General features: G+C 35.7%; 46 protein-coding genes (1 of these 46 cut by a window edge). 15 read left to right on the top strand and 31 right to left on the bottom strand.

Going from position 1 to position 53,438, the window contains the following annotated elements:
• Positions 1 to 309: 309 nt before the first annotated feature.
• On the bottom strand, positions 310 to 1,908 hold the full coding sequence (gene susR, locus ACODST_RS10640) for a SusR family glycan utilization regulator (RefSeq protein ID WP_488932099.1): 1,599 nt from the start codon (positions 1,906 to 1,908) through the stop codon (positions 310 to 312).
• Between the two features lie 474 nt (positions 1,909 to 2,382).
• Here susR and ACODST_RS10635 point away from each other — a divergent pair, with 474 nt between their 5' ends.
• The 6 genes from ACODST_RS10635 to ACODST_RS10610 all read left to right on the top strand — a co-directional run bounded on the left by ACODST_RS10635 (position 2,383) and on the right by ACODST_RS10610 (position 11,927).
• A complete protein-coding gene (locus ACODST_RS10635; RefSeq protein ID WP_488932098.1) occupies positions 2,383 to 2,904 on the top strand; it encodes a DUF5004 domain-containing protein in 522 nt (173 codons plus the stop codon).
• 8 nt (positions 2,905 to 2,912) lie between these two features.
• A complete protein-coding gene (locus ACODST_RS10630) occupies positions 2,913 to 3,995 on the top strand; it encodes a hypothetical protein (RefSeq protein WP_488932097.1) in 1,083 nt (360 codons plus the stop codon).
• Positions 3,996 to 4,024: 29 nt separating this feature from the next.
• Entirely contained in the window at positions 4,025 to 7,024 is a 3,000-nt protein-coding gene (locus ACODST_RS10625) for a SusC/RagA family TonB-linked outer membrane protein (RefSeq protein WP_488932096.1), read from the top strand.
• Between the two features lie 24 nt (positions 7,025 to 7,048).
• On the top strand, positions 7,049 to 8,563 hold the full coding sequence (locus ACODST_RS10620) for a RagB/SusD family nutrient uptake outer membrane protein (protein WP_488932095.1): 1,515 nt from the start codon (positions 7,049 to 7,051) through the stop codon (positions 8,561 to 8,563).
• Positions 8,564 to 8,637: 74 nt separating this feature from the next.
• Positions 8,638 to 9,882, top strand: a complete 1,245-nt coding sequence (locus tag ACODST_RS10615) for a glycoside hydrolase family 99 protein (RefSeq protein ID WP_488932094.1) — start codon at positions 8,638 to 8,640, stop codon at positions 9,880 to 9,882.
• A 26-nt stretch (positions 9,883 to 9,908) separates the two neighbouring features.
• On the top strand, positions 9,909 to 11,927 hold the full coding sequence (locus tag ACODST_RS10610) for a glycoside hydrolase family 97 protein (protein ID WP_488932093.1): 2,019 nt from the start codon (positions 9,909 to 9,911) through the stop codon (positions 11,925 to 11,927).
• A gap of 125 nt (positions 11,928 to 12,052) precedes the next feature.
• Here ACODST_RS10610 and ACODST_RS10605 read toward each other — a convergent pair whose 3' ends face one another.
• The 7 genes from ACODST_RS10605 to ACODST_RS10575 all read right to left on the bottom strand — a co-directional run bounded on the left by ACODST_RS10605 (position 12,053) and on the right by ACODST_RS10575 (position 21,117).
• Complete coding sequence (locus ACODST_RS10605) at positions 12,053 to 12,784, bottom strand: GNAT family N-acetyltransferase (RefSeq protein WP_488932092.1); 732 nt, start codon at positions 12,782 to 12,784, stop codon at positions 12,053 to 12,055.
• A 71-nt stretch (positions 12,785 to 12,855) separates the two neighbouring features.
• Positions 12,856 to 13,461: a Crp/Fnr family transcriptional regulator gene (locus ACODST_RS10600; RefSeq protein WP_488932091.1), complete on the bottom strand. Its 606-nt coding sequence runs from the start codon at positions 13,459 to 13,461 to the stop codon at positions 12,856 to 12,858.
• A 378-nt stretch (positions 13,462 to 13,839) separates the two neighbouring features.
• Complete coding sequence (locus tag ACODST_RS10595) at positions 13,840 to 15,258, bottom strand: TolC family protein (RefSeq protein WP_488932090.1); 1,419 nt, start codon at positions 15,256 to 15,258, stop codon at positions 13,840 to 13,842.
• A 321-nt stretch (positions 15,259 to 15,579) separates the two neighbouring features.
• A complete protein-coding gene (locus ACODST_RS10590; protein WP_488932089.1) occupies positions 15,580 to 18,744 on the bottom strand; it encodes an efflux RND transporter permease subunit in 3,165 nt (1,054 codons plus the stop codon).
• Between the two features lie 12 nt (positions 18,745 to 18,756).
• Entirely contained in the window at positions 18,757 to 19,974 is a 1,218-nt protein-coding gene (locus ACODST_RS10585; protein ID WP_488932088.1) for an efflux RND transporter periplasmic adaptor subunit, read from the bottom strand.
• A 247-nt stretch (positions 19,975 to 20,221) separates the two neighbouring features.
• On the bottom strand, positions 20,222 to 20,815 hold the full coding sequence (locus ACODST_RS10580; protein WP_488932087.1) for a TetR/AcrR family transcriptional regulator: 594 nt from the start codon (positions 20,813 to 20,815) through the stop codon (positions 20,222 to 20,224).
• 140 nt (positions 20,816 to 20,955) lie between these two features.
• The gene (locus tag ACODST_RS10575; protein ID WP_488932086.1) at positions 20,956 to 21,117 is read right to left on the bottom strand and encodes a hypothetical protein; all 162 of its coding nucleotides are present in this window, start codon (positions 21,115 to 21,117) and stop codon (positions 20,956 to 20,958) included.
• Positions 21,118 to 21,609: 492 nt separating this feature from the next.
• On the opposite strand from ACODST_RS10575, the gene ACODST_RS10570 reads away from it, so the two are divergent.
• Positions 21,610 to 21,732: a hypothetical protein gene (locus ACODST_RS10570; RefSeq protein WP_488932085.1), complete on the top strand. Its 123-nt coding sequence runs from the start codon at positions 21,610 to 21,612 to the stop codon at positions 21,730 to 21,732.
• 211 nt (positions 21,733 to 21,943) lie between these two features.
• Positions 21,944 to 22,375: a cupin domain-containing protein gene (locus ACODST_RS10565; protein WP_488932084.1), complete on the top strand. Its 432-nt coding sequence runs from the start codon at positions 21,944 to 21,946 to the stop codon at positions 22,373 to 22,375.
• Positions 22,376 to 22,400: 25 nt separating this feature from the next.
• On the opposite strand, the gene ACODST_RS10560 is transcribed toward ACODST_RS10565, so the two are convergent.
• Positions 22,401 to 23,276 (bottom strand): hypothetical protein, encoded by an 876-nt coding sequence (locus ACODST_RS10560; RefSeq protein ID WP_488932083.1) that lies wholly within the window; start codon positions 23,274 to 23,276, stop codon positions 22,401 to 22,403.
• A gap of 216 nt (positions 23,277 to 23,492) precedes the next feature.
• Between ACODST_RS10560 and ACODST_RS10555 the strand changes: the two genes are divergently transcribed.
• Entirely contained in the window at positions 23,493 to 24,065 is a 573-nt protein-coding gene (locus ACODST_RS10555; protein ID WP_488932082.1) for a hypothetical protein, read from the top strand.
• 60 nt (positions 24,066 to 24,125) lie between these two features.
• Positions 24,126 to 24,704, top strand: coding sequence for a hypothetical protein (locus ACODST_RS10550; protein WP_488932081.1), 579 nt, complete (start codon positions 24,126 to 24,128; stop codon positions 24,702 to 24,704).
• 206 nt (positions 24,705 to 24,910) lie between these two features.
• Here the strand turns inward: ACODST_RS10550 and ACODST_RS10545 are convergent, their stop codons facing one another.
• The 4 genes from ACODST_RS10545 to ACODST_RS10530 all read right to left on the bottom strand — a co-directional run bounded on the left by ACODST_RS10545 (position 24,911) and on the right by ACODST_RS10530 (position 27,081).
• The gene (locus ACODST_RS10545; RefSeq protein WP_488932080.1) at positions 24,911 to 25,483 is read right to left on the bottom strand and encodes a hypothetical protein; all 573 of its coding nucleotides are present in this window, start codon (positions 25,481 to 25,483) and stop codon (positions 24,911 to 24,913) included.
• Between the two features lie 10 nt (positions 25,484 to 25,493).
• A complete protein-coding gene (locus ACODST_RS10540; protein ID WP_488932079.1) occupies positions 25,494 to 25,910 on the bottom strand; it encodes a hypothetical protein in 417 nt (138 codons plus the stop codon).
• A gap of 98 nt (positions 25,911 to 26,008) precedes the next feature.
• Positions 26,009 to 26,539 (bottom strand): hypothetical protein, encoded by a 531-nt coding sequence (locus ACODST_RS10535; RefSeq protein WP_488932078.1) that lies wholly within the window; start codon positions 26,537 to 26,539, stop codon positions 26,009 to 26,011.
• A gap of 26 nt (positions 26,540 to 26,565) precedes the next feature.
• Complete coding sequence (locus tag ACODST_RS10530) at positions 26,566 to 27,081, bottom strand: hypothetical protein (protein WP_488932077.1); 516 nt, start codon at positions 27,079 to 27,081, stop codon at positions 26,566 to 26,568.
• Positions 27,082 to 27,328: 247 nt separating this feature from the next.
• Between ACODST_RS10530 and ACODST_RS10525 the strand changes: the two genes are divergently transcribed.
• Positions 27,329 to 27,562: a hypothetical protein gene (locus ACODST_RS10525; protein WP_488932076.1), complete on the top strand. Its 234-nt coding sequence runs from the start codon at positions 27,329 to 27,331 to the stop codon at positions 27,560 to 27,562.
• Between the two features lie 115 nt (positions 27,563 to 27,677).
• On the opposite strand, the gene ACODST_RS10520 is transcribed toward ACODST_RS10525, so the two are convergent.
• From ACODST_RS10520 to ACODST_RS10485, 8 genes are all read right to left on the bottom strand, one after another.
• Positions 27,678 to 28,049 carry a hypothetical protein gene (locus ACODST_RS10520; protein WP_488932075.1) on the bottom strand — a complete coding sequence of 124 codons (372 nt, stop codon included), beginning with the start codon at positions 28,047 to 28,049 and terminating at the stop codon, positions 27,678 to 27,680.
• Positions 28,009 to 28,665, bottom strand: a complete 657-nt coding sequence (locus ACODST_RS10515) for a hypothetical protein (protein WP_488932074.1) — start codon at positions 28,663 to 28,665, stop codon at positions 28,009 to 28,011. The genes ACODST_RS10520 and ACODST_RS10515 overlap by 41 nt, the downstream gene beginning before the upstream one ends.
• A gap of 531 nt (positions 28,666 to 29,196) precedes the next feature.
• A complete protein-coding gene (locus tag ACODST_RS10510) occupies positions 29,197 to 29,670 on the bottom strand; it encodes a hypothetical protein (RefSeq protein ID WP_488932073.1) in 474 nt (157 codons plus the stop codon).
• A 323-nt stretch (positions 29,671 to 29,993) separates the two neighbouring features.
• Positions 29,994 to 30,461, bottom strand: coding sequence for a hypothetical protein (locus ACODST_RS10505; RefSeq protein WP_488932072.1), 468 nt, complete (start codon positions 30,459 to 30,461; stop codon positions 29,994 to 29,996).
• Positions 30,462 to 30,704: 243 nt separating this feature from the next.
• The gene (locus ACODST_RS10500) at positions 30,705 to 31,910 is read right to left on the bottom strand and encodes a PIN-like domain-containing protein (protein ID WP_488932071.1); all 1,206 of its coding nucleotides are present in this window, start codon (positions 31,908 to 31,910) and stop codon (positions 30,705 to 30,707) included.
• Between the two features lie 307 nt (positions 31,911 to 32,217).
• Entirely contained in the window at positions 32,218 to 33,306 is a 1,089-nt protein-coding gene (locus ACODST_RS10495) for an efflux RND transporter periplasmic adaptor subunit (RefSeq protein ID WP_488932070.1), read from the bottom strand.
• Positions 33,307 to 33,518: 212 nt separating this feature from the next.
• On the bottom strand, positions 33,519 to 36,806 hold the full coding sequence (locus ACODST_RS10490; protein WP_488932069.1) for an efflux RND transporter permease subunit: 3,288 nt from the start codon (positions 36,804 to 36,806) through the stop codon (positions 33,519 to 33,521).
• Positions 36,807 to 36,818: 12 nt separating this feature from the next.
• Complete coding sequence (locus ACODST_RS10485) at positions 36,819 to 38,204, bottom strand: TolC family protein (RefSeq protein WP_488932068.1); 1,386 nt, start codon at positions 38,202 to 38,204, stop codon at positions 36,819 to 36,821.
• Positions 38,205 to 38,378: 174 nt separating this feature from the next.
• Between ACODST_RS10485 and ACODST_RS10480 the strand changes: the two genes are divergently transcribed.
• The 4 genes from ACODST_RS10480 (at position 38,379) to ACODST_RS10465 (ending at position 41,219) form a co-directional block, all read left to right on the top strand.
• Entirely contained in the window at positions 38,379 to 39,413 is a 1,035-nt protein-coding gene (locus ACODST_RS10480) for a sensor histidine kinase (protein WP_488932067.1), read from the top strand.
• A gap of 1 nt (position 39,414) precedes the next feature.
• Positions 39,415 to 40,113 (top strand): LytR/AlgR family response regulator transcription factor, encoded by a 699-nt coding sequence (locus ACODST_RS10475; protein WP_488932066.1) that lies wholly within the window; start codon positions 39,415 to 39,417, stop codon positions 40,111 to 40,113.
• 90 nt (positions 40,114 to 40,203) lie between these two features.
• Positions 40,204 to 40,662 (top strand): PepSY-like domain-containing protein, encoded by a 459-nt coding sequence (locus tag ACODST_RS10470; RefSeq protein ID WP_488932065.1) that lies wholly within the window; start codon positions 40,204 to 40,206, stop codon positions 40,660 to 40,662.
• Between the two features lie 101 nt (positions 40,663 to 40,763).
• Entirely contained in the window at positions 40,764 to 41,219 is a 456-nt protein-coding gene (locus tag ACODST_RS10465) for a hypothetical protein (RefSeq protein ID WP_488932064.1), read from the top strand.
• Positions 41,220 to 41,394: 175 nt separating this feature from the next.
• On the opposite strand, the gene ACODST_RS10460 is transcribed toward ACODST_RS10465, so the two are convergent.
• The 10 genes from ACODST_RS10460 to ACODST_RS10415 all read right to left on the bottom strand — a co-directional run.
• Complete coding sequence (locus ACODST_RS10460; protein WP_488932063.1) at positions 41,395 to 42,159, bottom strand: SDR family oxidoreductase; 765 nt, start codon at positions 42,157 to 42,159, stop codon at positions 41,395 to 41,397.
• Positions 42,160 to 42,312: 153 nt separating this feature from the next.
• Positions 42,313 to 43,038: an SDR family oxidoreductase gene (locus ACODST_RS10455; protein WP_488932062.1), complete on the bottom strand. Its 726-nt coding sequence runs from the start codon at positions 43,036 to 43,038 to the stop codon at positions 42,313 to 42,315.
• Positions 43,039 to 43,225: 187 nt separating this feature from the next.
• Positions 43,226 to 44,149: a helix-turn-helix domain-containing protein gene (locus ACODST_RS10450; RefSeq protein WP_488932061.1), complete on the bottom strand. Its 924-nt coding sequence runs from the start codon at positions 44,147 to 44,149 to the stop codon at positions 43,226 to 43,228.
• A gap of 184 nt (positions 44,150 to 44,333) precedes the next feature.
• The gene (locus ACODST_RS10445) at positions 44,334 to 44,891 is read right to left on the bottom strand and encodes a 2'-5' RNA ligase family protein (RefSeq protein WP_488932060.1); all 558 of its coding nucleotides are present in this window, start codon (positions 44,889 to 44,891) and stop codon (positions 44,334 to 44,336) included.
• 9 nt (positions 44,892 to 44,900) lie between these two features.
• A complete protein-coding gene (locus tag ACODST_RS10440; protein WP_488932059.1) occupies positions 44,901 to 47,165 on the bottom strand; it encodes a CocE/NonD family hydrolase in 2,265 nt (754 codons plus the stop codon).
• Between the two features lie 184 nt (positions 47,166 to 47,349).
• Complete coding sequence (locus tag ACODST_RS10435; RefSeq protein WP_488932058.1) at positions 47,350 to 48,717, bottom strand: alginate export family protein; 1,368 nt, start codon at positions 48,715 to 48,717, stop codon at positions 47,350 to 47,352.
• Between the two features lie 3 nt (positions 48,718 to 48,720).
• Positions 48,721 to 50,508 carry an amidohydrolase gene (locus ACODST_RS10430; protein ID WP_488932057.1) on the bottom strand — a complete coding sequence of 596 codons (1,788 nt, stop codon included), beginning with the start codon at positions 50,506 to 50,508 and terminating at the stop codon, positions 48,721 to 48,723.
• A 217-nt stretch (positions 50,509 to 50,725) separates the two neighbouring features.
• Positions 50,726 to 51,415: a hydrolase gene (locus ACODST_RS10425; protein ID WP_488932056.1), complete on the bottom strand. Its 690-nt coding sequence runs from the start codon at positions 51,413 to 51,415 to the stop codon at positions 50,726 to 50,728.
• A gap of 216 nt (positions 51,416 to 51,631) precedes the next feature.
• Positions 51,632 to 51,946, bottom strand: a complete 315-nt coding sequence (locus ACODST_RS10420; RefSeq protein ID WP_488932055.1) for a hypothetical protein — start codon at positions 51,944 to 51,946, stop codon at positions 51,632 to 51,634.
• Between the two features lie 772 nt (positions 51,947 to 52,718).
• Positions 52,719 to 53,438, bottom strand: partial view of a helix-turn-helix domain-containing protein gene (locus tag ACODST_RS10415; protein ID WP_488932054.1) — the 3' portion only. It continues 312 nt past the right edge of the window; 720 of the gene's 1,032 nt are visible here — the last part of the coding sequence; the start codon falls outside the window, past its right edge; its stop codon occupies positions 52,719 to 52,721.

Raw genomic sequence — 53,438 nt, 5'->3', positions numbered from 1 at the left:
GCAGCCTTTTGGGACAGCCCTTTTATTTAAAATTTATTTGCTAAAAAAATACTATGATAAGCCCCGGAGGGGTAGAATATTTATAGAAATCAATAATACGGACACAAAAGAGCTCCGGTGGAGCGAAATATTTCGGTATTGTAAAAAAAGATGTCGCTCCGCTGAAGCTTTCTTTTTGATGATAAATACAATTTCTATAAATATTTCGCTTCTTTGAAGCATACAAAAAATGAACAGCCCTTTTGAGACTGCTCATTTTATTTAAAATTTAAAACATTTTGTAATCTAAAAACTTAGTCCCTCAGCAGCTTAGATCGTCTTAATCGCCATAATCTTCTCTTCAAAAGTATCTTTAAAGTCAGATTTGCTCTTGATTCTGGTTTTATAGGTATAAATGGTAGCTACAGAAAGTTCCAGAAATTCGGCCATCTGACTGCTGTCCTGGATTCCGAGACGGTACAGGGCAAAAATGCGGAGTTCGGTATTTAATAATTCCCCTTTTTTCACAATACATTTATGATCATTAGGGAACAAATTATTAAAATCAGTTACAAAAGTAGGGAACAGTTTAAGGAAAATTTCATCAAACTGATGGAAAAGGTTTTCTCTTTCTTCCTTAACATTATAACGTTTCAGGCTTGCAATAACTTCATCTGTTTTTTTGGTGATAATTTTATGAAGCGTACTTTTCTGTATATGGTCAATTTTATTGATAAAGGCAGAAGTTGCTTTAATAAAATAAGTAATATATTCTTCCTTAATGGCATTGGCCTCACTTAAACTCACATTCATTTCCTGCAGCTGGGCGTACGATGAAGCCATTATTTTACGGGCTTTGTTTTTCTCTTTGAGCTGCTTGAAAATGATAACAGAAAACAAAATGATAATGAGCGTCAGGATCGTCAGCAGAATGATGATCTTTTCCAGTTTGTCATTTTTATCCTTTACATTATTCAGTTGTGCTTTTTCAATAATAGGCAGGATAGAGGAAATCTCAATTTTACGATGCCTGGCGTTATAAAAAGTCGCATCATCCATGGCAATACTGATATATTCATTGGCTTTGTCCAGATAACCCATTTTAAAAAGTTCATTGGCCAGATTCCGAAGCGCAACGGTCTCTTTCGTAGCATTTTTAACATCGGCAATAGCGGCCAGGGCCAGATAATAAATGGCTTTTTTGGTATAACCTCTTTCAGAATAAATATAACCAAGGCTCGAAGTTGCGATTCCGTAATAATCCGGCGGCAGTTTGTAATTGTTGATCCAGTAACTGAAAGCAAATTCGGCACCACGCCAGTCCTGCTGTTTCAATCGTTTTAAACTTTCAGCGGCCCAGTATTCGTTTGTATTCGTTCCAATTAGTGCCAGGGCTTTCTGCAGGAAGTGATTACCCTGCTGTACATAGTGAATGTTAAACCGCTGGTCACGGTTATAATCGGCCAGATCATAATAAGCACGGGCTTTTATATTATAGTATTCGAATTTGTTTTTTTGATCTAGTTTTTGGTCGTCAATAACGTTAAGTGTATCAATCGCTTCTTTAAAAAGTCCGGATGAAAGCAGTACGAAACCTTCTTTGATACGGCTTTTGGATAAAAACTTAGGATCTTTCAGGATTTTGGCTTTGATCTTGGCTTCTTCCAGATAGTAATAAGCCGAGTCGTATTTGAAGGATTTGTATTCATCAAACAGAGACATATAGGTATTGTAAAGCTCTTCATTATTCTGGCTGACGGTATATTTTGAAACATTCTTTTTCAGAGCTTCAATTTTACGATATTTCTGTTTTAAGTAAACATCTTTTTTCAGCAGTACATTATCTAATTCTTCAAGAACCGGATTAGTCTCTTTCGCAGTTAGAGAAAAACCCGCAATGAAAAAATATAGAAAGAATATTTTTTGCATGGTTTGGTGGTGGTTTTAGGTAAGATAATTTATGGTTTGGGTTAATTCGTTTAAAGTCAAAGTTAGTTAAAAACCGATGATTAACAGTTTCCGGAATTGAGAATAGACATCAGGGAATTTTATGTAAAAAATCGTCAATGTGCCTGAAAATAAGCCTTTAAATGTTAAAAGAGCTTTAATTATTTGCAATTATACAATAAAAAGCGGTTATATATATGCATACTGAAAAAATATTCACATAAAATTTCCATATTGTCATATTTACCATTATTTAACCAGCTGTTTTGATCTAAACAAGACCTTGATTTTTAGGAAAATAAAAATAATATAAAATACTGGTAATCAGTATTTTGTTTTTGAAAATACCTGAATTACATCTTGATTTTTCACAGATGTTTTTTTTTAGATTTATTTAACTTCTAGTTTCGTATTGTCCTTTTGAAAGGATTAAAAACTAACAAAAACCAAAAATTTATGAGAAGTAAAAGTTATTATTGGATAGCTCTTTTTATGTGTTTTTTCGGCATTAGCTGCGACAATACAGAAGACGGAAGCTACGTTGATCCAATTACTGTTTATGAAAAGGTAAACGGGAATTGGGGATTAGCAAATCTGAAAATGGTTGACGAATTTGCCAAGACAAATAAGATCGAACCAAGCGAAGAAAACCTGAGTACTTTTTTTAACTACGAGGACTTTAAGATCAATTTCAGCGTAGACGGAAAAAACAACCCTACAAGTTATGAAGTAACAGGAAATGTTCCTCCTTTATTTGCTCCAAAAGGATATTGGGAATTAAGCTCTGACTTTCCACAAACCAATTCGGCTCCTGTAAAAATCTACTTGTACAGTGATGCTCAGAAAACTCAAAAAACAGACGAACTTAAAGTAACCTCCGTTCCGGGGAACAATGGTGAAATGGAAATCCAGCTGGTACATGCTTCAGGAGGAACTGCGTTTGTGACTTATGTATTTAAATTAAATGCTATTAATTAAAAAGTAATATGAAAAAATTTCTATATACAATTTTACTTGCCCTTTTGATGGCTCCTAATTTTACTAAGGCACAAGAAGCCGCAGGAGCTGTGGGTGCAATGTCATCATTTCCGGTAGTATACAAATATGATGAGCAGGTTACCTGGTATTTTGACCTTTCGGGAACTACCTTTTTAGAAACAGAAGATCTATACATCTGGATCTGGTCACCATCAGAACCGGATGCTAACAATTGGGAAAACTCCTCTGATTTTGCCAAACTGAAATACGAAGGAAATAAAATATGGAGTTTTACCTTAACACCAACCGCTTATTTCTCCAGAACACCCGAAGAAATTGCAGCAAGTGCCGGTTTCTGGTTCCGTTTGAAAAACAAAAACGGATCAAAACAAAGTGAAGTGGCCAATATGCCGTATACGGATTTCTCCTCTTTTTACACTGCCAATGAGTTAATCAGAGCGTATCCTACAAAACCAACTTTAGACAAAGGAGTGAGTATTTTATTTAATGCCAATTTAGCCCCGGGCTTTGCAGGTGCCACAAGCGTTCATATGCACAGCGGACTGAACAACTGGGACATTAAGCAGGAATACCAGTCATGGTTACCGGAAATTGTTGAAAAAACAAAGCTAAAAGATTTAGGAAACGGTTTCTACAAAATGGATTTAGTTCCCAAAACCTATTACAATGCACCGGACGGTTATGTTATGGAAAATCTGGTTTTCCTGATGGTGAAAGACGACTGGGCAGGAACTATTCCGGATCAGGTTTTATATGCAGGAGCTTATGAACCGCCGCCGGCACCGGTATTTGGATTTTTTCCTTTACAAATCAGTCAGAAAGATTTCCTGGGTATTTACAGAAAAAATAATGAGCCGGGGGTAAACAAACTTATTTACACCATTACAGCCGGTGCAAAAACAATTTCAGGTGAGTTTACAGGAGGAACGGCAGAGATTAAAGGATTTGTCAATTTAGTTTCAGAACTAAAAGATTCTCCGGTTTTAAGCGAAATCCATGTTTTGGTCAAAGACAATAAAGACAAAACTATTTCGGATACGACTATCCCTCTTAAAACCTTAGACAAATAATTCACTATTAAATTAAAACATCAATTCTAATGAATAGTAAAAATAAAAAATTAGTCCTGCAGCAATTGTGGACTAGTAAATCGCTGGTATTCATGATTTTCATGCTTTTTCTTTCGGCAGGAATGTCTGCTCAGGGAAAAAAACTGATTACAGGTACCGTTTACGACAATACAGGTACGGTTTTACCGGGAGCTTCGGTACTTGAAACCGGAACCAGAAACGCCACGACTACTGATTTTGATGGTAAATTTACGCTGGAGGTAGCCGTAGGAGGTTCGATTGAAGTTTCGTTTATCGGGTCAACTACTCAAAAAGTTCAGATAACGGCTTCGAGTTCTAAATTAGAGGTTCGCCTGCAGAATGACGGTTATCAGCTGGCAGAAGTTCAGGTGGTTTCTGTAGGGTACGGTACTCAGAAGAAATCAGATTTAACAGGAGCAATTTCGACTGTAACCGCTGATAATTTAGTAAAAGGAACTATTTCCTCTACCGAGCAGGTACTTCAGGGAAAAGTAGCAGGTTTAAATATCATTCGTCCTTCGGGAGATCCTGCTGCGGGTTCTACTATCCGTTTACGTGGAGGAACTTCTTTAACGGCCAGCAACAGTCCGCTTATTGTAGTGGACGGAATTGCCGGTGTCGATATCAATGTCGTTCAGCCAGCCGATATTAAATCTATTGACGTTCTTAAAGACGCTTCTGCAACGGCTATTTACGGTTCAAGAGGAGCAAACGGGGTAATTATTATTACAACCAAATCAGGAACAAAAGGAGTTTCGGTAGTATATAATGGTCAGACAGGTATTGGTTATGCAGCCGATAATTTAGACCTTTTATCAGCAAACCAATGGAGAGCTTATGTGCGCCAGACAGGAAACAAAGATGCGGTTGATTTTGGAGGAAATACCAACTGGCAGAAAGCGATAGAACAGACTGCCATTTCACAGTCACATACTTTAAGTATTAATTCAGGAAAAGCCGACAGCGGTTTCAGAGCTTCTATTGCGTATCTGGACAATCAGGGAATTATTAAAAAATCAGGACTGGAAAGAATCAGCGGGAACGTAAATGCTTACCAGTATCTTGGGGATAATAAAGATGTAAAATTTGATATGGGGTTAATGGCCAATATCGATAAATGGAACCCGATTGATTACAGAATTTTCGAACGTGCTTATAACTTAAACCCAACAATTCCGGTTTATGATGCCAACGGAAACTTTACCAGTGTGAACTACAACCTTTATGAGAATCCGGTTGAAATTTTAACCAACAGAACAGTTGATAATGAAAGACACAGACTTTTAGGGTATTTTAAAACAGAAGTGAAATTCTTAAATGATTTCCAGGCTGTTGCTAATATTTCATTAGAACATAATGCGGTAAAAGGCGGAACTTACAAACCAACGTATGCTATTCTGGAAGGCCGTTCGGAGTCGGGATATGCACAAAGAACGTATGCTGAATATACTAATGCACAGGGAGAATTGTATGTAAACTATTCTAAAGTAATCGATAAACACAATATAAGCGCTCTTGCGGGGTATTCTTATCTTGAAAATATTTATGAAGGTTTTGGGGCTCAGCGTTCCGGTTTCGTGACGGATGCTTTCGGCTACAATAATTTAGGTGCCGGTTATAACTATCGTCTGGGCGATGTGTATTCCTATAAAGGAAAATCAAATCTGGTTTCTTTTTATGCCCGTGCCAACTATAACTACGACGGAAAATATCTGCTTACAGCAACGGTAAGAAGAGACGGATCAAGCCGTTTTGGAGAAAATAACAAATGGGGAACTTTCCCGTCTGCTTCTGTGGCCTGGAAAATTTCTAACGAGGATTTCATGAGCGGTACTAAAGACTGGTTGGGATCTTTAAAATTAAGAGCAGGTTATGGAGTTACGGGTAACCAGGACGGAATTGGTGAATACAAATCACTTTCTATTTTAGGAGTTGGAAACGACAGTTACTACGATCCGGTTACAGGAAGATGGAGTTTGGCTTATTCTCCGAAACAAAATCCAAATCCTGATTTGAAATGGGAATCTACCAGACAATTAAACATCGGTATCGATTTTGGTCTTTTTGACAGAATCACCGGTTCGTTAGAATGGTACCAAAAAAACACACATGATTTATTATATACTTACGAAGTGCCGCAGCCGCCTTATTTAGTGGGAACAATGCTGGCTAACGTAGGAGAAATGTCAAATAAAGGGATTGAGCTTACTTTAAATGCCGATATCGTAAGAGGAGATAAATTTACGTGGAATGCGAATTTAACATTAGGACACAACGTTCAGAAAATTGAGAAATTATCAAACCCAACGTATAAAACAGATGTTATCTACAGTGGTTCATTACACGGTTTAGCGGGTATGTCCGGACAATATTCTCAAATTATTGCCGAAGGATATCCTGTTGGAACTTTCTGGGGATTCAGAAATGCAGGACTTGATGCTGATGGTAAAATCCAGTATTACAATGCTGCAGGTGAAATCGTGGCAGAAAATGCTTTGGTAGATGCAGATAAAACAGATTTAGGAAATATCCAGCCTGATTTGACTTTAGGTATCGGAATGAACTTTACGTATAAAAACTTTGACCTTAGCATTTCTGGTTATGGAATGTTCGGACAAAAAGCATTAAACGCTACGAATATGATGCTGAACGATCCTACGAGATTACCAACTTATAATGTACCGGATGATTTCTTAAACAGCGGAATCACTTCTCCTCCAAAATATTCGGATTACTGGATCGAAGATGCTTCTTTCTTTAGATTACAGACACTTTCGTTAGGGTATACTTTACCGTTGAACTTCAAAAATTCAAAACTGAGAATGTACATCATGGGAGAAAATCTGGCTGTGTTTACAAAATACAAAGGAGTAGATCCGGAGATTGGCTTAAATGCACAGGATGGTGCTGATCAGACAGGATTAGCTGCGCCTGGTATCGATAAGTACAACAATTATCCGAGACCAACCACGATTTCTGTTGGATTAAATTTCACTTTGAATAACTAAGCGATTAACTCAAAAATATAAAAAATGAAAATCAAAATAATAGGAGCATTAGTAGTAAGTATGCTTTTTACGATATCATGTACTGATCTAAGCGAAGACCTGTATGATAGAGTAGAAGACGGAAATTTTGGAAATACTCCAAAAGAAGTTGATGCGTTGGTTGGAGGGGCTTATTCTTCGTTAAGAGGTTTTGCCGACGGGATTTCAAATAACTACCCAACCTGCGAATATGTGTTCTTTTTAAATGAAACCGTTTCTGATGAAGCTACTATTCCTACCAGAGGAACTAACTGGTACGATGGCGGACAGTATCAGGATGCGCAAAAACACACCTGGAAAGCAGACAACCGTATGATTCTTTCAGCCTGGCGTTATAATTATACCGGGATTGCAAAAATCAATTCGATCATTTATCAAATAGACAAATCGTCGTTAACAGAAAGCGCCAAGGCTCCCATTTATGCTGAGCTCAAAGCCTTAAGAGCGTATTACTATTACAACCTTCTGGATATGTTTGGAAATGTGCCTATCGTAGTTGATTTTGAAGATACTTCGCTTCCGGCCAATTCTACCAGAAAACAGGTTTACGATTTTGTTGAAAAAGAACTTACAGATGCCCTTCCGTATCTGGCCTCTAATGTCGTGTATTCTAAAATGACCAAAAATGTAGCGTATTCTCTTTTAGCGAGATTGTACCTTAATTCAGAAGCTTTTATCGGAACAGCGCGCTGGCAGGATTGTATCGACATGTGTCAGAAAGTTTCAGGGTATACTTTAACGCCGGATTTCTTTACCAATTTTGCTACAGAAAATGAAAAATCACCGGAGATTATTTTCGCAATCCCTTACGATTCAAAAGCCGGAACTGTTGGAAATTATATGAACTCCATGTCCTGCCACTATCTGCACAGGTTAACCATGTCGGCCGGAGGAAACGATTATCCGTGGAGTGCCAATGGTATGTGTGCCCAGCCGGGAGTTTATTCCGCTTTTGCTGATACAGATAAAAGAAAAAAATGTATGGTAGCCGGAGATCAGATCAATATGGCAACCGGAAACGTAATTATAATGGATAACGGAGAGCCGCTAACTTATACAGAAGAAGTAAACAGTGTAGCCGATGCCAAAGACAATCAGGGAGTTCGTTTAGGGAAATACGAAATGAAAGCCGGAGAAACCTGGGAGCGTGATCACGACTTAGTTGTAATTCGTTATGCAGAGATCTTAATGATGCAGGCAGAATGTTATGTGCGTTTAGGTTCTCCGGATCTGGCAAAACCTTTTGTACAGCAGGTAACAGCCCGTGCAGGAGCGGAACTGCCAGCCGTAATTGATCTTGATTTTATCGATCAGGAATTACTAAGAGAATTCACTTTTGAAGGAAGAAGAAGAACAGATAACATTCGTTTTGGAACTTTCTTCCTGCCATGGTGGGAAAAAGGAGCAACGCCTCAGTACAGAGCTATTTTCCCAATTCCAAGTACTGTGTTAACAACCAATATAAATTTGAAACAAAATCCTGGGTATCCTGTGAATTAGGTTACAGAATGTCAGTCTTCCATGTTGGTTAGTCGTGGAAGGCTGACCTATTTTTAAACGTCAATAATAAGTATATGAAAAAGTATATCACATTTTTGTTTTTTGCAGTAATGAGCATTTTAGCTGTCTGCGGATGCAGCAGTGACGACAAAGGTTCAGATAAACCTGTAGAACCGGAAATACTAAAACCGGTCGCTGTTGAAAAAACAAACAGCACTAAAATTTATGTTCATTATATGCCGTGGTTTGAAACCAATGAAAGCAGTACCGATAAAAAATGGGGCTATCACTGGACAATGGCAAACAAAAACCCGAATACAATAGGAGCCAATAACCGCAGGGAAATTGCTTCCTATTATTATCCGCTTATCGGGCCGTATCATTCGGGCGATAAAAATGTGATCGAAAATCATTTGTTATTGATGAAGTATTCAGGAATTGACGGTGTTTTAATCGACTGGTACGGAACCTACGATGTGAACGATTACCGAATGATAAAAGAAAATACAGAACAGCTTATTGCCATGCTTGATAAAGTAGGTTTAGAATATGCGATGGTGTATGAAGACAGGGTAACAACAAATGCCGTTAATGCCGGAAAAGCCATTTCGGTAACCAGTGCTGCCAAAACCGATTTAGCCTATTTAGAAAAAAACTGTTTTGGAAACAGCAATTACATCAAAGTAAACGGAAAACCTTTATTGCTGAATTTTGGACCAATCGTATTACAAACACCGGCCGAATGGACCAATGTTTTTAATACGCTTACTACAAAACCGGCTTTTTTAACGCTTTGGGACCAGTCTGTAGAAGCCGGGGCAAATGCTTCGGGAGAATACGCCTGGGTATATAAAGACAACAGTTTCCTGACTAATTTTTATACCAATACAAAACCTAAACTTTCTGTTGCCATGGGCGGCGCTTATCCTGGTTTTAAAGATTTTTATGCCGAAGGCGGAGGCGGGGCAGCTATTGGATGGACTATTGAGCATAACAACGGTGCGACCCTTGATGCAACGCTTGAATTAGCTAAAAATGCCAATTTAAGCTACCTGCAGTTAATTACGTGGAATGACTTTGGAGAAGGAACTATGCTTGAACCAACAGTGGAGTTTGGCTACACTTTTATCGAAAAAGTAAAAACTTTTGCCGGGGTTAAAAATACCGAATCTGTTTTTCCTGAAATAAGCAAAATGTACACGCTGCGGACAGAAAAGAAAGGGAATACCGATGTTCAGAAAAAGCTGGACCAGGCTTTTAATTATTTTGTTTCGATGCAGCCTGCAAAAGCAAAACAGTTAATAAACGAAATAAAATAAGAGCCGTAATTAATACCAAAAACATAATGAGAAACATAAGATATAGATACTGTATAATCGCCTTAGCTTCCATGCTGCTTTTTGCCTGCAGTACTAAAAAAACGTATAAAATCAGTTCGCCCGGAAAAATCACCGAATTAATCTTTGAACTAACGCCGTCAGGACAGCCCCAATACAGCTTTTTTTCAAACGGAAAATCCGTTATAGAACCTTCTTTGCTGGGATTTGAATTTCAGGAAATTCAAAAAATGACCGATGGTTTTGAAGTGGTTTCTACAGAAGAAAAAACAGCAGATGAAACGTGGGAACAGCCTTGGGGCGAATTTAAAAAAGTGCGTGACCATCACAATGAACTGATTGTTCACCTAAAAGAATCAAAAGGAGAAGAACGTCTGGTGGATATTATTTTCAGGGTTTTTGACGATGGAGTAGGGTTTCGTTATGAATTTCCAAAACAGCCTAATTTAGGGAAAGTCAAAATTTCGAATGAAATCACGCAGTTTACGTTTAAATCCAATAACGATGTTTGGTGGATTCCGGTACACCGTGAAAACAGTTATTACGAAAGCGAGTATCGTAAAACTCCGGTTAGTAAAACCGATACGATCAATACACCGGCGACTTTTGAAACCAAGGAAAAATTATATGTAGCGATTCACGAAGCCAATTTAACTGATTTTGCTTCGATGACCCTTTTAAAAACAAATGATAAACAATATAAAAGCGATCTGGTACCTTGGAAAGACGGTGTGAAAGTATATGCCGAAACTCCTTTTAAAACACCATGGAGAACGGTTGTTGTAGGTAAGAATCCGGGTGAGGTTGCTACTTCCACAATCATGCTGAATTTAAATGAACCTTCAAAAATTGAAGACCTTTCCTGGATTACGCCTTCTAAATATATTGGAATCTGGTGGGGAATGCATTTAGAGAAATTCAGCTGGGGACAGGGACCGAAACACGGTGCTACTACAAAAAACACCAAAGAATACATTGATTTTGCTGCGAAAAACAACTTTGACGGTGTTCTGGTGGAAGGCTGGAACGAAGGCTGGGACGGTGACTGGACGGCGGACGGAAGTGCCTTTAGTTTTGTAAAAGCCTATCCTGATTTTAATTTAGAAGAAATCACCAAATATGCCGCTATAAAAAATGTTCGTTTAATTGGACATCATGAAACAGCCGGAGCTTCTAAGCATTACGAAAGCCAGTTAGAAGATGCTTTTAAACTGTATCAGAAAATGGGGGTCAATTCTGTTAAAACCGGTTATGTAAACAAATACCTGGATAAAAAAGAATGGCACGATGGTCAGTATGCAGCCCGTCATTACAGAAAAGTAATTGAGACTGCGGCCAAATACCACATTATGATCGACAACCACGAACCTATAAAAGGAACTGGTTTGCAGCGTACTTATCCGAACTTTATGTCTCAGGAAGGCGGAAGAGGACAGGAATACAATGCCTGGTCTGTAGATGGAGGAAATACACCACAACATTTAACAACACTGCCGTTTACCAGAATGCTTTCTGGACCGTTTGATTATACTCCGGGGAATTTTAACTTCGATTATAAAACGCCATCAGGAGCAAGAGTACAGACTACTTTAGCCAATCAGCTGGCATTGTATGTTATTATCTTCAGTCCGCTGCAAATGGCATCTGATTTACCGGAGAATTATGTTGGCAAACCGGAGTTCCAGTTCATCAAAGACGTACCTTGTACCTGGTCTGATACTAAAGTTCTGGATTCTAAAATTGGAGAATACACCACTATCGTTCGTAAAGACTGGGACGAGAAAAACTGGTATTTAGGTTCTATTACCAACGAGAAGGCAAGGGATTTAAAAGTAACCTTAGCGTTCTTAGATGCCGGAAAAGAATATGAAGCAGAAATCTATGCCGATGGTACAGGAGCCAATTATAAAACCAATCCGTATCCGGTTACAATTTCAAAACAAAAAGTAAATAACCAAACCGTTTTAAATATCAAATTGGCAGCTGGAGGAGGAACAGCTATAAAATTCACCCCAATCGGGAAATAAATAAGTTGATCCGGTTTATTTTGAGTTAAGTTTGAGTTGAACAAACCCGGTATTTGTAAAGATACCGGGTTTGTTTTTTATAGTGTGACCCGTAATGGTTTTAGTATGAATGCAGTTTTCGGTTTTTAGCTTAATTGATAGTTGGTTATCGTAAACAAATCCTCAAAACCTAATCGGGTGTAAATGCCTTTTCCTAAGGCTGAAGCTTGTAACTGTGCATATTCACAACTGGCATCAATGGCTTCGTTTATGGCAAACTTCATGATTTCTTCCGCAAAGCCTCTCTTGCGCATTTCAGGAACGACACCAACACCATGAATTCCCATTATGTTGTCGGTTTGAAAAAGAGTCAAGGTTCCAATCGCTTTTCCTTCAAAATGAACTAAATAAAATTTTGCATTTTCGTAATTAGCAGCCAAAGTTTCTTTGCTGATTACATAGCTAAAAGACAATGGATAAATATCTGACCAGGTTTTAGCATCTTCCTCATTTAAAACTCTTTTAAAAGTAAGATTGTTTTGAAGTGAAAATTTTTCTCCCAGTTTTAAAGCCATTGCGACAAGCTGAATTCGGATATGAAAGCCATTCTTTTCGAAAATTTCTTTGGAATCGCTTCCGAAAATATCCCAATACGGAACAACTAAACCTGGGTTTTGATGAATAGTTTTCAGAATCTGCGGCATATTTTCTTCTTTAATATCTTCCCGAAACCATAATCTATTGGGCCAGCCCGAATTTTTGATTTGAGAAAATTCTAAAAAATCATTTGTATGATAAGAAAGTAGAGGAGTTGCAACGGTTTTCCAAAGCGTTGTAAGATTGTCAATATTGTCTTTGATGAGATTTATAGTGGTCATTATTGTGACGAGTTTAAATTGTAGAACAAAGATAAATCCGTTCTCTCAGAAAAACCTTTACATATGTTGATTCACGAATCTTTTTCGAGACTTTTTCTGATTCGGCTTAACTGTGTCGGCGTAATACCCAAATGCGAAGCAATATGCAACAACGGAACGCGCTCTGCAATTGTTGGGTGTTTTTCAAGAAGTGTTAAATATCGTTCTGTTGCATTTTGCATTACCAAAGCAACTTCTCTTTGTTCTTTTTCGATAATCCAGTTTTTCTCCAAATGAGCGATATAGAAGTTTTTAAGATCATCGTTTTGATAAATCAGCTCCATATATCTTTTATAATTGATGTTGATTACAATGGAATCTTCCAAGGCTTCAAGTGTAAAATTAGAAGGAGTTTGGAGCATCAAAGAAACTTTGGAACCCGCAAAATAATTTTCCATAAAAAGGTTCTTATTATAGAAATTCCCTTCTTCGTCTGTAATAAAAGCTCTTAAAACACCTTTTGCAATAAAATGAAGATTTTTAGCAATTTCTCCGTTTTGTAACAAGATTTCTCCCTTTTTAAGAGTTTGGAAATGTGTAGTACTTTCTATCTGTTTCCAAGACAGATCAGAAAGCGGGTAATAACTTTCTATGGTTTGTTTTAGATTGTTGAGGTATGTTTCATTATTGAAAGTCATAGATTGGAGTTGGTTTTGCCACAAAGCCACAAAGGCACAAAGTATTTTATTTTTTTTTTATTATCGAAGACACAAAGTTTTCTTTTTCAAAAATAAGAAATAAACGCAATTTTGTCATTTCGACGAAGGAGAAATCTTAACAAGTAGCTCCGCAACGAGAATGCAATCTTTGTAGAGTTTCTCGCGAAGATCTCTCCTTCGTCGAAATGACAAAAAATGAGAATAAATCTATCCCTACCAGCAAAATCTGAGAGAGAATTAAAAAAAAACTTCGCGCCTTTGCGTCTTAGCGGCAAAAAACAAAAAACGCTATGAAACCTAAGTTCCACAGCGTTTTCATCTCAAAAAATAAATAATTAACGGGTAATGTAACGGGTATTATTTCCAGCCGCCGCCCAGAGCACGATAGAGTTCTGTATTAGCGGTTAGCTGTTGTCTTTTAATATCAGCAAGTTCCAATTCGCTTTGCAAAAGATTTGCTTGCGCAGTTAAAACTTCCAGATATTCGGCTAAACCATTTTGGAATAAAAGATTAGCATTTTTAATCGCCTGCTGTAATGTTTTTACTTTTTCTTTCAAGAAAGTTTCCTGCTGCTGTAATTTCTCCACTTTAACCAAAGCATCCGAAACTTCGCTTACCGCAACCAAAACCGATTGTCTGAAACTTAAAACTGCTTTTTCTCTTTCTGCGACAGCAATATTATATTGCGTTCTCACTCTTTTGTTGTTTAAAAGAGGCTGAGTTAAACCTCCCGCAACAGTTCCGAATAATGAAGCCGGAATGTTGAACCAATTGCTGGTTTCAAAAGAGTTAACGCCGCCTTGAGCCGTAATTCTGAGAGCTGGGTATAAATCCGCTTTCGTGATACCGACATTTGCGTTGGCAGCTTTAAGAGCCAGTTCGGCACTTTTAACATCAGGTCTTCTGCTTACTAGGGCGGAAGGAACGCCAATTGCTGTATTGTGTTTTACTTCTAATGCGCTTAAACGAACAGATCTTTCTTTAAAATTCGGAAAAGAACCTGTTAAAACACTCAAAGCATTTTCCTGAATCGCAATATTTTGTTCCAATAACGGAATCAATTGCGCCGAGTTTAATTTTTGCGCTTCCGATTGTTGAATCGCTAAAGTAGTTACCTGACCCGCATCGTATTTTAGTTTGATAATATTCGTTGTACTATCATTTAAACGAAGATTTTGTCTGGCAATGTCTAATTGCGCATCCAGCATCAAAAGATTGTAATATCCTCTGGAAACATTGGCCACAATATTAGTCTGCAATGCTTTTTTTACTTCTTCAGATTGAAGATATCCTGCGTAAGCCCCTTTCTTTTGGTTTCTGATCTTTCCCCAAATATCAGCCTCCCAGGAAAGAGAAGCTCCAGCAGAATAGTCGTCAATATGTTTGGCACCAATGGCCTGATTTAAGTTCAATCCGGTAAAACTATTGTCAGACGGATTGCTTGTACTTGCGTTTACGAATAAGTTAACCTGAGGCACATTTCCCCATTTGGACTGTGTAAAACGGTATTGTGCAATTTCGATATTCTTTTCGGCAATCTGAAGGTCGTTGTTTCTGGCAACGGCGCTGTCAATTAATTTGATAATATCTTGTTCTGTAAAGAAGTTTTTCCACTCCACATCGGCAATACTGGTTGTATCACCCGAAACCGATGCATTCCTGAAATTCTCAGGAAATGCATCTTTTGGAGTTTCAATATCCTTTGAGACTTTACAGGATATTAAAGTCGTGATCAGAATGGCGAAGGTCACGATTTTGGTTATATGATTTTTCATTTAGTCTTTTTATTAAAATTCCTTTAACCTGTTTGGGTGTAATTTTTTTTAAACACATAGAAACATAGCTTTTGAAACCGCATAAAAGGCGTTTCACTTGCATCAATTCACATAGCTCTATGTGTTAGAAACTAGTTTCTTTCTCTATTCTTTCGAGAAGCAAAAAAAATCTATGTTTCTATGTGTTTAATTTTTTTTCTCAACAGATTACTCTGTACAAGTATCTTTTCTGGTTTCAAGATCTCTTGAGATTCTGTACGATATATATCCGATGCCAAATATGATGGCTACGAGAATGGTTGTGATATAGTTTTCCATTTATTATTTTTCTTCGTTATGAATTACAGCGATTGGTTTGCCGCTGAATTTTTCTTGTAAATGCTGGAATACGATGAATAATACCGGAATAATAAACAATCCTAGAATTACTCCTGAAAGCATTCCGCCCGCCGCTCCAATACTAATCGAATGATTTCCTTGTGCTGAAGGCCCTTTGGCACTCATCATGGGTACCAAACCAACTACGAAAGCCAGAGAAGTCATGATAATTGGTCGCAGACGTAATTTTGCCGCTTCAATAGAAGCTTTTACCAGAGCCTGTCCTGATTTTCGTTTCTGAACCGCAAATTCCACAATCAAAATGGCATTTTTGGCGAGAAGTCCAATCAGCATGACCAGAGCAACCTGAACGTAAATGTTGTTTTCAATTCCGGTTAAACCAATAGCTACAAATACTCCAAAAATACCTGCAGGAATTGATAAGATTACCGCCAAAGGCAAAATGTAACTTTCGTACTGTGCAGCAAGAAGGAAATAAACGAATATCAAACACAGTAAAAATATAGTTGCAGATTGTCCTCCGGACGAAATCTCCTCACGAGTCTGGCCCGAGAATTCAAACCCGTAACCTGCAGGCAATTGTTGTGCTGCTACTTCTTCAATGGCTTTAATGGCATCTCCGGAACTAAATCCAGGTTTCGGAATGGCATTAATAGAAATTGAGTTAAACAGATTGTATCGTGAAGCGGTTTCAGAACCATAAATACGGGTTAGTTTTACTAAAGTATTTATTGGCACCATTTCGCCAGTTTTGTTTTTAACAAAAACACGATCAATTGCGGTAGGATCAGCTCTGTCATCAATATCTGCCTGAACAACCACACGGTAATATTTACCAAATCGGTTAAAGTCTGATGCCTGTGCGCTACCAAAATAAGCCTGCATCGTTTGTAAAATGTCTTTTACATTTACGCCTAATTGATTTGCTTTTTCGTCATTAACCTCCAATTGTAATTGCGGATAATCGGCTTTGAAAGAGGTAAAAGCAACGGCAATTTCCGGACGTTTCATTAATTCACCAATAAAATTCTGAGAAATGCCGCTGAATTTATCCAGTTTTCCTCCTGTTTTATCCTGCAGAACTAAATCTAAAGCCTCAACGTTACTAAATCCGGGAACCGTTGGGAAACTGAATACGAAGAAACTTCCGCCTGAAATAGAGCCTAGTTTACCTCTAACCTGATTCATGATTTCATCAATGTTTTTAACTTCTCCACGTTCTTCGTTTGGTTTTAATAAAACGAAAACTACAGCAGAAGACGGACTCGTGGAGTTAGTCAATAAGTTAAAACCCGAAATCGCAGTTACGAATCTTGAAGCGTCTAAACCTCTTAATGTATTTTCGGCTTCGGTCATTACTTTTTGAGTTCCGTCAAGCGAAGTTCCTGATGGCGTATTTACGGCAATCGCAATAAATCCCTGATCTTCTGTCGGGATAAATCCGGCAGGAGTTGTTTTTACTAATAAAATAGTCGCAGCAGTAATAGCGGCTAATCCGCCTAAACTCAGCCATTTTTTTCTGATTAAGAATTTAATGCCGCCAACGTAACGGTTGGTCAACGATTCGAAACTGCTGTTAAAAGCGGTAAAGAATTTCTCTTTAAACCCTTTTTTCTCATAAGGCGCATTGTGATCGTGTGCTCCGTGATTGTCTTTTAAGAATAAAGCAGCAAGCGCCGGACTCAATGTTAAGGCATTTACAGCCGAAATTACAATTGCGATTGCCATCGTAAAGGCAAACTGACGATAGAAAACTCCTGTTGAGCCTTCCATAAAACCAACCGGCAGGAATACAGCAGCCATTACCAACGTAATCGAGATAATAGCACCCGTTATTTCGTGCATTGCTTCATGGGTTGCGATTTTTGGAGACAAACGTTTATGCTCCATTTTCGCATGCACCGCTTCGACTACCACAATGGCATCATCGACCACAATACCAATCGCCAGAATTAAGGCGAAAAGCGTTAAAAGGTTGATCGAAAATCCGAATAACTGCATGAAGAAGAACGTTCCTAAAATTGCTACAGGTACAGCAATAGCCGGGATTAAAGTTGATCTAAAATCCTGAAGGAAAATAAATACCACAATAAATACAAGAATAAAAGCTTCGATCAAAGTATGTTCAACTTGTTCGATAGATTGATCAAGAGAAACTTTTGTACTGTAAAATATATTGTGCTTAATGCCTTTTGGAAAATCTTTAGAAGCCTTTTCCATCATTTTATTGATTGCAATCTGAATATCATTCGAGTTAGAACCCGCTAACTGAATCACACCAATTACAATTCCTTTTTTACCATTTAAACGCGTTAAACTGTTGTAAGAGTAAGCACCCAATTCAACTCTCGCCACATCTTTTAAACGAAGAACAGAACCGTCTGCGTTGGAACGAATCGCGATATTTTGATAATCTTCTGGTTTGGTAAGTTTACCTTTGTATTTAATAACGTATTCAAAAACTTCTTTGCTTCGCTCTCCAAATTTCCCTGGAGCAGCTTCCAGACTTTTGTCCTGAATTGCGCCCATAACTTCGCTTGGCGTAACATTATGAGTGGCCATTTGTGTCGGGTTTAACCAAACACGCATAGAGTAATCTTTTACACCACCAAAAATGCTGGCAGAACCTACACCCGGAATACGTTTTAATTCCGGAATAATATTAATTTGAGCATAATTGGCAACAAAAGTCTGATCGTATTTAGCTTCATCTTCGGTGTACATACCAATTGCCATGATGAAAGAGTTCTGTTGTTTTGCTGTGATAACACCTTGCTGAACAACCTCTGCCGGTAATTGACTTGTTGCTTGTGCCACACGGTTTTGAACGTTTACCGCAGCCTGATCGGCATCTGTTCCTAATTTAAAGAAAACAGTAATCGCCAAAGTACCATCGTTGCTGGCAGTAGAACTCATATAAGTCATGTTTTCTACACCATTTATAGATTCTTCCAGAGAAGGCGCCACAGAACGTAAAACCGTTTCTGCGTTGGCTCCCGGATATACCGCCGTTACCAAAACCGATGGAGGCGCAATATCAGGAAACTGTTGTAAAGGCAGTTTAGTTAAACCCAATACCCCCAGAATAACCAATAAAATGGAAATTACAGTTGCCAGTACAGGTCTTTGTATAAATATTTTGAACATTGTGTTTTAGAATTATTTTTTGTTAGTTACTTCGGCAACTTTAGTTGATTTTTCAGGCTGAATTGCTTGTCCGTCCTGAAGTTTGTCAATACCGCTTAACACGATTTGGTCGCCTGTTTTTACACCTTCTTTAATTAAATAATTAGTACCGCTTTTCCCTACAACGGTAATAGGCATTTTAGTCACTTTGTTGTCTTTACCTACAGTAAATACAAATACTTTGTCCTGCATTTCAACTGTAGCAGACTGTGGTACCAAAATCGCATCGTCGTGATTTAATCCTAAACGGATTCTTCCTGTGTTTCCGGAACGTAAAGTTCCGTTTGTGTTTGGGAAAGTTGCTCTTAGGGTGATCGCGCCCGTAGTTTTATCAAACTGACCGTCAACCATATCGATTTTTCCTGTTTTTGGATAATCAGTATTGTCAGCTAAAATCAAGTTAACCGGAGGTAGTTTTTTGATTTTGTCGCCTAAAGAATTTCCAGCGTATTTCGATTTAAAGTTGATGAAATCGGTTTCACTTAAAGAGAAATAAGCAAATACTTCATGAACGTCTGATAAAGTAGTTAAAGGCTCAATATCTGAAGCAGAAACCAAACTTCCTTGTTTTTTAGGCAATCTTCCAATATAGCCACTCACCGGAGCTGTTACATTTGTATAGCCTAAGTTAATTTTAGCAGAACCAACCATTGCTTTTGCCTGCTCAATATTGGCAGCAGCAATTTTCTGAGAAGCTTTAGCCGTTTTTAACTGATAATCAGAAACTACTTTGTTTTGAACTAAAGGAGTTAATTTATCAACTTCTAAATTAGCGTTGATTAAAGCCGCTTCAGCTGCATGAAGACTTGCCAAGGCATTGTTTAACTGCTCACGGAACGGACGTTCGTTTATTTTAAATAAAGTCTGTCCTTTGCTTACATAAGCGCCTTCGTCAACAAAAATTCTGTCCAGGTTTCCGCTTACCTGCGGACGAATCTCAACGTCAACAGTTCCTTGTATAGAAGCAGGATATTCATTGTCTGTAGTAGTGTTTGCACTTGTGATAGCCAATACTGGTAAAACCGGTGGAGGCGGAGCAGTGGGTGCCTGATTTTTATCTGCACAGCTGCTTAGTACCAAGGCCAGAATAAAACTGGTTATAATTACATTTTTCATTTTCATAGTGGTTTTAATTGGTTGAACATTTTCTCGGGTTAAAATTTTAGGTATTCCGGCATTCTCGGGATTCATATCTAATTAAATTAAATTATCTAACGTTGTTAAGTAAAAGTGCGCAAATTGCTATCCGGCTGACTTTTTTGATTCTATTTTAAAATCGGTATTAAATTATTTATCACTGTTAAGTAAATGAGTAAAAAAACGCTGCATTACCTTAATTAAATTTTCTAACACTGTTAAGTAACGGTCTAAAAAAAAGGATTTTATATAGTCCTTAAATTATTTTACACTGTTAAGTAAAATGGCAAAAAAAAACTTTTTATTGTATCGATTTGATGATACCGCCAATGGCATCTTTCAAAATCTGGTTGTTAATACTTTCTAATGAGGCATTCTTGTTAATGATGTTGATAGCAATCAGACCATGAATAACAGAAAAGAAAGTAAAATACTTTTGTTTAATGACTTCCTGACTGGGTTTCCTGTCTTTCATAACCTCGGCAATAACCGCTGTAAACAGCATATACGGTGCATCAGAAAGCGAACATTTCTGCGAACAGCAGTTCATCTGAACCCCAAACATTACCTGATACATTTCGGTATCCGTAAAGGCAAAATCCCAGTAGGCCATCCACATGGCTTCTAATTGGTCTTCAGGTTTTTCAAATTTTGCTTTCGCACTCTCTAATTCTTTTGCCAGTTTAATAAACCCCTTTCCGGTTAATTCTGTCAGTATAGCATCTTTATTAGAGAAATATTCATAAATAATCGGGGCAGTGTATTCAATTCGGTCAGCAATTTTGCGCATACTTAAACCATTCCAGCCGTCTTCTTTTACGATGTCATAAGCAGCCCCAAGAATGTTGTTTCTTGTCTCTTCTTTTTGTCTTAAAATTCGATCTTTACTAGCCATTTTGATTAAGTATTAAATGGTTTAACACTGTTAGGCAAATGTATGGCGGATTTTCGGATTTCAAAATATTTTTATCATAATATTTTCTTATTGTACTATAGATGGTTTGAAAAGGCTTGATTTTATTGGAGTTTCGAATTTTATTTTTTTTTTTGCAGCAGGATATTTTTCATTTTTAAGAACGTTTTGTCCCGCTCTACATTATATTCCCGACTAACAAAAACTACGGCTAAAAAGCCTTGTTTTTCTAAATCGGGAGATGTCATTTCGATCCGGGCTAGGAGAGAAGGTATATTTTCCATAAGAACTTTGTCAAAGTTTCAAACTTTGACAAAGTTTAGCAGGAACAATTCCGTTAGGAATGGAAAATATTGTAGCATGGATTTCAATCCGTTGGATGAGTGATTGTTATAATAAAAGAGTTCCGTAGGAACGTTACATATTAAAATGTGTGCAAAATATGTTTCGATCCTATGGATCTTTTTAAATGGGTGGATTCTGAATGACCGGATTAAAATCCGGTCCTACAATATGTATCGAGCCTACGGCTCTTTTTTGGCGTAAAAATTCCGTTAGGAATGGAAGATATTGTAGCAACGGATTTCAATCCGTTGAATGAGTAATCGTTATAATAAAAGAGTTCCATAGGAACGGTATATTAAAAAACGTTTAAAATATGTTTCGATCCTACGGATCTTTTTTAAATGGGTGGATTCTGCATAGCCGGATTGAAATCCGGCCCTACAATATTTATCGAGCCTACGGCTCTTTATTGTTATAAAAATTACGGAGGAATGAATAATATTGTAGCAACGTCCCGAAGCTTCGGGATTAATCCGTTGAATGAATGGTCGGTATTTCGAATGAGTTCTGTAGGAACGGAACATATAAAAAATGAAAAACCTTTGTCAGGCTAAGCGAAGTCGAAGGTCACGCTATTTAATCGTCAATTATTAATTATTAAAGAAAAAAATCTGCAATCCCGATAGCTATCGGGAGTGGGAAACAAAATTAACAAAGATTCTCGATTTAGCTTTCAGAATTTTGAGTGATCCTTTCTTCGTCAGGATAACAAAAACACCAATACAACCCTTTGTTTTCATTTTTTTCGTAACATTACAATAAAAAATGAAAACGCTGACTATCCTCAAAACCACAATTACAGTCTTATTTTTCCAGCAAATAACCTTTGCGCAGGAAACCAAAAAAGAAACTCCGAAATACACTATCGAAAACTGTGTCAACCATTTTGAACCTGAAAAAGCAAAGAAAACCAAAGTCGGTTATCAATATTGGTTTGCCGATAAAGATTTTACACTCGAAAACACTTTAAAAATGAGTATTGTCGAACCGGGAAAATCGACGCATGCACCCCATCATCATCCCGAAGAAGAATTCTTCTATATTTTAGAAGGAACAGCCGAGTTCTATCTAGACGGAAAAACCAAAACTGCCGGGCCTGATACTAGTTTTTACTGCCCTTCTAATATGGAGCACGGCATTAAAAATGTGGGAGATACTGATTTGAAGTATTTAGTAATTAAAAGAGATTTGAGATAAACCAAATTTTAAAAACAGTTCATTTTTAGTGAATAGTAATCGAATACGTTAAGAAATCTCCTGCTGCCTGTGGAAATTTTAAAATATACGTTCCCGGTGTTTCGGCTTTAAAATTATAAGTAGTTTTAAATTGTCCAATACTTTGAAAACAGAAACAGCCTTCGTATTTTGCCTTTATGCCAATTGTTTTCGTATTTCCTGAACTGGTTTCAATGATCGATTCAAAACTGCCGCAGCTGTTACGGGTTGTAAAAGCAATCTCAATTGGAATATTCTCGTTTACATTGCCGGAAGCAGGAACAACGGCTGAAATCACAGGAGCTTCCTCATAGGATATACAAACCTGATCGAAGGTTTCAGTCCATTTTACAAAAGCGTATTTTTTCATTTGTGTTTTCCAGTAGGTCTGTGTGCCTTCGGGAATACTTAATGCGAGGTTTTTAGTCTCGCTTTGCTGGTCCTGTAATTTTAATGAAGAAATTAACTGAAGCAGATCTTGCTGATGGTCTGCATTCATTTCAAAATAACTGTTAACAATATAGGTTTTGTTTTTTTCTTCAAAATAAAAAATACTATAAGGAGTCGCTTCCCAGGCATCGGTTTTTACATAGGGTTTTGTATTGTACAAATCGATTAAAGCAGGAACACCGCTTTGAGGTGTATTAGAAAGATAAACAAAACCATTCATCTGCCGGATATCAAAATGGAGTTCGTTGATAGTTTTAAAAACTAAACTTAAATCGGCGTCTTTTTTGATACCGATGGCCAGGTTTACTTTAGATGAATTAGGACCTTTTGCCAGTTCGAGATCTAAAGTTTCTTCTTTCTGAAGTTCGGAATTATCAGAAGAACAGCTAAAAAGTAAAAATGTAATAATGCTTAAAGTTAAAATTTTGCTCATCTTTTATAGTTTTTATTAAATAGATGTGTTTTTAGCTAAATGGTTGCGTTAGAAAGTTTTGAAACTACAGCCGGTCTAAAATTATCTGTCCGCTAAAGAATTTCCCCTTATCTTTACTTGTCTTTTAATAGCATAATAAACCGTGATAGTGCCCATTTGCAATTCCTGTTTGTAAAGTATATTGAAAAAGAGAGAGAAAAAATAAAAGACATCATTATGAAAATCAGGTTCTTAATTTTGCTTTTAATCGTTTGCAGTTGTGAAACTAAATCAAAAAAAAGCATTCCGGACAATTCTAAAACAGCAAAACCTGTTACCCGGAAAATTGCAATAGAAAATCGAAAGTTTTTTGTTGGCGATATCGATAATGATAAAGTTAACGATACTGCCTTTGTATATTATAAATGGAATGATGAAACGAATGAAATTGAGTGTGCCGAAAAAATCTGCTATATAAATATTGAGTTTAAAAGAAATATCCCGGCAATAAGTTTTGAACAACGTTTAGTAGGCGTCTGGGTTATGAAAACCGAGGATGTCAATCATGACAACGCAAATGAAATTTTAATTTTTTCCAGAACAAATGAAGGCTGGTGGAAAAACATTTCGGTTAAGTCTTTTCAAAATGGAACCTGGAATGAAATTGCTAAAACAACTGCATTCATATCTGATGACAAAGATTTTGAAAACCATATCATTAAAGAAAAAGGAAAATACTATTTGGTAGGACAGGATAAGTGGAACGAAGATGAAAATGGAGATTTCAAAATCGTAAAAATCAAATTATAAAAACACAAAGTCATGAAACCCTGACAGCAATGGTCAGGCAATACTTAAGAAACCAATACGATGAAACAAATCGCAGCAATTTTTGCCTTAATCCTGGCCAATTATTCATTTGGGCAAGATAAGCTGATAAAAGATATAGATTTTGACGGTAAAAAGGATACTGTTTTTATGGACGTTTCAAAATCGACAATTGTTTGTAAATTATCAACATTGCATTATAAATCGATATCAAGTAAACCAATTGAAATTTTAAATGAAATGTCTGGAATTGCAGCATCAAAAAACGGATTTATATTCTTTAATGACTGGATGCGTTCAGGTTATAAAAATCAGTTTAGATATAATTCCAAAACAAAAAAAATACAATTAATTGGTATGAGTTTCTATTATTTTGGAAATGTTGTGAATGATGGAAGCGGAGAATCGAGCGTAAACCTATTGACGGATGATTATATTGGAAATTGGAACTATTATGATGAAAGGAAAGAGAAATTAGTCAAAATACCAACCATTAAGACAAAAATGAAAATCAAAAGTACCAGTTTAGAAAATTTCTCCGAAGAAACCTATTTTGGCTATAATGAAAAGTGCACTAAATTATACTACAAACACAAGGAAATCAAAATGAATAAAAAGTAATTTCCGTTAACTGCATTCAGTTTGAAGGGCGAAATGTAATGACGTTTTTCAATTATCCGCCTAAATGCAAAACCCGATATTCATAAAAACTATTTTAAAAAGCATAGTATACCAGCTATGGAAAATGGGCTCCTAAAAAAGCCGATGCCTCATACATTCTTACCCAAAAGAACTGCTGGCTGGTTTTACAACTATAGTTTTAGCTGTTAATCTCTTTTGAGAAAATATTTTTTTATTAGATAATAAACTCCAACAAATAATAAAAACACGACTACTTTCAGGAGCAGGGCAAGAAAAAAATTCGATGGGTAAATGCCGGCATCATTGTACATGGTGAAAGAACCCGGAAGATAATCACGCTGCAGACTGGTAATGAAAATAACAAGCCGTTCTATCGAAAATAGAAATAAAAGACCGATAAGAATTCTTAACAAAACATTTTTTCTCACTTTTTGCAATCGCAGTAGTTGTGTAAAAAACAGCCATAAAACAGGCTGCAGCCAAAATGCGGCCCAATACGGTCCAAACATTCTGATTTTCATAAAGTTTTGATCCTGCGCATTACTTTCTGCATACAAAATGCCGTTACTTAGTATCCAGCTTAGAAAATATACGATTCCTGACAGAACAATAAAATTAACCGCTTCTTCGTCGATTTTTGAAAGCAGGGGCTTTTTTATAAATAGAGAAGTAATCAAATACAGAAGGGTATATAAACCAAAGGCTGTAAAGAAATCCAGCGTTATAATTTGGAGGATGTTTATTAGGGTATCAAACATGAGGATTTTGTTAATTAAAATATTCTATTACTATTTCATCTTCTTCTACGATGTGGTCTGTTATATGAAATACTTCATCGATCCACTGATGTTGTAAGGCTTCTTTTCGGTCTAAAATAGTGCCAAGTAAAGCACTTTTCCATGGCGATTCTTCCTTGTCAATCAAACCAACCTGATATTCGTTCTGCTCATTGGTCCAAAGTCTAAAAGGAAAAGAGAATCTGTTTTTAGGCTCGTCATCTGTTCCCCAATCGCCGATACTAATTATTCCAATTGCAAATTTATCCTGATGACCTTTTGTAAATTGTAAAAAGTAAACAGCAAAAGCATCTTCATCTTTATATACAAAACGAGTGAGCTTGATGATTTCGTTATTACAGCATTCGCAGGTTTCTATGATAGGCTCTTCAAATTCGATTTGTAACATTATGTTTTTCTCTAAGTTAATTATATAATAATTTGGTTATTCTTTTATGGTTAGATGGGGGATATTATAGACTTGTATTTGGTCATATTGATTTCGGGTTAAAGAAAAGGCTCCTTTTCTTTAAAATCGAGTATCGTGTCTTTTATAATACTAATTTTTTCCAATTGGTCTTTATTCAAATGATCGGCGGTTATTTCGCCTTGTATTTGTATTTTCAGCTTGTCCGGATCTGATTCGATTACTTTTAATTTTCCTTTTGCTCCGTACAATTTTAGTATTCCTATCGAAGCGCCCCGATGTAAACAATAGGTTTCGAAGACATCATCGTCCTGTAAAAAATAAACGTGTCCTGTTTTTAGGGAATCGGTTTTGAAACGAAAGTAAAGATTGATGCAGGAACGGGTATCTGCAATATCCTTGACATTTTCATGACAATGTTCGATTTCGTAAATCGTCTGATCGCCCGGATTAATTTCTTTATAGTTTTTAAAATAACCCTGCATAGGTTCCAGTCTGGCGTTTTTATGAATGAGAGCAGTAAACTCGTCAAATGAAGTGTCTTTTACCACTGTCTTGTTTTCACACGAAACCAGAATAATCAGAAACAGAAAGAGGAGGTTTTTAGTCATTTTGATAAAGGAATTTTAACGGATTTTTATTCCGGAACAGGATAAACAAAATCAAAGACAGGATTATTTCTTAAATCGTCATCGTCTCTTCCGGACAAAGGATAGCCTATATACGCATCTCTTCTGCCAAAGCCAAAATACCATTCAGGAGTTTTATACAATTGGTATTCCTCTTCATACTTTTTTTGATTTTCATCTCCGGTTAAAGAAGGTCCTTTCTTTTTCCAATATAAGGTGTAGTTGCCATAGGTGCTTTCGACATGCAATTGAGTATCTGTAAAAGTGATATTTCTGAGGATGTTTTCAAATTTTAAAATAAAAATATTCCAGTCTTCGACATCTTCCCCAAAATACTTATAAGTAGCCGCAAAACCAAACATGATATCTTCATAGTAATACGGAATTTCGTAATCTCCAAAACTAAACATATTGGTATTTACAAAAGGATAATTAGCGTCTTTGCCTAAGCTTTTTATAAACGAAACAGCAGTCTCGTAATCCCTGTCTATTTTTATATAACCGTAAATTGAAGTGTATTCCATATGATGCTGTGATTCTTAAGAATCCTACTTGGTTTTGGTTTTTAGTTTAGTAAATATAGGTTAGTTATGGATATAAATTCAAAAAGAAGGTATAAAATAGTGTGAAGATTTTTCTTATATTTACAGCTCCTAAAATTACAGACAATAATACAAAGTGAATCCTCCTTTTGATAGGGTGTGGGATTCACTAATTAGCAGCATTTAAAAATGACTAATTATAAGCGTCCAATTATTGAATTTTAGGATTATGAAAACCAAAACACTTTCCAAAGAAACCGAAATCAGGCTTCTTAATTTTTTCAACAACACTGTCGATCCCGAACAAATGGCAAAAGCCCTGCGACAGGTAAATTACCTTTTGGCTCTGGGATTAATCAGGGAACATGAAACCCTGCATAACGAAATAAACTATTTAGAAAACAGCTTTTACTGGCTCAATGAACTGGCCGAAGTTTTGAATCCTTATCTGGATAAAGAGTAGGCTTAAAGAAGAAAACCCCGATTTTTTAGGATTGGGGTTTTTGTTTAATAAATATTTTTTATAGACTGAATTTAGAAAAAAATCTTAGAGACTATCTAGATTATGGTTTAAATTATTAACATAATTTATTCGATTCTTTATCTTCAATCGGCTTTTCAGGTTTATCTTCAATCGGCTTTTCAGGGCTTGGTTTTTTTATTGGAGGTTTTGGTATGTAGCATTTTATTTGAGTAGGCAATAAATTGGGAGAAATAACAACTTTATAAGACAATCCAATTACTTCTTTGTTTATGGCGCTTACTTGAATGTTGGTCCTATGTTTTGAAGTATGAATTAAAATTTTCTCATTATTTAGATTTCTTATCGTACCTGAAGAATTACTTAATAGATCTATTTTTATATCGATTTTCTTTTTAATATAATTGGCTCGATTTGCGCTTTTGCGTCTAATTAAATCTGTTTTGCGGTTTTGTTTTTTTCTCTTCATTCCCTTTATTCTCAATTAATGTATTATTTTCTTGTTTTAAAGATTTATCATTTAATGAAGAATCTATATCTTTTTTTGATGAACTAATATCTATGTTTAGATGGATGTTTGTTTTTTTTGATTTAATTATAGTGTCAAAATATGAATTAGGTATTTCAATCTTTACTGTATTAGTTTCTTCTGTTTTAAAATTTAAATTTAAATATAAATATACTAATTGAATGATTAATCCCGCAAACAAGAAAATGTAGATTGAGTTTTTAAAGCGGTTTAATGTTTTTTCACCACTTTCCCAGATAGTATTTAATTCTGATTCTGCATCACTTTTTGTTAAGTCTTTCTCGTCAATGAGGTTAATAATCTTTCGGTCTATATTTGATGTTTTTCTTTTGCTTATCAATCCTAAAGCAAAAGAAGTAAGAAAAGAAACAACACTTATTAAAAACAATATCTTATAATGAGAAGATTTTAAAGGAATGAATTTCTCATTAATTGTTAAAAAGAAGCCCAGTAATGCAATAGTGATATTGGTAATATTATTTTCAATATCTGTTTCTTTCTCTTTTAATTGTGAAGCAATTTCTGCCCTATAGTCTTTTATTTGCTCATTTGTCATATTTATGTTTTTCTATCAAAATGATTAATTGGTTAAAAGAAAAGCTTTACAACTTCAATTGCTTTTTGTCAAAAGTATAGTTTTACTAATTAACATAACCAAGTACTTTTACCTGTTTATTCTAAATTAAGTTCTTGCCGTTATGACCTTTTTACTTGTTTCAAAACTAATTATTTCAAAAAACTAATACTCCGGAATCTCATAATTCATATATGTGAACTGGTTTTGTTTTCTAAGGTTGTTTTTCAAAAATACGGGTTATTCCGTAAAGAGGCACAAAAGGTTTCGCAGAGATTCACAAAGTTTTTTTCAAAAGTGTAGTGTTTTATTCTAAAAAAAGGACAGCACTTAAAAATAGAGTGACTGTCCTTTTGGGTAATTTTTCAATTGCATTCTAAAATTCAATTTTAAAATGCGGCATTCTGAGAATGCGTACAGTTTAGGTAATTACTAAAATAAAAGCGAAACGCAGGTTATTTCGTTTATAAACCGCTTTTTTTAGTGCTTTTGCCGGGTGCTGTCCGGTATATTTTAGTTAAAAGAAATATAAGCGTCGATATTGTCAAACATACGCACTTTAAACTGCTGCAGGTTTAAATTGAGTTTATGGGTTTTGTCTGTGCCCTCATAAAAAAAGAGCCTTTTGTTAACGACCTTAATTCCGTAATACGGATCGATGAATTTTTCAAAATACGCTATCGCTTTCTGCTGGACTTCTTCTTTGGTGGTAAACGAATATTTGATGCCGTCCTTACGGGTGTATTCTTCACCTACTTTTGGAAAATACCGCTTATCATTATAAATAAAAGAGCGGGGAGTAGTCGACCAGAAATTGTCGTTGGCATCCTTAAAAACATACAGCGAATTATACGAAACCGAAAACATAGTGCCGTTTTGGGTATCTAAAATAGAACTGAACCTGCCCTCTGAACTATCACCCAGAATAGAAATACGGGAATGGTATTGCTTTGATAGTAATTCAATAACTTCTTGTATGGTTTGCATAATCAATTATTTTAAGTACTATAATCTACGAGAAAAAGTAAATTTAGTTTTTAAATAGTTGATTATATGTCCTTTAAAAGTTATAAAAACACTATAAAAAGTTTAAATTTTTTAGTGGTAGAGGTTTATTAAAGGTTCAAAGGTGCAGAGGTTCAAAGGGACAAAGGTATTTGGGGCTACTCTGCCAATTGGACTAAATAATTTTGAAGATAATTAGTATTGGTGCTGTGGATTGGTGGAGGTTTTTGAATTCTTGATTGAGTGAGGAGTAGGGTTTATAAAATGTAAAAATCTCGATTCTTAAAAAAATCGAGGTTTTTAATTTAAATGCGATAGTCTTTTTCTAATAATGATTTTATATCATTAAACTCTTTCAAGTAATTATCCTTTACTGTGTATAAATTTTCATCATATATATTTGAAATCATTTCTTTTGAAGATTCATAATCTAGATTTTCTGAATGATAAATTTTGATGTCAGATAAAATTGCATCTAAATTTTCTAATGAAAAATAATTTTTTTCTTCGTTTATTTTCACAATTATGTTTTCAATATGATTAATCAGATTTTTTTTAGCTTCGTCTGAATTTATAAACTCATTAAAATTAAGAAAGCCAAACATATCTATTAATATATTATCGATGTTTTGAACGAGTTCTTTTTTTAGTTCAATGAAATCTGTACAATCCTTTTCAAGTTCGTCAAAAAGGAAAATATAAAATACTAATAAAAAGCCATCTTTGACCAAAAGTTGTCCATATTTGTATTTTAATTTGCTTTCTGATGGCATTTTTAGTAAAGTTTTTTTATTAAAATAATTTTTTTTGAAGTCAAATTTAAAATAAAAAATTCAAGTCTTCTCACAATTATTTTTTGATTTGAAAATTCTTTGTGTTCACGAGCGAGACGCTCGAGCTAGCGGGGGAATTACTGAATTAATTTTACAAAGAATCTCTAACTAATTTTAAATTAAAAGAAGATTTACTTCCCTTAAATATCAAATTAAAAAATAGATTTATAGATGTAGAAATATTTACATTTTCAATTCGTTACCATTTTTATCTCTGAATCTAAAAGTTCTTTTTTTATGAATATCAAATTCATGATCGGTTGATTTTAAAAGATGTTTTTTTAAGTATTCAATTCGATTAATTAATTCATTTTTTTGTTCATTTATCTCAGCTTCATAAATACTTAAATTATGTATATCTTCTTGAATTTCTGGATTTTCTATTGAATCTTTAAATAGACTTTCTATATATTGGCTGACATTAAATTTTTGATGATCTAATTCTTCTATTTTTTTTCTAATATAGTTTATCTCATCATTAATTTTCAATTCTTCTTTGTGTTTGTAGTTTAGTTTTTTTATTTCTTCCATTTCCGCTTTTTTCATTTCTTGAATTTCTTTCAATGCTTCTTGGTTGATTTGTTCTTTTAAAAATGACTGTCCATAGCTTAAAAATCTTTCTGAAGAATACATATGAAAATCAACATTAGCTTCTTTTTTAATTTCTTCAATTAACTCTTGGCGTGGTCCCATATTTCTTCCGTCTTTAATTTTCCACCACCAATCAATTTTTCGTTCATCGGTTATAAGAATAACATCTTTTTGTTGTTCTTTTGCTTTATTTATTATTTGTTTCCACAGAACTAAATCTCCATATTTTCGAGTACCTTCTTTTGTTTTCTCATCTTCAAAACCAGGTGGAATTTTCATTCTAAATCTTTCTTCTCCTTCTTTATAGATTTCAGCTAATTTTTCATTTGTAAATGGTGATGTTATTCTTCCTTTAAACAAATCTGAAATTTTATTATAAATTGGATCATCTTTCAAGTAATCACAGTATTTTTGTATACTATCTTTAACTTCTGAACTAACATCTTCAAATACAGAATGCAAGTTTTTATCTATTTTGTTTGAGAGAAAAGGAGGTTTATTTGTTGATTGTAAATCTTTTTGGATTTGAGAAATTTTATCTAAAAATTCTTTATAAGCCTTATCTTGTTCGGCTATAACTTCATATCTATTTCTATTGTATTCTAAACCAGCTTGGTGAGGTAAATATATTTGTTTGGAAAATTTACTAATTAAATCCAGAATTGTATCTCTTGTTGAGTCAGAATATCTGTAAAGATTTAGCAGTACATTTGTGTCGAAAACAATTATTCCGTTTTCCCAAATTTGTTTAATTTCAGCTTCATTTTTTTTATAGTACCCTGGAAAAATATCTTTCATTAAATTACTTTTTTTTGATAGTTTATACATTGTCAGATCATAACTTTAAAAATGCTAATTAATATGCATTTTATTTAATTTTTTTTTTAGTAAATATTTTTAAAATTGCTGTCTGTTCTTAAAATGATTTTACCAAAAATATCAATTTACTAATCTGAACAACCACGTATTTTTACCTGATTTTATATAAAGAAAAAGGACAGTCCCTCCAATTAAAGAAGAACTGCCCTTTTAGGCAAATTAAATTTGCATTCCTAAGAATGCGTACAGTAATTGGTAATCTACTAAAATGAAGACTAAACGTAGGTTATTCGTTTATGATATCGCCTTCTTTAGTTTCTTCGCTGGCTATTTTTACCAGTTTATCTTTTGGGTTTAAGTCACCGAATATTTCGATTTTATCGTCGATTTCCCTTCCTTTTTTGATTTCAACTCTTGTTGCTTTATGGTTTAAAACCTTGATGACAAACAAACCTTCAGCAGAATTTACTACTGCGGATTTTGGCACTACAAACGTACTGTCTTTCGCATTAAGCGGTAACAAAACTTCGGCTACCATTCCCGGTAATAAATTTCCTTTGGTATTATGAACGTCCATTTCCACTCTTTCAGAACGCAGTTTTAAATCTAAAGCACCGGACATTCTGGTAATATTCGCTTTAAAGTTATCCGGTAGCGATTTTACATTAAAACTCATTTCGTCGCCAGGATGTAAATATCCGGTGTACAATTCCGGAATAGAAACCGCCAGACGCAGTTTGCTTTGCTCCTGAATGGTTAATAAAGGCGCATCCGAACCTTTTCCAGCCGGGCCTACAAATGTTCCTAAATTCACATTTCTGGCTGCTACAACACCGTCAAAAGGAGCACGGATTTCAAGATAACCTCTCATAATTGAGATTTCTTTATGTGCTGCAATTGCGGCCTGAAGCTGTGCGTAATCAGAGTTCTTTTTACCGTTTGCCATTTCTAAATCGTTTTTAGAAATCGTTCCTTCTACTTTACTCGTTTCGTACAAACGGTTGTAGGTGCTTTTGCTGGTGGCATAAATGGCTTCCATCGATTTTAATCTCGATTCGGCTGCCGCCAATTGCGAGCTGATTTCCGGTGCTTCCAAAACAATTAAAAGCTGTCCTTTTTTTACTTTGGAACCAATATCAACTTTTAAAGTTTTGACGAAACTGCTCACTTTTGCGTATAAATCCACTTGCTGGAAACCTGTTAATTCGGCTGGTAAACGCAGTTCCGTCGTTAGTTTTTCTTTTTCCAAAAGGAATGTTTCCACCTTTGGCTGAATTTCCGGTGCAGCTGTTTCTTCTTTTTTAGAATTACAGCTGTTTAGGAAAAATAATGCTGCTACAAACAGCGGGCTGTATTTTATAATTTTAGTGTTCATTTTTTGGTTTTATATAATGAATATGTTTTAATCCGTTGCGTATATTTTTTTTAAACACATAGAAACATAGTTTTTCTTTGTGTATAAAAGGCGTTTCACTTTTTTTTAAATAAACATAGCTATGTGTTAAAACTAGTTTTTTCTTTTACCTTTTTTTATTTAGAACTAAAATCTATTGTTTCTATGTGTTAAAAAATAATTACCCCAATAGGTTACTTTCCAGCTTTCGACTTACTTATCGATGAAATATAATGGATACTTTCTTCGTCTTCAGGGTCTAAAGAAACCGATTGTGTCGTTGTTTTTTCCTGTGCCCACGCAAATATCTGCGGCAGGATTAATAATACGGCAAAAGTAGAAAATAATAATCCGCCAATCACCGCTCTTCCTAACGGAGAAACCTGATCGCCTCCTTCACCATGTCCGATCGCCATTGGTAACATACCCGCAATCATCGCAACCGAAGTCATGATAATCGGACGAAGACGCAACGCCGCCGCTTCTCTGGCAGATTCTAAAGCGTTTCCGTTTATTTTGCGAAGCTGTTCGGCATTCGTGACCAAAAGTACGGCATTGGCAATCGAAACCCCAACCGACATGATGATTCCCATATACGATTGTAAGTTAAGCGTAGAACCTGTAATCGTAAGCATTAATAAAGCACCTAAAACTACGGCGGGAACTGTTGTTAAAATGACCAGCGAAACTTTGAACGACTGGAAATTAGCGGCCAACATTAAGAAGATTACAAAAACAGCAACCAATAATCCGGATTGTAAACTGCTTAATGTTTCTGTCAGTACAGTACTTAATCCAATAGGCGTAATAAACAAACCACGAGGCAAATCGCCTAAGGAACTAATTGTTTGGTTCACATCTTTTACAGCCGTTCCTAAGTCGGTCTGGTTGATGTTAGCCGTAACGGTAATGTATGGCATGGCCCCTAAATTGTCATTTTCACCACTTACATACGAAGGTGTGATTTTGGCAACGTCACTTAAAACTGGACGAATTGAGTTTCTCAATACCGGAATTTCACCAAGATCGGTTTTGCTTTTCATTTTGTTCAAAGGCACTTGTACCTGAACGTTATAGGATAATCCCGCTCTTTCGTCAACCCATGTATTTTTTTCGGTGTAACGGGATGATGAGGTTGAAGCTACCAGTGAACGTGAAATGTCATTCATATCAACTCCTAATTCTGCAGCACGCGTTCTGTCAATATCAATATTCATTGCTGGATAATGAATCGGCTGACCAATCTGCACGTCTCTGAAATACGAAATCGCTTTTAGTTTATCTACGATTTGAGTCGCGTACAATTCATTACGTTTTTTGTCTTTTCCTGCCACCCGAATTTCGATTGGAGTAGGAGAACCCTGGCTTAACACTTTATCCGTTAATTCGATTGGCTCAAAAGATAGTTTCGTATTCGGCAGTACTTTTTTAAGTCTTGCTCTGAAATCATCTTTAAAATCATCCATATCCAGATGAATGTCTTTTAAACTCACCTGAAAGACCGCTTCGTGAGAACCTGCCATGAAAAGATAAATTGGGTTGATGGAGAATAAAGAAGGGTGCTGCCCTACATATACAGATGAAATTCCGATATGGTCTTTACCTACCATTTTTTCCAGTTCTTTTAAAACAATAATGGCCTGCTCTTCTGTTCTTTCCAGACGCGTTCCGTCAGGAGCACGCATTCTCAGCTGAAACTGACTGGAATTGGTTTTTGGGAATACATCTTTTCCAATAAAATTAATTAAGACAACTGCTAAAAATATAGCCGAAACCAAATACACAACCGTTGTGATTTTTTTGTGAACAAACAAACGATCTAATGTTCGCATAAAACGAATTTTGAAACGCTCAAATCCGCTTACTTTTCCATCCAGATTAGTATCTTCCCTTTCTACATATTCTTTTTTCTGTGTAATCAGATTTTGTTCTGATTCCGGAGTTATACCGCTGTCATTAAATTCAGCTTCGTCATCAGTAATTTCAGGACCATGTTCGTGTTTGACATGTCCTTTCATCATCCAGTTGGCCATTACAGGAACAAAAGTCTGAGATAACAAGAAGGAAATAACCATTGAGAATCCAATCGCTAAAGCCAAAGGAAGAAACAACGCTCCAGGAATACCAACCATTGTAAACGCTGGCGCAAATACGGCAAGGATACAAAGTAAGATCAATAATTTAGGCAAAGCAATTTCCTGACAGGCATCCCAAATCGCGAGTGCTTTTGGTTTTCCCATATCGAGATGCTGGTGAATGTTTTCAATGGTTACCGTACTTTCGTCCACCAGAATACCAATAGCCAAAGCCAATCCTGATAATGACATTAAGTTGATCGTCTGTCCGAATAATTTCAGGAATAAAACTCCGGAAATTACCGAAATTGGAATCGTCATAATTACAATCAGAGCGGCGCGACGGTCGCCTAAGAATAATAAAACCATTAATCCTGTTAGAACCGCACCAATAATTCCCTCCGTAATCAAACTTTTAACCGAGTTGATTACATAAACCGACTGGTCAAATTCATACGATAATTTTACGTCTTCCGGTAAAGTACTCTGAATTTTAGGAAGTTCTTTTTTCAGTTTCTGAACCACATCCCAGGTCGAAGCATCTCCCGCTTTTGCAATACTGATGTAAACCGAACGTTTTCCGTTTACTAAAGCATAACCCGCTGTAATATCAGCACCGTCTTTTACCGTTGCCACATCGCCTAATTTTAAGTTTTGAACACCGCCTTTGAAAATTGGAATCTGTTCAAAATCTTTAACTTCTTTAATGGTATTGTTGGTTGGCGTAATATAATTGATGTCGCCCATTCTCATATTTCCGGAAGGAGCCGTCTGGTTGTTCAGACGAATCGCTTCTACAATCTGATCCGGTGTCATGTTGTGAGAACGCAGTAAATCCGGATCTACGTTAACCTCAATAGTTCTTGGGCTTCCGCCAAAGGGAGCTGGAGATAATAAACCGGGAATCGCCGTAAACGAAGCACGAACATAAACGTTGGCCAAATCCTGTAATTCGTTATTGGAACGTATTTTACTGCTTAAAACCAATTGCCCGATTGGAAGCGAAGACGCATCAAAACGAATGATAAACGGAGGTTGTGTTCCGGGAGGGAAAGCCGCCTGAATACGGTTTGATAACGCACTTAACTCGGCAGCCGCCTGAGCCATGTTGGTTCCTTCATAATAGGTTAATTTCATAATCATTAACCCCTGAATATTTTTGGTTTCTACGGATTTGATACCGTTAGAAAATGGTAAAACGTTTACGTAGTTTTTGGCAAAATAAGCCTCCATCTGGTCTGGCGTATAACCTCCAAACGGATGCGCAATATAGATAACCGGCAAATTCATTTTTGGTAAAATATCTACCTTAATGTCTTTGATGGCACCAATTCCGAAGAAGAATAGACCCGCAACCAATACTAAAATGGAGATGGGTTTGCGGAGTGCAAAACGTATTAAATTCATTTGGATCTATAGTTAAAATTCATTTATAAATAAGTCAAAATTACCGGTCGCAGCGACTTTCAGTAAAAACGACTGCCATACATTGTTGTTGACAATATCACGGTCGATTTCGGCACGGTTTAAAACATACATGGTTTGTGTTAAATCGGTTAAATCAGTTAAACCGTTTTTGTATAAAGTCGATTTCTGAAGGTAAGCTCTTTTAGCCGCGTCCACCTGTACAGGCGCTTCGGCATAATTTTCCAAAGTAATTTTGATCTTATCTTCGGCAAAATTCAATTGCGATTTTAGTTCTCTATCCGCCTGATTGTATTCTTCCTGCAATCCCTGAGAAACAAATTTCTGAGCCGAGACTTGTTTGCTTGATCTAAATGGCGTAGTTAAATTCCATGTAATTCCAACTCCAATTAAATAATTGGTACGATCCGGATTTACGCCATCCCAGTAATTTCTGCTGAAAGCGGTTTGGTCTGTAGCATACGTATTTTCGAATCCTGAAGCTCTGGTTTGTAAAACACCAAAAGCACTCATCGTTGGATAATAAAAACGTTTGTATAATTTAACCTGCTGATTGCTGTAATCGATTTTCGTTTTATACAATTGTAACAATGGATGAAGGCTGTCGTTTGCCGCATTTCCCTGAATCAGTTCTTTTGGAATCTGAGTTACAAAAAGAGTATCAGTAACAAAATCCTGAGGAGCAACGCCCATCAAATCGACTAATTTATTGTTTTGCTCTTTAACGAAATTCTTAGCAAGGTTTAAAGCGATTTTAGCTTTAGAAACTTCGGCTGTAGCCAATGTAGAATCGACTCCCGCCAATAATCCGTTTTTAACTCTCGCAACCGCTGTCTTTTTGAAAACTTCGGCGCGGTCTAAGTTCTTTTGCTGTGAAATCAGTAATCTCTGGCTTGCCAATAAATTTAAGTAAGCAGCCGAAATTTTGATTTCCTGCTGGAATTTCTCCTGCTGTAAATCTTTTTCTTTAGCCTGAACATCAATTTTAGATAAATTGATTTTTTCCTGTGTTTTTCCAAAAGTGAAAAAATCCCAGTTCATGTTGACTAAATAAAGTGCACCAAATGCCGAATTCCAGTTTTGTTCTGGAAGAGGCAAACCTGATGAAGCAACTCCTAAACCTCCAAATCCGTAAAGCGGTCCGTTTTGTCCGTTTACAGTTCCGTAATCCTGCTGTGCCGATAAATTCAGGTTGGGCAGATAATCACGACGAGATTGTTTTAGAGTTTCCTTTGATGCATTGGAGTAATTGTTTTTTGCCCGGATGGAACCGTAATTTTCAAGTCCTGTTTTTACTGCTTCTTTTAAAGACAGGGTTTGAGAATAACCAATTGAGGCAAAAATCAATAAAAATAAAATGGTAATTTTTTTGAAATACATAAACTCAAGGTGTGATATAAAATGTTTTTGATGAAACAAATTTATTTCTCTTACCCTGATAAAAGTCATGTTAAGTGATGTACTGCACTAGTAAATGACGAATTGAATTGGTCATTTTTACGAAATATAAATTAAATATTTATTCGAACTTTGTACCCTATTTGAAAATTAAGAATGAATAAAAGAATCGATAACATATTGGACAACAAGTGGTGGCAGGAAGCGGCCGTTGTCCTTTTTTCATTTACAATTTATACCTTGAAAAATGATTGGATGTTATTCAGCTCATTCATTTCTATTGCAATGGGTATATTTTTCTATTGCATTTTGTACATGCATGCCCAGTTTAACCGCTTTTTCCTGCTTCCGATTTTGTTTAAAGCAAACAAACCTTTTACTTATATTATCCTGACGCTTTTTGGAGTTTTTGTGTTTTCGGTCGTACTGTACGAAATTACAATGCTCGATATGTTTGCCAAATGCCATTTGTATCAAAACTCGCATCAAAGAAGTTATGCGTATCAACTGGCCAGCGTTTTAGGGACTTTGGTCTGTATTTTAAGCCCGATTATTGTATTTAAGTTTTATCGAATCCACAGAAAACAAACCGATGCGGCCTTGTTGTTCAATCAAATGCAGTTAAATTCTTTGAAAGGACAATTGAATCCGCATTTTTTATTTAATACTTTTAATACGCTTTACGGAATCAGCCTTCAGTTTCCGGACAGAACGCCTGATTTGATTATGAAGGTTTCGCAGTTAATGCGTTATCAACTGGAAAGCAATAGTAAACAATGCGTATCTTTAGAAGATGAACTGGAGTTTATCAACAGTTATGTACAGCTGGAAAAAGAAAGAGTAGGTTATCGCTGTGATATTACTTTTGAAAGTGAGGTTGACAATGAAAATGCCTATAAAATTTCTCCAATGCTTTTAATTGCTTTTATAGAAAATGCTTTTAAACACGGAACCTGCGCAATCGAAAACTGCTTTGTAAAAATTAATATCAAAGTTGAAAACGGATTATTAAATCTTCATGTGACGAATTCAATTCCGAAGAAAAACGATGTGATTTCGACTAAAATCGGCTTAAAAAATACCATAGAACGTCTGAATCTGATTTATGGAAAAGAGTATAAACTGGATATTCAGGACGATAAAATAACCTACATCGTAGATTTGGAAATACAGCTTAAAAAGTTTTTGTAGGATGAGAGAAACCAAAAAGTGTATCATTGTAGACGACGAACCTGCTGCGCATTATGTTTTGGCGAATTATATCAAACAAAATCCACAGTTAGAATTGGTTTTTCAGGGGTATAATGGCATTGAAGCGATGAATTTCCTTAGAGAAAATGCGGTAGATTTAATGTTTTTGGATATTAATATGCCGGAGATTTCAGGTATGGAATTACTTAAAATCCTGCCGACACATCCTAAAACCATTTTAACAACGGCTTATTCTGAATTTGCGCTTGAAAGCTACGATTACGGTGTGATTGATTATTTATTGAAACCCATTTATTTTCCGAGATTTTTAAAAGCAGTAGACCGTTTCTTTTCAACAGAAAGTGTAAAAACCAGAGAAGAAGAAGTGACGATAAATGCTGTAAGCGTAAAAGTCGACGGATATTTTATTGAGATAGAACTCGACCAGCTTTTGTATGCCCAGAGTTTTGGTAACTATGTGAAACTGCATACTTCAAAGAGAACATATCTTGCCTCTATTACCACAATAGAGTTGGAAAAATGTCTTCCGGAAAAGAATTTTATGCGTATTCATAAATCCTATATCGTGGCTCTGGATAAAATTGAAGCTACTGAAAAAGATTTTGTTGTGATCAAAAATGAAAAACTGCCTGTAGGAATAACCTATAAGAGGGAATTAACGGATCGTTTGAAAAAGTAATATTCTTTTTATTAAAAAATATTTGCATTTTGTTTTAAAAGTAATAATTTTATTACGCTGTTTTGATTGTTTAATTTTAATATCCGAATCATGAAAAATGCATTTCTTATCGTGTTTTTAGGTTACAGCAGTTTTTTAATTGGGCAGAATAATGTGGTAACGCCTCCGGAAATTGTAAGGATGGCTTTTGAAAAAGAATACCCAAATAAAGTTCCGGTCTGGGCAGTTGAATATGTTGGGGATGATGATGACGAAATTAGATATGAGGGGAAATTCAATACGGATAAAAATGCAAAAGCCCTGGCGGTTTATGATAATTCGGGAATTTTAAAAGCATTTGAACTGCAGATTCCGTTAAGCCAGCTGCCAGCCAGAGCGCAGAGTTATTTAAAGAAAAATTATTCAGCCAAAGCCATTAAGGAAATTGCGGTGGTGGTAGATGATAAAAATAAAACTACCTATGAAGTAGGAGTTGAGAAAGATTCAAAATTCTATGATGTGGTGTTTGATAAAAACGGCGGATTTGATGTTTCTGTAGAAAAGAATTAAATTCAAAGTAAAAGAATAAAAAACATTTTGTAAGTTTTGTCTTAAATTAAATTTAAATGTTATTTTTGGCGTTTGTTTAATGATAAAGTTTTAAGAAGGAGATGAAACAGATTTACAGAATTGTATTTTTTTTATGTGGTGGTATTTTAATGGGGCAGAATGGAGTTATTGTTCCGCCTGAAGTTGTACAAACAGCTTTTGAACGGCAGTATCCTAAAAAAACACCTGTATGGTTCATAGAATACAGCGGGAGTTATGAAATTAGATTTGTGGCGAAGTTTAGCCCTGATGTGAAAACAAAAGGATTTGCTGTTTATGATAGTAATGGGGCATTTAAAAGTTACAAAAAGCAAATAGTAAACAATAAGCTGCCCGTAAAAGCACAGCAGTATTTAAAGAAAAATTATCCCGCTAAAAAATCCGTCAGACAGGTTTTAGAAGTGGTTAATGATAAAAATAACCTCAGTTATATTGCAGAAGCTAAAAAAGGAAAAAGAATGTATAACGTAGTTTTTACAAAAGAAGGAGATTTTTATGCTGCGATTGAGGTCGATTAAGAATACTTACTAATTCAATTATATTTGAAACGGCAAACCCGATAAGTTTTTACAGCTTATCGGGTTTTGTTTTTTTTTTTGGGGGGAAGTTAAGGGTTATGTGTTAAGGGTTATGGGGTGTTGATTCAATTATAACTTCTAACTCTTAACTCTTAACTTCTAACCCTTAACATAATTAAAGCATCATTCCGCCGGAAGCTTCGATTCTTTGGGCATTGATCCAGCGTGCCTCTTCTGTACATAAGAAAGCTACAACACCGCCAATATCGTCAGGTAGCCCCACTCTTCCTAAAGCAGTAACCGAAGCGATTTGTTGATTCATTTGTTCATTGTCACGAACTACTCCGCCGCCGAAATCAGTTTCGATTGCTCCCGGAGCCACAATATTCACTCTGATTTTTCTGGCCCCTAGTTCTTTGGCCTGATATTTAGTTAAAGTTTCCATTGCACCTTTCATCGAAGCATAAGCAGCGTAACCCGGGAAAGAGAATCTTGCTAAACCAGTTGAAATGTTTACGATTCCGCCGCCGTCATTCATTACGTTTAATCCTTTTTGAGTCAGGAAAAACGGGCCCTTGAATTGAATATTAGTTAATTGATCAAATTCAGCTTCAGTAGTTCCAATGAATGAATTATGGATTCCGATTCCGGCATTGTTTACTAAAAAGTCAAATTTATCGGTCTTAAAAGTACTTTTCAGAACCGATTTTACTTCTTCGTAAAAAGCGTCAAATGTTCCTGATTCGGCTACATTTAATTGTAATGCTGCGGCTTTCTGCCCTAAGTTTTCGATTTCTTTCACCACTTGATCAGCTTCGTCTTTTTTGCTGTTGTAGGTAATAATAATGTCGATTCCTTTTTTAGCAATCGCAATTGCCATATTTTTTCCTAAACCTCTGCTGCCGCCTGTAACTAAGGCTATTTTTGTATTTACTGCCATCTTTTTATAATTATGAGTTATGAATTATGAATTATGAATTGTTAATTTTTGCTTGTTAATTGTAAAAATGTGGATGTGAAATTTTTGTCATGTTTTCGTTTTTTTTTAAGACTGAAGTCTTTTGCATTTCACATCTCACATTCAACATTGTACTTAATTCGAATGCATGGCATTGAAATGATTGCGTAATTCTTCTGCACTTGCGTTTAATCTTGTTTCGCTGGTTCCGAAAGTCAGTTCCTGTCTTCCTTCTTTTAACTGCTCGAAAATAGATTCGATAAAACTGCTTACGCTTGGATGTGCATCATGAAGACCAACTCCGCCTAAATCGGTGTTTAAGGCTGGTGGAATGATTTCGATTACTTCAATGTTTTTAGCTTTTAATAAATGACGCAATGAAAGTGTAAACGATCTGAAAAACGCTTTGGTAGCCGAATAAACCGGAACTTTGGCAAAAGGAGAAAATGCCAGTCCGGAAGTTACGTTCATTACGGTGGTCAAAGATTTTAACTGAATGAATAAGGAAGTCAAATGCAAAGGCGCTTCGATATTAGTATCGATTTCGGCTTTCATGCTTTCGTAAAAATCAGCATCGGTTATCGATTTCCAGTTTTGAATTCCCGCATTATTGATTAATACGTTCAGATCAGGATGGTTTTCAGAGATCCATTGGTAAAGCGCTTTACGTTCTGCTTCGATAGATAAGTCACAGACTTTTGTAATTACAGAAGGAAATTTTGCTTTAACGTCGTTTAAAACCGATTCTCTTCTGCCGCAGATAATCACAGTATTGTTTTCCTGAATGAATCGTTCGGTAAGTCCAAGTCCGATCCCGCTTGCACCTCCGGTTATTAGAATTTTGTTGTGTGATAAATTCATCTTTTTGATCTTTTAATTTGATGAGACAAAGGTAGGAGCAAAGCAGATGTGAGGAATTGTAAATATCAAACCGATGTTTGCGAAATTCAAATCACAAGGATGAAATTCCAAATTTTAAATCCCAAATTCCAAAAAGTTTGACAAAGTTCCAGTGAAACCTGAAACTTGAAACCTGAAACAAAACAGCCTAACTCCTAAAAGCGATCGGTGTCAGGGAAGTTTGTTTTTTAAAGAAGTTAGAAAAATGCGCTAATTCTTCAAAACCAAGTGAATAGGCAATTTCAGAAATATTCCAGTCTGTTTGCTTTAAAAGTATTTTAGCTTCATTGGTTAATCGCGTACTGATTAACTCTGTGGTTGTTTTTCCGGTGTTTTCTTTTAAGACTTTGTTTAAATGATTGACATGAACGGATAATCTTGCTGCAAAATCTTTTGCAGTTCTAAGTTCTAATCGCTGATGCGGTGATTCAATTGGGAATTGTCTTTCTAATAATTCAGCAAATAAAGAGGAAACTCTCGCAGCCGAATTGTGTTTGGAATATAAAGCGGTTATGGGTTGTAATTTTTGTCCAAAGTGAATCAGTTCAGCAACATAATTTCGGATCAAATCGTATTTATAGATATAATCGGAATTGATTTCTTTTTGTATCTTTTTGAAAATCAGAGCCACTTCATCCACTTCTTCATCCGATAACTGAAAAATAGGATAACCGTCTGAAGCAAAAATGGGCAGTTCGTCCAAATCGATGCCGCTTTTGCTTTTCGACAGAAACTCGCTGGTAAATACGCAAAACTGTCCGCCCTGATTGGTATCCTGCGGTAGATAATTGTACGGAATTTTTGGTGTTGCAAATAACAATCCCTGCTTTTCAATGTCGATTACTTTATCGGCATATTCAGCTCTGTTTTTTCCTCTGATTAAACTGATTTTGTAATAAGCTCTTCTGTCATAAGGCATTCCGGGCTTTCCTTTCATACGTTCCAAAAGCTCCTTAATATCAAAAACATTAAAATGCCCGATTTCTTTCTGAATGTCATTTGGTAACAGGGATGTAGGTTCTACGGTTGAACCTTCGGTCATGTCTTTATAAAAGGAGTCCAGGGATTTCATATGAAGATGAATTGTAAAATTCAAATATACGAAAAAAGGAGAGAGTTTGTTTTTTTAGTTTCAGGTTTCAAGTTTCAGGTTGCTTCGTGTTGTGTTTATTTAACCGCAAAGAACGCAAGTTTTTTTCGCAAGGTTCGCAAAGAAATAATAGCGTGCTTAGCGTAAATCTTTGCGAACCTTGCGGTTAAAAAAGGCTTCCCTGTACAAACTCAGGTTCAGGATTGCTTCCAAAGGAGAAAAAATCCATTACAAAAAACTGCTTTTTTACCGGATCAAATTCTCTTAAAACAATTTCATTACATAAGAAGTTCAAATCAATTGTAGTAAAAAGTTCAGAAGCAATTTTAAGGTTCTCCGGTGTTAATCTTCGTCCGATTGATAGGTGCGGGTTATCACTTTTATGTTTTAAAGACTTGAATATTTCATGAGTTTTTTTCATGATTGGTACAAGATTCTTTTTTGATTCTTCGGTTACACCAATAAAAAAAGCACCGCTCGTTGGAAAAGAATCAAAATGATTTAAAGACACCTGGAAAGGCACAAAAGTATCTGCTATTTTATATAGCTTCTGTTTAATCGAATCGAGCTGGGATTCTTCTATGATAAATTCACAAATTGTAATATGTGCTTCAGAATTACAGCTGTTATACCAATTGATTTTGCTCTTTAAAAAATCTTTCATTTTTTTAACAGGCTCAACCAGTTCTTTAGAATAAAATACCACTGAATATGTTTTTTCCATAAAATGTTTTTACAATTTTAATATTGGAATTGTAATGGTACTGTCAGAATACCATTTTATCTGTAAAGGTTCTTTAGCATCAGCAATGGTTTCGTCGCTCACATTTTTACCGGAGCCGTAATTAACTTCCCAGTTTGGATTTTTATTAGCTCCCAATACGATTACAATAGAACTTCCTTTTTCTAACTCTTTTGAAATTATAAAGGTTTGGTTTATGTCTATTGTCTCAATTTTGTTTGGAGTCAGCAGTTGTCTTTTGGTTCTGTCTTTAGCAAAACTGGCTCTTTGTAAATTGTTGGTTAAGGCAAAATACTGGCCTTTTGCTGTTTTTTCATAAAGCTGTATTTCGACATCAATGTCTTTTTTGTTGGTGCTTATTTTTAAAGATGCTTTTAACGAACCACTTATTATAGTTGAATTTTCAAGAGGATTACTTTCAAAAACCAACAGCTGTTTTTCTGGTTTCAGAATAGAATCTATCACTTTAGGAAAACCATTTACATAGTCATCATTATAGATATTAATTTCAGACCGATCTGTCAAATCAACCGTCTGGTTAAAAAAAGCAGTCTTCTTTGGTGCTGTTTTTTGTAGGGAATATTTTGAATTGCTGTGGTTTAGATAAAAGGTCAGATTTTCATTGTTCATTTTATCTAAAGAAGAAACACTTTTCCATTCATTTTTACCCATAATTTCAAAGTTAACTTTATCCTTTAAAATTTCAGGTCGTTTTGCACCTTTCAAAATATGATCAAACCATTGAAAAATAATAGCATTAATTGGTATGTTTGCTGCTTCGTCGATGGTGTAACCGCCTAATTCTTTTCGTGGAGTCCCCTGGGCACCGCCATGATCATACGGCCCGATTATAAGATAATAATTATCGCTTTTGTTATATTTTTGGTACTGATTGTAGTAATACATCGCCCCAAGCTGATCGTCGTCATAATAACCTGTTGTACTTAAAATAGGAATAGTAATGTTTGTAAAAGCTTCTTTTTGCGGTGTCATATTCTGCCAGAAACTATCGTAACCCGGATGATCCAGCCATCTGTGAAATAAAGGGGAAGGGGTGCCTTCAATCTGATCTAAAGAACGGAAACTTGCTCCGGTTTTATAATACTGGGTAAAAACTTCGTCCCATTTTTTACTGTTTAAAAAGCTGCTGAGGTCTGTCAATTTTGTATTGGCTACCAAATGAATCCATTTTAAAGCATAACTCATAAAAATACCATTCTGCATAGGAAAATCAATTCCTGCGCCAACAGAAACCAAAGGCACAATTGTTTTTAAAGCCGGGTGTACTTTCTTAACAGCACTCCATTGGCTGAACCCTAAATAGCTGCCGCCATATATCCCGATTTTACCATTGCACCACGGTTGTTTACTGACCCAGTCCAGAATATGATACGCATCGTCGCCATCATGTTCGTAAGGTTCTATTGGATCGTTACTTAAACGTTTACCCCGGGTATTGGCAACAAAACCCACATATCCTCTGTTAGCAATTTCTTTACAGTCACTGACTTCATTTCCTGCATAAATATTGTATTTCATTACAACCGGCTGTGGTTCAGTTATGCTTTTAAGTCTGACCATGGTGCCCGAAATGGTACTTCCGTTTGGCAGCGTAATAATAATATCCTTATCAATTATATACGTATCGGCTTCTATTTTTGCAATTATTTTTTGAGCAAGAGAAAGTGTTTTGCTTAAAACAAGATAGCGTACATATTGTCGGCAAAATTGTGCGGCATCCTCTACACTGATGCTGTCATTATCCTGAACAGCTTTAAGCTGTACTTCATAATCATTTTTAATGTCGGTTAGTTTTGTTTCATAATAACCTTCGGCCCAGCTTTTCCCTTCTGCATCTAAAGTATTGTATAATTTGTAAAATTCAGTTGTAAAGATTTTTTCAAAATCAGATTTTGTTTTAGGTTCTTTTAAAGCTGTTTTTCCATAAGTTTTATAAACAAATCCTAAAGGTCTATTGGCAATACTGTCTCCTAAAATTTCCTGAGAATAGGTTTCAAAGGTCTGATACATGCCTTTAAAATCGCCTGCAGCAGATTGTATTCTGGCATAATTATCTAAATAGGAAGCCCTGCTTGGGTTTTTATAAAGAGGCAGTATTTTTTTGGCAAGAATAGGTACTTTTTTGCTAAGAGTGAGACTGTCTTTATAATTAGCTTTTTCGAAATAAATTTTTTGTGAAGTTCCTATTTGAAAGGAAAAACAAGTTAATAACAGGGCAATGCTTTTTTTGATCATTAGAAACTTACTTTTGTGGTATTGGTTTAAATTTGTGATCCCAAAAGTAGCATAAATTTCTTATAATCGAGAGACAGCTCTTATTATCTTTAAAATTTAAATTGTGCTGTTAATGCTGCATAAAAATGATGGACGGATTGAAATCCGTCCCTACAAAATATATCGAACCTATGGTTCTCTATTATTAAAATTTAAATTGTGCGGTCAACGCTGCATAAAAATAATCCTTTCCGGACCCAGCCTCTTTTAAAAAAGAACCTGCATTAAACCAGCCTGTTTCCAGTGTAAAACCTAAATGATTGTTCATGTCGTAGTTTACATTCGAAATTAACTGTGAACCTATAAAACGTTCGGTTGTATCTTTTCCGGAATATAAAAGCTGCATATTAGGCGCATATAAACCGTCACTTAGGGTTTGTCTCCAGAAAATATCATAATCAATTCCGAGTCCCCATTTTTCGGATAAATTGAAATTTAGGGAAGGATGCACATCAATTAAGTTGGACGGACCAATCAACGCCACCAATCCAAAATAAGCGCCTCTTGGATATAACGGATTAAAGGTTTGTAAATGCATATCGCCAGAGCTTTTGTCGCCAGAGATGATTTCTGTTTTCAGTCCTATTTCGGGCTGAAATTTTAGGTTTTCGAAAGTATAACAGGCAAAAGAGGAAAGGGTCCAGGCTGAAATTGTTTTTTGACTGATATTCCCGAATTGATAAACGCCTTCAAAATCATATTTCCAGTTTCCTTTATTCTTCCAGATTCGCATTCCGACGGATTGTCTGTTTTCTTCGTCAATGGCATCATCAAAAACAGATCGGCTTTTCCATAATCCTAAATAATAGAAATCGATGTTTTGAATAAAAGGTACTTTGTGAATTACGGTGTAACTTCCCCAGAATTTGGCATTTTCATTAAAACGATCGTTAAAAGTTCCTTGTTTATTGGCAACTGGATGTGTGAAAAAAGCATCTGACTGCCAATTGTCTTTTTTGTAAAAGAGTTTTAATCCATCAAAAGAAAGCCGGCTGTTAGGGCCTTCACGAACGGCTACTAAGCGCTGTGAACCGTACATCATTTCCTGTCTTCCCGAACGGACGGTTAACTGTTCGTTTTCTTTTCGGATAAAATCAATATCCAGAAAAGCCTGATGAATGTCTAATTGATTTTTGTCGACCGGACTTGGATCTGTTTTTCCGTTTGCTAAACTGCTTTGCAATTCCACAAACGTTCTAAAAGCGCCTAACTGAACATTCGCATGAAGCAGATAACGGGAAAGTAAATAACCATCGTCATCGGCTTCGTCTCCCCATTTATTATTTACCGTATACGTATATTGCAGTCTGGCTTCGCCGCCAATTGAGGCATAGTATTTATTGGTTTTTCCCAGCGGAATATATTTGATTTTTTCGTACCCGTTTTTAGTCGAATCGGCTTTTAGATAAGTGGCATCATCATTATATCGCAGTTTTTGAAAAACGGGTTTCTGCTGTGCGCGGGTTGTAAAAATGAATCCCAAAAGCAGCAATATTCTGAATGTATTTTGCATGGTTTATTTTTTTTGATAACCTCCAAAGTAATTTACCGGACTCCATTCCGGAATTGCTTTTGGTGTTGGATTGGCAAAGGTTCTAAAGTCATTGTCGGCATAAACTACTTTTCCGTTTACGACTGTCAGTTTTGATTCAATGTTTAGGATTTTTTCTTCCGGAACACTAAAATAATCATCAGAAAGAATGGCAAAATCGGCTAGTTTATCTGTAGTCAGCATTCCTCTGTCTTTTTCTATATTGATTAATTGGGCACTTCCGTAAGTAAACAATTGTAAAGCTTTGGTTCTGTCTAGAATATTTTCGTCGTTCATATATTTTAAACCGCCCAACGTTTTTCCGGTTGTCAGCCAGTATAAACCAACCCACGGATTGTAACTCGCCACACGTGTTCCGTCAGTTCCCATTCCGACTTTAATTCCTAATTCGAAGATTTTCTTTAAAGGAACGGTATTCGCAGCAGCAGTTTTTCCATATCTTTTAATAAAACTTTCGCCTTGATAAGCCATTCGATGCTGAATTGCAATTCCGCCATTTAGAGCTTTAATACGTTTTAAGTTTTCTACAGAAACTGTTTCGGCATGGTCAAAGAACCATAAAAGTCCGTTTAAAGGCGTTTCTTTGTTGATGTCTTCAATTACATTTAAAAATCTGGTAATGCTTTCATTATAAGTGGCATGAATTCTAAACGGCCATCTGTTTTTAACTAATAATGACAAGACTTCTTTTAATTGTCCTTCCATTGCAGGGCTTAATTCTGGTCTTGGTTTATCGAAGTTTTCAAAATCTCCGGCACTCATCACCAGATTTTCTCCTGCGCCCTGAACGTGATATTCTACTTTATCTGAATGATGATCGTCGTCACAGCCTTCACCAATTTCAACTGTTTGCATCCATTTGGTGTAATCATTTAATTCTGTTCCCGCTTTTTGAGCAAACAAATAATAAGGCATTCTCACTGTCAAATCGCTGTCTTTGCTTAAACCGTTTGTTACACCGTAATCATCAGGAAAGTTTTGAAATCCGCCACCTGCGTCCATAATCGCGGTTACGCCAAGTCGGTTCATTTCGGTCATAAATTGTTTCGTCGAATTGAATTTTTCTTCTTGTGTTAATTCAGGAAGTTTAGCAAGAGTTGAATATAGAATAAAAGCATTTGGTTCTGCTACAAGTAATCCTGTAGGATTTCCGTTTGGATCTTTCTCGATTAATCCTGCATTTGGATTTGGCGTATTGGCATCGATTTTTAAAGTTTCTAAACCTGCTTTGTTTAAGTAAGCGTGTCCGTATAAGTGAAGAATAAAAGCGGGAACATCGCCTGTTGCTTCGTTGATTTCTGCTAATGTCGGCAGTCTTTTTTCTTCAAACTGATAAGCATTCCATCCGCCAACCACACGAACCCATTGTCCTTTTGGAGTTCTTTGTGCCTGTTCTTTCAGCATTGCCAAAGCTCTTTTTAAAGAACGAACTCCGTCCCAGCGTAATTCTGTATTATAAAATCTTCCGCCGCGGATAATGTGCATATGAGAATCGAATATTCCGGGAATAATAGTTTTTCCTTTGGCATCAATTACCGTTGTTTTGTTATTTTTTAATTTTAAGATTTCGCTGTTTTTGCCTGTTTTCAGGATTTTTCCATCGGTGACAGCCATAGCTTCGACAATTGTATTTTTGTTGTCTAAAGTGTGAATTACGGCATGATGCACAATAAGAGTCGCTTTTTTATTTTGCCCGAAAATAGGAAGAGAAATAATTAAGAGAAAAGCTATTGTTTTGAAAGAGAGTTTCATAGTGGAGGTTTTTGTTTGGTTGGAGAAAAAAAATGTATGTTTTTAGTACACAGTCTTTTTTATTGGATAGATTAAAATTTGACGCTGATTTTACGGATTCGCATTCGCGAAGACGCTGATTTACACAGATTTTTTTAAAGTAAATAGGATGAATTAAAATCCGTTTTTTATCCGCGTCTTCGCGATAGCGAATCCGTTTTATCCGCGTTCAAAATATTTAGTGTTTCAACATTTCGTGAGCGTATTGTACACCTACACCGTAAGCGCCACCGTATTTTTTAACTAAATCGGTTACTGGTACATAAGTTTCCTGACGAGCCCAGTCACGTTGTAATTCTAATAAGTATTGTAAAGAAGTTACAGGGTGAGCACCAGCCTGAACCATACGGGTTACCGCCATTTCATGAGCTTCTTTAGAAACGTCACCGCTTGCATCTGTAATTACGTAAACATCGTATCCTTCGTTGATTGCTGATAAAACCGGTCCAACAATACAAACACTTGTCCATAAACCTCCAAATACGATTTTCTTTTTACCAGTTGCAATGATTGCTTTACGTGCCGGAGCATCTTCCCAGGTGTTCATTGTGGTACGATCGATATAGTTTGACGTTTTTTGAGGGTAAAATTCTTCGATTTCTCTAAAAACAGGTCCGCTGAAAGATTTTTCGGCAACTGTTGTTACAATGGTTGGTACTTTAAATATTTTTGAAGCTCCAGCTGCTAAAGCGGTATTGTTGCGTAATTGATCAATTGGGATATTGCTTACTGCAAATGCCATCTGGCTTTCGTAATCAATTAATACTAAAGTATGATTCGTTGGGTCTAATAACGCTGGACTTGGTTTTTGTGCGAATCCGATAAAGGTTACTAAAGATAAAACTGCTGTAAGGATTAATTTTTTCATGATAATTTTGATTTTGTTGTTAATGATTAGGTTTTAAAATATTGTGATTTTTACTTTTGAGTATTCAAAATGAATGCCCTATTCCTAAAGCCTTGTTTTTAAAAGGATTTCTTCAAAAAAGGCAATAGAAGTCCTAACGATATATCGTAAATTTTTGACGATCTTCGTAATTGTGTTGTTTTAAAGCTGTAAAATGATTGAAAGGAAACTAGAGCGCTATATTTTTCCTTTTAGATGTAATCGGTGCAGAATTTCTGATTTTAGTAAACCGCTTCCGCCTCCAAAATGTTCAATTACTTCTACGCCTGGCTGTTGTTTTAAGCAAAATGAAGTAAACTCTTTTTCGACCTGATCTTCGATTCCGGAGCTCAAAAGAACAACGTCGATTTTGTGATTTTGAAAATAGTCCTGAGCTTCTGTTTCATTGCTGAATGCGACTGCGTTCCAGTCTTCATAAGCATTTACAAGGCGAAGTAAAATGGCCAGGATCGCTTCGTTTTTTCCGAGTAATAAGAATTCAAGTGTTTTCATTTTTTTTCTGAGTTGCTAAGTTTCTAAGACGCTGAGATTCTAAGTTTTTTTACTTTGAAGTTTCAGTTTCGCAGAACTTATGATTTTACTTTACAAATTTATTGCTTTCATTTTTGCTTCAGCTTAATCTGGATTAAGAAAAAGAGGCTAAGGTTCTAATCCCGAATTCTCGGGACTAAGAAGCTGAGTTTTTCTTTTCTGTTTCAATTTCAGTTTTTGGCAGAACTTGTAATTTATATTGCAAATTTATTCGCTGCGTTCCCAACTCAGCTTAATCTGGATTAAGAAAGTTTTTTTTAAGTTTCTAAGACCTTAAGGCACTAAGATTCTAAGTTTTCTTTTCTGTTTTAATTTCAGTTTTTGGCAGAACTTGTAATTTGTATAGCAAAGGTATCTGATAAGGAGAGCTGACTTACTTAATCTGGAATAAGAAATTGGGGTTTCTGGTAATTCTTATGTATCTCAAAAACTGAACATTCTGAATATTTTAAAAAAAATCTGGCCGGAATGTGGAAAACCGTATAGATATTCGAAAAACTGCTGTTAGATTTGTTGTATGGAAAACAGGAAATAAAGTGGGCCTTTTACTTTTTCCGTAGGGTTTCCAGGGTTAAAAATGTTTTTGGAGAGATAATTTTTGATTTTTAAAAATAAGACACATTCTTGTTGATTTCGGATAGCTCACAGAAAATTGTTATAGATACAAATGTCTGATTTTTTACAGGTTTTTAGGTTGGGTTATGAAGGTAACTTAGTCTAAAAACCTTTTTTTTTATCCTAAAAGAAGAATTCCGGTCATCCAGAGATGGATAATTTCCCAGTTGATTTTGAATTTTTGCGGTGTAGCCCCGTAAAAGCTTTTAAAGGCTGCCGAAAAATGAGAAACATCTTTATAGCCGCATTTATAAGCTACTTCACTTACAGTCGATGATTTGCTTTTAAACAATTCTTTGGCATATTCCATTCTCAGTTTAATGATATAGCTTTTAACCGTTGTACCAAAACAGGCTTTAAAACCTTTTTTTAATTTGAACTCGTTAAGTGAAATCATTCTCGAAAGTTCGGTAAGGCTGGGAGCATGTATGTAATCTTTTTCGATGATCTGCTTAGCTTCCTGAAGTTTTAAAAAATCCTCCTGATCGATACTTTCCTTTGCGTGGTGGACTGTAGCAGCCGCTTCGAGCTGATGTATCAGAAGTTCCCTGATTTTGGCTTCCAGGTACATTTTTTTCATAGCTCCTTTGCGGCTGCAGTTCTTAATTTCGGATATGATCCATTGTATGGCGGGGGTAAACGGACTGTACTTAGAAGTAAGATAACCGGATTTTTTAAAAAGGATTTTTTTTGAAAATCTTTCGTGAAGCTTCCAGTCCTCGTTAATGATATTGTAATAAAACTCTTTAGAAAAAATAATAGTCAGGTAATTAACCTGTTCGAATGCGGGAATTTTAAAAGTACCTTTAAACTTTGTAGTATAAAAAATATTGTGTGT

It is taken from the genome of Flavobacterium sp. FG19 (assembly GCF_057809475.1).
This window is presented reverse-complemented; position numbering and strand designations above follow the sequence as displayed.

Excerpts from the sequence above, each read along its gene's own strand:
- susR (WP_488932099.1), bottom strand. The coding sequence starts at position 1,908 with ATGCAAAAAATATTCTTTCTATATTTTTTCATTGCGGGTTTTTCTCTA.
- ACODST_RS10635 (WP_488932098.1), top strand. The coding sequence starts at position 2,383 with ATGAGAAGTAAAAGTTATTATTGGATAGCTCTTTTTATGTGTTTTTTC.
- ACODST_RS10630 (WP_488932097.1), top strand. The coding sequence starts at position 2,913 with ATGAAAAAATTTCTATATACAATTTTACTTGCCCTTTTGATGGCTCCT.
- ACODST_RS10625 (WP_488932096.1), top strand. The coding sequence starts at position 4,025 with ATGAATAGTAAAAATAAAAAATTAGTCCTGCAGCAATTGTGGACTAGT.
- ACODST_RS10620 (WP_488932095.1), top strand. The coding sequence starts at position 7,049 with ATGAAAATCAAAATAATAGGAGCATTAGTAGTAAGTATGCTTTTTACG.
- ACODST_RS10615 (WP_488932094.1), top strand. The coding sequence starts at position 8,638 with ATGAAAAAGTATATCACATTTTTGTTTTTTGCAGTAATGAGCATTTTA.
- ACODST_RS10610 (WP_488932093.1), top strand. The coding sequence starts at position 9,909 with ATGAGAAACATAAGATATAGATACTGTATAATCGCCTTAGCTTCCATG.
- ACODST_RS10605 (WP_488932092.1), bottom strand. The coding sequence starts at position 12,784 with ATGACCACTATAAATCTCATCAAAGACAATATTGACAATCTTACAACG.
- ACODST_RS10600 (WP_488932091.1), bottom strand. The coding sequence starts at position 13,461 with ATGACTTTCAATAATGAAACATACCTCAACAATCTAAAACAAACCATA.
- ACODST_RS10595 (WP_488932090.1), bottom strand. The coding sequence starts at position 15,258 with ATGAAAAATCATATAACCAAAATCGTGACCTTCGCCATTCTGATCACG.
- ACODST_RS10590 (WP_488932089.1), bottom strand. The coding sequence starts at position 18,744 with ATGTTCAAAATATTTATACAAAGACCTGTACTGGCAACTGTAATTTCC.
- ACODST_RS10585 (WP_488932088.1), bottom strand. The coding sequence starts at position 19,974 with ATGAATCCCGAGAATGCCGGAATACCTAAAATTTTAACCCGAGAAAAT.
- ACODST_RS10580 (WP_488932087.1), bottom strand. The coding sequence starts at position 20,815 with ATGGCTAGTAAAGATCGAATTTTAAGACAAAAAGAAGAGACAAGAAAC.
- ACODST_RS10575 (WP_488932086.1), bottom strand. The coding sequence starts at position 21,117 with ATGGAAAATATACCTTCTCTCCTAGCCCGGATCGAAATGACATCTCCC.
- ACODST_RS10570 (WP_488932085.1), top strand. The coding sequence starts at position 21,610 with ATGAATAATATTGTAGCAACGTCCCGAAGCTTCGGGATTAATCCGTTG.
- ACODST_RS10565 (WP_488932084.1), top strand. The coding sequence starts at position 21,944 with ATGAAAACGCTGACTATCCTCAAAACCACAATTACAGTCTTATTTTTC.
- ACODST_RS10560 (WP_488932083.1), bottom strand. The coding sequence starts at position 23,276 with ATGAGCAAAATTTTAACTTTAAGCATTATTACATTTTTACTTTTTAGC.
- ACODST_RS10555 (WP_488932082.1), top strand. The coding sequence starts at position 23,493 with ATGAAAATCAGGTTCTTAATTTTGCTTTTAATCGTTTGCAGTTGTGAA.
- ACODST_RS10550 (WP_488932081.1), top strand. The coding sequence starts at position 24,126 with ATGAAACAAATCGCAGCAATTTTTGCCTTAATCCTGGCCAATTATTCA.
- ACODST_RS10545 (WP_488932080.1), bottom strand. The coding sequence starts at position 25,483 with ATGTTTGATACCCTAATAAACATCCTCCAAATTATAACGCTGGATTTC.
- ACODST_RS10540 (WP_488932079.1), bottom strand. The coding sequence starts at position 25,910 with ATGTTACAAATCGAATTTGAAGAGCCTATCATAGAAACCTGCGAATGC.
- ACODST_RS10535 (WP_488932078.1), bottom strand. The coding sequence starts at position 26,539 with ATGACTAAAAACCTCCTCTTTCTGTTTCTGATTATTCTGGTTTCGTGT.
- ACODST_RS10530 (WP_488932077.1), bottom strand. The coding sequence starts at position 27,081 with ATGGAATACACTTCAATTTACGGTTATATAAAAATAGACAGGGATTAC.
- ACODST_RS10525 (WP_488932076.1), top strand. The coding sequence starts at position 27,329 with ATGAAAACCAAAACACTTTCCAAAGAAACCGAAATCAGGCTTCTTAAT.
- ACODST_RS10520 (WP_488932075.1), bottom strand. The coding sequence starts at position 28,049 with ATGAAGAGAAAAAAACAAAACCGCAAAACAGATTTAATTAGACGCAAA.
- ACODST_RS10515 (WP_488932074.1), bottom strand. The coding sequence starts at position 28,665 with ATGACAAATGAGCAAATAAAAGACTATAGGGCAGAAATTGCTTCACAA.
- ACODST_RS10510 (WP_488932073.1), bottom strand. The coding sequence starts at position 29,670 with ATGCAAACCATACAAGAAGTTATTGAATTACTATCAAAGCAATACCAT.
- ACODST_RS10505 (WP_488932072.1), bottom strand. The coding sequence starts at position 30,461 with ATGCCATCAGAAAGCAAATTAAAATACAAATATGGACAACTTTTGGTC.
- ACODST_RS10500 (WP_488932071.1), bottom strand. The coding sequence starts at position 31,910 with ATGAAAGATATTTTTCCAGGGTACTATAAAAAAAATGAAGCTGAAATT.
- ACODST_RS10495 (WP_488932070.1), bottom strand. The coding sequence starts at position 33,306 with ATGAACACTAAAATTATAAAATACAGCCCGCTGTTTGTAGCAGCATTA.
- ACODST_RS10490 (WP_488932069.1), bottom strand. The coding sequence starts at position 36,806 with ATGAATTTAATACGTTTTGCACTCCGCAAACCCATCTCCATTTTAGTA.
- ACODST_RS10485 (WP_488932068.1), bottom strand. The coding sequence starts at position 38,204 with ATGTATTTCAAAAAAATTACCATTTTATTTTTATTGATTTTTGCCTCA.
- ACODST_RS10480 (WP_488932067.1), top strand. The coding sequence starts at position 38,379 with ATGAATAAAAGAATCGATAACATATTGGACAACAAGTGGTGGCAGGAA.
- ACODST_RS10475 (WP_488932066.1), top strand. The coding sequence starts at position 39,415 with ATGAGAGAAACCAAAAAGTGTATCATTGTAGACGACGAACCTGCTGCG.
- ACODST_RS10470 (WP_488932065.1), top strand. The coding sequence starts at position 40,204 with ATGAAAAATGCATTTCTTATCGTGTTTTTAGGTTACAGCAGTTTTTTA.
- ACODST_RS10465 (WP_488932064.1), top strand. The coding sequence starts at position 40,764 with ATGAAACAGATTTACAGAATTGTATTTTTTTTATGTGGTGGTATTTTA.
- ACODST_RS10460 (WP_488932063.1), bottom strand. The coding sequence starts at position 42,159 with ATGGCAGTAAATACAAAAATAGCCTTAGTTACAGGCGGCAGCAGAGGT.
- ACODST_RS10455 (WP_488932062.1), bottom strand. The coding sequence starts at position 43,038 with ATGAATTTATCACACAACAAAATTCTAATAACCGGAGGTGCAAGCGGG.
- ACODST_RS10450 (WP_488932061.1), bottom strand. The coding sequence starts at position 44,149 with ATGAAATCCCTGGACTCCTTTTATAAAGACATGACCGAAGGTTCAACC.
- ACODST_RS10445 (WP_488932060.1), bottom strand. The coding sequence starts at position 44,891 with ATGGAAAAAACATATTCAGTGGTATTTTATTCTAAAGAACTGGTTGAG.
- ACODST_RS10440 (WP_488932059.1), bottom strand. The coding sequence starts at position 47,165 with ATGATCAAAAAAAGCATTGCCCTGTTATTAACTTGTTTTTCCTTTCAA.
- ACODST_RS10435 (WP_488932058.1), bottom strand. The coding sequence starts at position 48,717 with ATGCAAAATACATTCAGAATATTGCTGCTTTTGGGATTCATTTTTACA.
- ACODST_RS10430 (WP_488932057.1), bottom strand. The coding sequence starts at position 50,508 with ATGAAACTCTCTTTCAAAACAATAGCTTTTCTCTTAATTATTTCTCTT.
- ACODST_RS10425 (WP_488932056.1), bottom strand. The coding sequence starts at position 51,415 with ATGAAAAAATTAATCCTTACAGCAGTTTTATCTTTAGTAACCTTTATC.
- ACODST_RS10420 (WP_488932055.1), bottom strand. The coding sequence starts at position 51,946 with ATGAAAACACTTGAATTCTTATTACTCGGAAAAAACGAAGCGATCCTG.